Below are 57671 nucleotides of genomic sequence, written 5' to 3'. Positions count from 1 at the left end.
GATCCTGCGCATCTCGGCCGGCGGCAGGGACAGCAGGTCGCGGCCCTCGAACAGGATCTCGCCGCCGACGACGCGGCCGCCGGACGGCAGCAGGCCCATGATCGACAGGGCGGTCATGGTCTTGCCGCTGCCCGACTCGCCGACGATGCCGAGCGTCTCGCCCTGCCGCACCTCCAGGTTGACGTGGTCGAGGGCGTGCACGACGCCCTGACGCAGCGGGATGTCGGTGCTGACGTCGCGCAGGCGCAGCAAAGGGCTCATGTTCCGTTCCTCCTAGCGCCGCCGGAGGCGGACCTCGAAGACGTCCCTCAGCCCGTCGCCGATGAAGTTGAAGGCGAGGACGATGAGGATGATGGCGATCCCGGGCGGGTACAGCAGCCACCAGTAGCCGCTGTAGGTGTTGGCGAGGCCGTCGGAGAGCATCCCGCCCCAGTTCGCCGCGGGTGGCGGCACGCCGAGGCCGAGGAAGGACAGGTAGGCGACGTACAGGATGGCGTCGGCGACCTGGAAGGTGGCGTTGACGATCACGGTGCCGATGGCGTTGGGGATGATGTGCCGCCGTACGGCCCGGCCGCCGGTGCCGCCCATCGACCGCATGGCCTGGACGTACTCGCGCGAGCGCAGGGTCAGCGCCTCGCCGCGGACCAGCCGGGCCGGGCCCAGCCAGGCGAAGGCGCCGATGATGAGGATGAGCATCGGCACGGTCGGCGTGACGATGGTCGCCATCAGCATGAACAGGAACAGCGAGGGGATCGACATCATCGCGTCGACCACCCGCATCATGGCCGCGTCCACCCAGCCGCTGGTGAAGCCGGCGATGGCGCCCCAGATCGTGCCCACGACCGTGGCCAGCACGCCGGCGGCCAGCCCGACGACGATGGACGTCTGCCCGCCGAGCAGCAAGCGGCCGAGCTGGTCGTAGCCGACGCCGTCGGTGCCCAGCGGGTGGCCCGGGGTGCCGGGGGGCAGGTAGACCGAGGCGAGGTCGGTGTGCACCTGGTCGGTCCGGTAGAACAGCGGGCCGAGGAAGCACAGGCCGCCCAGCACGATGAAGATGATCAGGCCCAGCAGGGCGAGGCGGTTCTCGGCGAAGACGGTCAGCGCCTGACGCCACTGGCCGCGTACGGGCGCCTCTTCGGCGGGGACCGGGGTTCCGGTCGCCTCGGCGGACGCGGTCATGAGCGGGCCGCCGTCCTGAGCCGGACGCGCGGATCGACGGCGGCGTACAGCAGGTCGGCGAGCAGGGCGCCGAGCACGGTCGCGATCGCGATGATCAGCGTGACGCCGAACAGGATCGGGAAGTCCCGCTTCAGCGCCGCCTGCCAGAACAGCTGGCCCATGCCGGGGTAGTTGAACAGGGCCTCGACGACCAGGGCGCCGCTGAACAGCGCGGGCAGGTACATCCCGAGCAGGGTGATGACCGGGAACAGGCCGTTGCGCAGCGTGTGCCGGGCGACGACGCGCGCCTCCGACAGGCCCTTGCTGCGGGCGGTGCGCACGTAGTTCTCGTTGAGGTTGTCGACCATCGAGGAGCGCACGTACCGCGAGTAGACGGCGACGGTCACGACGGCGAGCGTGATGGTGGGCAGGACGAGCCCGGCCGGGTCGGCCAGCACCTCACCGAGGGTGAACCCCTGCGAGGCCTCCGGCGGCAGGATCGGCCAGACCTGCGAGAAGAGAATGATCATCATGAGACCCATGAAGAAGATCGGCGTGGCGTAGGCCAGCAGCGACAGGGTGGTGATCGTGTAGTCGGGCCACCGGTTGCGCCGCATCGCCTGGACGACGCCGAGCGGGATGGCGACGACGACGGCCAGCATCGTCGAGAACAACGACAACACCATGGTCTTGGGCAGCCGCTGGCCGATGGCCTCGGCCACCGACTGGTTGAGCTGGAAGGAGTAGCCGAGGTCGCCGCGCAGGAGGCGGCCGATGTACATGACGTACTGCTGGATCCAGGGGCGGTCGTAGCCCATTTCGTGGTCGAACGCCGCGAGCTGGGCCAGCGTCGCGTCCTTGCCCAGGGTGGCCCGCGCCGCGCCGCCCGGCAGGAGATGCAGGATGACGAACGTGATCATCGTGACCAGCACGACGATGATCAGGGCCTGGCCCAAGCGGGTGATCAGATACCGGGCCACGCGGGGCCCCTCCTTGTTCCAGGGACCCCGGCGACCCCCGCACGGGCCGCCGGAGTCGGGGACGGTCTCAGCTCTTCCAGGACCAGTCCTGGAAGAACATGTTGTTCATCGGGTCCTGCGTGACGCCCTGGAGCCCGGCGCGGTACGCCGAGATCTGGTAGACGGGGTTCGGCATCCACAACACCGGCAGGTCCTGGGCCAGCCGGTCGTTGTACGCCTTGAGCGTCGCCTCGTCGTCGGCGAACTGGGTGGCCTCGATGAGCTTGTCGGCCTCGGGGTCGCTGTAGCTGCCCAGGTTGACCGGGGCGTCGGTGGCGAACAGCCGCTCGCCGCTGGGGAAGGCCGGGTAGTACCAGCTGCCCTGCGAGCCGAAGAACGACATGTCCCACGAGCAGTTGGAGTCCGACGGCTTGCACGCCGGGGTGACCGCGACCGAGTCCGGCACTTCCTTGATGGTGAGCTGGATGCCCAGCTTCGACATCTGGGACTTGATCTCGGCGAACATCTTGGTCGTCGCGGCGAAGCCGGTCTGGCTGGTGACGGTGAAGGCCAGCTTCGCGCCGGACTTGACGCCCTCGCCGCACTGGTCGGCGCCGGTGCCCGGCTTCTGGCAGGTCGTCTGCCCGTCGGGGGTCACCTGCCAGCCGTGGCTCTCCAGGAGCTGCTTGGCCTTGGCCGGGTCGAAGGGGTAGGCACAGCCTTCGCTGGAGCCGTTCGTGCCGGGCTTGGCCGGGACGGGCCCGCAGGTCGGGGCCGCCATGCCGGACCAGATGGCCTTGCTGATGGTCGGCTGGTCGATGAGCGACTGCAGGGCCTGACGCAGGTAGAGCTGCTTGAACAGGGGGCCGGAGTCGGGGTTGTTGAAGTTGAGCTGCAGGTAGGTGATGGACCAGCCGTACCAGGGGGCGATCTGGTAGCCCTTCGACTCCAGGTACTTCTGCTGCGACAGGTTGGCCGGCGGCACGTAACCGTAGTCGATCTGGCCGGCGCGCAGCACGTTGAACTCGGCGTCGTCGCTGGTGAAGGGGCGCAGCGTGACCGACTTGAGCTTCGGCTTGTCGCTGCCGGAGTAGTTCGCGCGGGCGGTGAGGACGACCTCGCCGTTCGGCACGTACTTCTCCAGCTTCCACGGGCCGCTGTTGACCTGCCACAGCTCGTTGGTCGCGTACGTCTTGGGGTCCTTCGACGCGGCGGTGAGGAAGTCGAAGACCTTCCTGGCGCCCTCGGGGGTGGTGTCGAGGTCGCTCACCTTGCCGGTGGCCGAGTCCTTGTCCCAGACGTGCTGGGGCAGCGGCACGATGCGGTTGAGCTGGTTGCCGACGAACCACCCGGTGTTGTACGTCTTCGTGGTCGTCAGGGAGAAGGTCTTGTCGTCCTTCACCTTGAACTCGGCGATGTTGTCCGGGAAGCCGCCCTCCCGGTAGGACGCCCACTTGTCCTTGTTCGCGGTGACGAGGTTCCACCAGAACTGGATGTCACGGGTGGTGACGGGCTTGCCGTCGGACCACGTGTTGTCCTTCAGCGTGATCGTCAGCGTCTTGCCGCCGTCGCTCACCTCGGGCGGTTCGGCCATCGAGCGCCCGGGGTCGATGTTGTACTTCGCCGAGCCGTCCAGCAGGTACTCGTACAGGTGACGGTACTGGGCGGAGCCGAAGATGACGTTCTCGCCCTGGGTGAAGCCGGGTGCCGAGATCGGCAGGATCCAGTTCGGGGTCCTGAGGGCGACGGTCACGCCGTCCTTGCTCTGGCCCCCGCTCTGGGCGCCCTTCTGCGCGCCGCCGGCGGACCCGCTGCACGCGGTCAGCGCCAGCCCGAGGGCCAGCACGCCCGCCAGGGCGCCGGTGCCGCGGAGCCCGCGCCGGTGGAATCTGCTCCCCATGGGATCTCCTCGGTTGACGTCGCACGGCGCCCTGCGCTTACCGGGGGCCTGGTGCGTTCGATGCGGAGAATGTATAGATGGTCCCGCACGAAGTCAACGGAACTAATTCGCTTTGTTCGCTGACTTCTTTCGGTTTAGAGTCGAAGTCGCCGGTGCCTCATGATGGGGCTCTGTTGCGACGACGGGCCCGCCGGGGAAACCGGCCTGAAAGAGGAGCGGCATGCCGGAGCCATCGAGTCCCGCCAACCTGCGTGAGCAGGCGCTCAGCCTCTTGGCCAGCGGTGCGGCGACGTCGCGCGCCGATCTGGTGGAGACCCTCCAGGTGGCTCCGTCCACGGTCTCCAGCGTGGTCCGGCGGCTGCTGGAGGAGGGCGCCATCCTGGAGGAGGGCGTCGGCCGCTCCACCGGCGGGCGGCGGCCGCGGATCCTGCGGCTGCGCGATGTCCCGGGCGCCTTCGCGGTGTCCGAGCTGGGCGCCCAGCACGCGCGCGTGGGGCTGTGCGCGCCCGACGGCCGGCTGCTGGCCGTACGCGAGATCGCCACCGACATAGCGGAAGGGCCCGGCCAGGTCTTCGACGCCATCTGGCGGGCGTACGAGCAGCTCAGCACGGCCAAGGCCCCCGGCCAGACGCTGCTCGGCATCGGCCTCGCGCTGCCCGGCCCGGTCGAGCACCCGCACGGCCGGCTGATCGGCCCGGCCCGGATGCCCGGCTGGAACGGCTTCGACGCCCAGACCCACCTGAGGGAGCGCTTCGGCGTGCCCGCGGTCGTCGACAACGACGCCAAGGCCGCCGCCATCGGCGAGTACGTCAGCCGGGGCCGCGACCCCGGCGACATGATCTACGTCAAGGCCGGCACCGGCATCGGCGGCTGCCTGGTCAGCGGCGGCCAGATCTACCGCGGCGGCCGCGGCCTCAGCGGCGACGTCACCCACGTGCGGGTGGCCGACAGCGGCGAGCGCGAGTGCTCCTGCGGCAGCCGCGGCTGCCTGGAGACGGTGGCCAGCGGCGCCGCCCTGGTCCGCCAGCTCAAGGACCGCGGCCTGCGGGTCAGCACGCCGCGCGACGTCGTCGCCGCCACCGTCGACGCCGAGCCGTCCGTGGTGACCCTGGTGCGCCACGCCGGCGAGCTGCTCGGGGTCGCCCTGTCCGGCCTGGTCAACTTCCTCAACCCCGACGCCGTCGTCATCGGCGGCGCGCTGTCCAGCCTCGACGTCTACGTGGCCGCCGCCCGGAGCATGCTCTACAAGCGCTGCCTGCCGTCCATGACCCAGTCACTGTCCATCGAGGCCAGCGCCGCCGGCCCGGACGCCGCCCTGATCGGCCTCGGGCACCTCGTGCGTGCCTCGGCCGACGTCCGTCCCTCCTAGGCAAGGAGCCCCCGCCCGTGTCCCGTCCCCTCCGCGTCGCCGTCGGCGGCGTGCACATCGAGTCCAGCACCTTCTCCCCGCACCTGAGCACCGCCGCCGACTTCGAGGTCACCCGCGGTGACGCCCTGCTCGCGCGGTACGGCTGGCTCGCCGAGCCGTGGGCGGCCGACGTCGAGTGGATCCCGCTCGTGCACGCCCGCGCCCTGCCCGGCGGGGCCGTGGCCAGGGAGACCTACGACGCCTGGGCGGCCGAGATCGCCGCCGGGCTGGCCTCCGCGGGCCCGGTGGACGGCGTCCTGCTCGACATCCACGGCGCGATGAGCGTGGTCGGGCTGGAGGACGCCGAGGGCGACCTGATCACGGTGGTCCGCTCGGTGACCGGCGGGCAGCCGTTCGTCTCGGCGGCCATGGACCTGCACGGCAACGTCTCCCACCGGTTCTTCGCCGGCTGCGACCTGCTCACCTGCTACCGCACCGCCCCGCACGTCGACGTCTGGGAGACCCGCGAGCGCGCCGCGCGCAACCTGGTGGCGGCCCTGCGCCGCGGGCAGCGTCCGCACAAGGCCCTCGTGCACGTGCCGATCCTGCTGCCCGGCGAGATGACCAGCACGCGCGTCGAGCCGGCCAAGGGCCTGTACGCCCGCGTCCCCGAGATCGAGGCCAGGGACGGCGTCATCGACGCGGCCATCTGGATCGGCTTCGCCTGGGCCGACGAGCCCCGCTGCCGCGGCGCGGTGGTCGCCACCGGCACCGACGCCGCCGCCACCGCCGCGGCCGCCCGCGAGCTGGGCGAGCAGTTCTGGGCGGCGCGCGACGCGTTCACCTTCGTCGCGCCCACCGGTTCCATGGACGAATGCCTCGACCAGGCGCTGACCGCGGTCAAGGACCCGGCCCGGCGGCCGTTCTTCATCAGCGACTCGGGCGACAACCCCGGCGCGGGCGGCGCCGACGACGTCACCTTCGCCCTCGAACGCATGCTGGCCCGTCCCGAGATCGCCGGCGGCTCGGTCCGCGCGGTGTACGCCTCGCTGGTCGATCCCGAGGCCGTGGCCCAGGTCGCCGGCCTCGCGCCGGGCTCGCCGGTCAGCCTGCGCGTCGGCGGCCGGATCGACGCCCGCGAGCCGGGGCCGCTGCCGATCGAGGGCGTGCTGGAGGCGGTCGCCGACGACCCCGACGGCGGGTTGTGCGTCAGCGTGCGGGTGGGCGGTCTGAGCGTGTTCGTCACCTCCCGGCGCATGCAGTACCGCGAGCTGGCCTCCTACGCCCGGCTGGGCGTCCAGGTGGACGACGTCGACCTGGTGACGGTCAAGATCGGCTACCTGGAGCCCGAGTTGTTCGACGCGGCGGGCGACTGGCTGCTCGCGCTCACGCCGGGCGGGGTCGACCAGGACCTACAGCGCCTGCCGTACGAGCGCCTGGCCCGCCCGGTCTTCCCCCTCGACCGCGACTTCGACGCCGACCTCACCATGATCACCGGCTCATAGCCGCCCTGCCGGCCCGCCCCCTCCGGCACCGGACCTGGCAGGGCTTGGAGGGGGCTCCCAGTCGGCTCCAAGCCAGGAACAAGAGGGCTAACTCATCATTTCCGCCTGTGAGCGGATATTTCAGAAAAAGGCTGATGAGGGTCGCCGCGGGTGCGGCGGTCGTCGCGGCGGTCATGCTGCCCGCGCTGCCGGCGGCCGCCGACGGCGCCCCCGACGAGCGGCCCGACATCCCGGTCGGCACCTGGCTGGCGGCGCGTACGCAACCCGCGGTGCAGCTGACCAGCTTCACCTACACGGCGACGGTGTCCGTCCCGTCCAACACGATCAACGAGGCGGCCTACAACCAGATCGTCCAGGAGGCCGTCACCGCCGTCCAGTCCGGCAAGATCTCCTCGGACGAGCGCAGCATCGGCAAGTGGGTCTTCCAGCAGATCGCCGCCAACGTGGACACCTACGTTTCCTCGACCACGCCGATGCGCACGGTCGAGGCCGAGGTCGGCGGCATGTGCACCGGCTGGTGGGTCACCCCCGACGGCTACATGGTCACCGGCGCGCACTGCGTCCAGGTCGGCGAGACCGAGCTCAGCCAGCTCTTCGCCCAGCAGGCGCTGGCCAAGTTCAACAAGCAGGACGCCAAGGAGATCATCAGCGGCCTGGGCGACCTCAAGAACGACGAGGAGATCCTCAAGCTCGCCCAGCAGATCTACGTCACGTTCAACTCGACCCACATGCAGCTCAGCAACCTCAAGCAGAGCCTGTCGGTCATGCAGAGCCTGCCCGGCGGCGGCGTGGACAAGACGGCCAAGGCGGTCCCGGCCGAGCTGGTGTCGGTGGGCGAGAGCTACCCGGGCAAGGACTTCGCGCTGCTCAAGGTGAACGGCCAGCAGAACCTGCCGACCGTGCCGCTCGGCGACGACGCCGACGTGCGCACCGGTGACACGCTCTACATCAGCGGCTTCCCCGGCCTGGTCACCAACACGCCGTTCTTCAGCCTGGAGTCGAAGCTGGAGCCGGCCCTGACCGAGGGCCCGTACAACGCCAAGCGCACCACGCAGACCGGCGTGCCGTACATCCAGACGCAGGCGCCGTCCTACCACGGCAACTCCGGCGGGCCGGTGTTCAGCAAGGACGGCAAGGTCGTCGGCATGCTGATCGCGGGCACGGTGAGCGAGGGCGGCGAGGCGTCGGAGAGCGAGAGCTTCGTCCTGCCGGTCGGCATCATCAAGGAGAAGCTCGGCGAGAAGAACGTCAAGCCCGCCCAGGCCGTCACGACGACCCGGTACAACGAGGCGCTCAACGACTTCTTCCGGCACTACTACTCCGACGCGCTGCCGAAGTTCCGCGAGGTGCAGGCGCTGTTCCCGAACCACCCGTACGTGGCCAAGTACATCAGCGACTCCCAGCAGGCGATCTCCGCGGGCAAGGACGAGACGCCCAAGCCGATCCTCATGTGGGTGCTGATCGCCGGCGGCGTGCTGCTGCTCCTGGTGCTGGTCGCGGTCGTGGTCAAGGTCCTGCGGGGACGCCGGCGGCCCCAGCCGGCCATCGTCTCGCCCCAGCCCGGGTACGGCGCGGTGCCGCCGCCCCCGTGGCAGCAGCTCCCCGCGGCCCAGGCCCAGCTCTCGCCGCCGGTGCAGCCGATGCAGCCGGCCCAGAGCCCGTACGGCCACGGCGGCGACGGCTACGGCCCCGGCGGGTACGGCGCGAACGGCCACGCCGCGAGCCCGTACGGCTCGGCCCCGGACGCCCACTTCCACCAGCCCCCTCACCAGCAGCCCTCCTACGAGCAGCCCGGCGGCGACCAGACCAGGTCCGTGCGCTACGGCCAGTTCAGCCCGCCCGCGGACCCCAGGTCCGGGCAGGTCGCGGACCTGGAACGGCAGATCGCCGACCTCCAGCGCCGGCTCGGCGACCAGCCCCCGAACGCCTGACGGGCCCGCGTGAGCCAGGTCCCGCCAGACACGTCAGGATGCGTGGCCCCGGAACCCCATGACGGGTTCCGGGGCCACGACGTGCGCCCGGCGGATCCGGGCCACAGCGCCCGCCGCGGCCTACGATGACCTCGTGGACGTGCTGAGCAGCCGCGTGCTCCTGCGGCCGACCGACCCCGCCCGGACCCGCCGCTTCTACGCCGACACCCTCGGCCTGGCGGTCTACCGCGAGTTCGGCCCCGACGACGACCCCGGCGTGGTGTTCTTCCTGGGCCAGGGTTTCCTTGAGGTCGCCGGGCGTTCCGACGGCCCCGCGACCGGCGGCTCGCTGTCGATCTGGTTGCAGGTGCGCGACGTCGGGCGCGAGGAGGAGCGCCTGCGGCAGGCGGGCGTCACGGTGCTGCGCGAGCCGCGGCTGGAGCCGTGGGGCCTGGTCGAGATGTGGATCGCCGACCCCGACGGCCATCGCATCGTGCTGGTGGAGGTGCCGCCCGGCCATCCGCTGCGCCGCGATCCGCGGTGAGGCCCCTGAGTTTGCATCCCGCACGGACCGTGTGCTAGCTTAGGTCGCGTTGCAGTTGTGGTACCCATAAAAGACTTTGTGCGCACCTGAAAGGGCTGGATCTTCAGGTGCGTTTTATGTTTTCCGGTCATCTCCGGGATGGGCTCATCGCGGCGACACGGGAATCCGCGCGGTGCGGATTCCGTCTCTGCACATCTGAAGGAGATAGTTATGGCTACCGGTACCGTGAAGTGGTTCAACTCGGAAAAGGGCTTCGGCTTCATCGCGCAGGACGGCGGCGGCGCCGACGTCTTCGCCCACTACTCCAACATCGTCTCCAACGGTGGCTACCGTGAGCTGACCGAGGGCCAGAAGGTGGCCTTCGACGTCGTGCAGGGCCAGAAGGGCCCGCAGGCCGAGAACATCGTTCCCGCCTGACCTCACGCAGCCCGCGTCTGGGCCCGCACCCTCTCCGGGGTGCGGGCCCAGACCGCTTTCAGGGGGCATTTGATCGGGTATGGACCGATCAGCTCTGCGCGGTTATGTTGCGAGTGCGTCAGGCAAGTTGTCAGACCGACGCCGAGGAGCACCACAGGACTGCGTCTGAGAGGACCCTCGCATGTGCGGCATCGCCGGATGGGTGGACTTCGACCGCGACCTGACCAGCGAACGGGCCACCGCCCTCGCCATGACCGCGACCATGAGCTGCCGGGGCCCCGACGACCAGGGCCTGCACCTCGAACCGCACGCCGCGCTCGGCAACCGCAGGCTCGCCGTCATCGACGTCGATGGCGGCCACATGCCGATCGAGGCCGAGGGCCTGGCCGTCATCACCTACAGCGGCGAGGTCTACAACTTCCGCGAGCTGCGCGAGGAACTGGCCGCCAAGGGCCACCGCTTCCGCACCAGGAGCGACACCGAGGTCGTGCTGCGCGGCTACCTGGAATGGGGAGAGGGCGTCGCCGACCGGATCAACGGCATGTACGCCTTCGCCGTCTGGGACGAGCGCTCCCAGGAGCTCGTGCTGATCCGCGACCGCATGGGCATCAAGCCGCTGTTCTACTACCCCCTGCCCAACGGCGTGCTGTTCGGCTCCGAGCCCAAGGCGATCCTGGCCAACCCGCTGGCCCCGCCCGTGGTCGACCTCGACGGCCTGCGCCAGCTCCTCAGCATGGCCACCGTCCGGCAGCGGTCGGTCTACAAGGGCCTGTGCGAGCTGCCGCCCGGCCACCTGCTGCGCGTGGGCCGGCAGGGCGCGCGGCTGCGCCGCTACTGGTCGCTGGAGGGCCGCGAGCACACCGACGACCTCGACACGACCGTACGCACGGTGCGCGAGCTGCTCGACGACATCGTCGGCCGGCAGCTGATCTCCGACGTGCCGCTCTGCACGCTGCTCTCCGGCGGCCTCGACTCCAGCGTCGTCACCGCGCTGGCCAGGACGCACGGCCCGATCCGCTCCTTCGCCGTGGACTACGCCGGCTACGCCGAGCACTTCCGGGCCGACGAGTACCGCGGCGACCCCGACCGGCCGTTCGTGCGGATGCTGGCCGACCACGTCGGCTCCGAGCACACCGACATCGTCCTCGGACCGGCGGAGCTGGCCGACCCCGGGCTGCGGGCCTCGGTCGTCCGGGCCTGGGACGCGCCGAGCTTCCTTGGCGACATGAACTCCTCCCTCTACATGCTGTTCCGCGCCATCCGCGAGCATTCGACCGTGGCGCTGTCCGGCGAGTCCGCCGACGAGATCTTCGGCGGGTACGCCTGGTTCCACCTGCCGCAGACGGTCGAGGCCGACACCTTCCCGTGGCTGGCGATGGTGATGCGCGAGCAGCAGCCGACCGACATGCTCGACAAGTCGCTGGTCCGGCAGCTCGACCTGGACGCCTACACCGCCGACGGCTACCGTACGGCGCTGGCCGAGGTGCCCCACGTGGCCGGGCAGGACGCCCGCGAGCGGCGCATGCGCGAGATCTGCTACCTGCACCTCACCCGCTTCCTGCCCTTCCTGCTCGACCGCAAGGACCGGATGAGCATGGCCGTCGGGCTGGAGGTGCGCGTGCCGTTCTGCGACCACCGGCTGGTCGACTACGTGTTCAACACGCCCTGGTCGATGAAGACGTTCGACGGCAGGGAGAAGAGCCTGTTGCGGGCGGCCGGGGCCGACCTGCTGCCCGAGCCGATCGTGCGCCGGGTCAAGGCCCCGTACCCGGTGACCCAGGACGTGGGCTACGAGCAGGCGCTCCGGGACGCGCTGCGCGAGCTGGCCGCCGACAAGGACGCCCCGGTGCTGCAACTGCTCGACGCCGACGCCGTCCGCGAGGCCGCCTTCGCGCCGGCCGAGAAGGTGACGACCACGATGAGCAGGTACGGCCTGGAGCTGGCGCTGGATCTGAACGTCTGGCTGACCTCCTACGGCGTGCGCCTGGAGGTGTAGCGGGCACACTGGGCGGATGACGTCCACTGATCATCTGCCGGCCACGCCGTTCGAGGAACAGTTGTGGGCGGCCCACCAGGACGGGCGGACCGCCCTGTGCCTGGGCCTGCTCCGCGACGCCGACCTGGCGTTGCCGATCACCGCCGCCGCGGCGGCCGGGACCGAGCCGCCCGCGTGGGCGACGGCCACGGACTCCGGCCGTACGTGGGTGCTCGCCTTCACCTCGGTCGAGGCGATGGTGACCGCGACCGGCGGCCTGGCCACGCACTGCCGGATCGTCTCGCCCGCCGAGCTGGCGGCCGGCTGGCCGGACCCGCGATGGGGCCTGGCGGTCAACCCGGGCCTCGGGGCCTCGTTCCTGCTGGAGCCGGGGACGCTGGCCAGGCTGGCGGTGCCCACGCTCGTCCAGGACCTGCGGCTCGCGCCCGGGTCGGGGGTGCCGGTGGTGCAGAAGCTGCTGTCCCCTGCCGACATCGGCGTCCTGCTGGCGACGGCCGAGCCGCGCGTCTCCGGCTACTGCCACCACGCCCTCGACGTCTCGCACATCGCCACGCCCACGGTGCTGGCCGACGCGCTGGGGCAGCCCGGCATGCTGACCGACAGCGGCTCGCTGAACATCCTGCGCTGGCATCCCGTCGGCCTCGACCTCTACCGCACCCCGTACGGCGGGCTCGACGAGCAGGGCCGGGACGCGGTGGCCGGCTGGGTGGTCGAGGAGCCGCCGTTCGTGGGCATGGGCCTGGTGCCCAACGTCGACCAGGTCATCCGCGAGTACAAGGTGTACGGCGTCGGCCTGCCGCACGGCGCGGAGATCTGGGAGCTCACCAACGAGGGCACCGAGCACCGGCGTGCGCTCTACCACGGTGACCTGCGGCGATGGCTGCTGATCGGCCGGAAGGCGGCGGCATGACCTGGCACTTCTACCGCGCCCACTGGCAGGGCGCCGACTACGTGGCCAGCCCCGAGCCGCACCCGCTGGAGCTGTGGGTACGCCTGCGCGCCACCGGCCCGGCCGACGGCTTCGAGGAGGTCGAGCCCGGCTGCCACGTCCGCACGGTGCCGTTCGCCGAGTGCGCGTCCCTGCAGTTCGTCACCACGGAGTGCACGTGGCGGGGCGAGCGGTTCCAGGTGCACGACGAGCGGGACGGCCTGCTCCTGCTCGAATACCTGGGTGGTTCCGCGCCCGCGGCGCTCGCGCTGGGGCTGGAGCGGGTCGAGCGGGGCGTGTACCGGGCGTGGGCCCCGCGGACGGAGATCACCGAGCTCCGCGAGGAAGTTGTGGCGATAAGTCCACAAGATGGGCCTTTTTGAGGATTGGCTCTTGTCTCCTGTTGTTCATGTGACAGAAACTGGCCTGAAAGGTGCATGTGACGTAAGAAACACGCGGCATTGGGGCGGGGGTGTCATGGATTCTCCTGACGTGGCGGGGATGCGGGCATACGGCGACGAGCTGCGCGACATGTTCCGCCAGATCCAGGACGTGGGCATGGAACTGCACCAGCAGGCCAAGGCCGTCCAGGTGACCGAGACCTCCAAGGACGGCCTGGTGTCGGTCACCGTCGGCTCGCGCGGCGAGCTGATCCGGCTCGACCTCGACCCGCGCATCTACCGCCGCCCCGACGCCCGTCAGCTCGCCGACACCATCGCCGAGACCACCCGCCTGGCCGCCGAGCGCGCCCAGGAGCGCGTCACCGAGATCTTCGAGCCGGTGATCCCGCGCGAGGACTTCCAGGCGCATCTGAGCGGCGACCTCGAAACCGTCATGGCCCGGCTCGCCGACCGCATGGGAGGCAGCCGATGAGGCCCTGGGACGGCACCCAGATCATCAAGCCCATCGTGGACTCGGGCATCTCCCAGTGGACCACCGTGGCCGAGGACTGGGAGAAGGAGTCCGAGCGGCTGGTCGCCGCGGTCGTCGAGGCGCTGGCCGCCGCCCCCTGGGGCAACGGCGCCGAGGGCCAGGCGTTCATGAACTCCCATTTCCGCGACGACGGCCCCAACCGCATGCTCAACCAGTGCGTCGAGCTCTCCAAGCAGATGATGGACGCGTGCGGCCGGCTGCGCGCGAGCATCGACAACACCCTCGGCGTGGACGCCGCCATCGAGCAAGACCTCAAAGCGCGAGAGGTCTGACGCGTGACGCACAGCGCCACCGGTCCCCAGGGGCCGACTTCCCACGGTTCGTCGGGTGTGCCCACCATCCAGCCCCCGGTCCGCATCGACCGGGACGTGGAGCCGGTCTGGGAGACCGAGGTGCTGCCCGACTGGGTGGTCAACTGGTTGATCCCGATGTTGTCGGCCGGTCAGAAGTGGCCGGAGGCGAGCGAGAGCGGGATGTCCAAGCTCGCCCACGCCTACCACGCGCTCGCCGCCGGCGCGATCGGCACCGCGCCGCGCGCCGGCTCGGCCGTGCGCACCGTGGCGACCGGCTGGTCCTCGCCGGCCAGCGCCGACTTCGTCTCCCGCGCCAAGTACCTGTACGGCCACGGGGCCGGCATGGCGGGCGCGGCCGGCAAGTCGCAGGACTACCTGGGCCAGTCGGAGAACTTCGCGGTCGAGACCCAGTACTCCAAGTTGTCGGTCAACGTGGCGTTCTGGGTCACGGTCGTCGCCATCGCCATCGCGCTCTTCGCCGCCTTCTTCACCGCCGGCTCCGCGACGGCGATCATCGGGCCGTACGCGGCCGCGGGCCGCGCGGCCATCAGCCGGATCCTGGTCCGGCTCGCCATGATCGGCGCCAGGGAGGTGGGCGCCGGCAAGCTGGCCCGGGTGACCGCGCTCAGCGGCGCCACCGGGCGCGGCCTCCTCAGCCGGCTGCTCGGCTCCGCGATCGGCAAAGAGCTGATCGAGGAGATCGGCGAAGAGTTCTTCATCGACGCCGGCGCCCAGTACCAGCAGATCCAGATGGGCACCAGGAAGGAATGGGACTGGAAGAAGTCCCAGGCGGCGATCATCGGCGCCGGCGGCGGCGCGCTCGCCGGCACCGCGCTGTCCGGGCCCGTCTCCCGCCTCACCCGGCACATGCCGGGCTTCCCCGGCCGCGCGATGACCACCGGCCTGACCAACACGATCGCCTCCCCGGTCGGCAGCTTCTTCGCCAACGGCCTGGTGTACGGCCAGTGGGACAACCCGTTCACGGCCGACTCCATCATGGGCGGTTTCATGGGCGGCGCGGGGCGTACCGGGTCGATCAGCCCGTTCAACCCCGAGGTGTACACGACGCTGGCCAACCCGGTCACCGCCCTGGCCTCGGCCTACGACACCGCGGCCCGTACCGACGCCGCCCGCGCGGGTGGCGTCGACCCCAACGCCGGGGGCGGGAACCCGCCGGCCGGCAGCCCGGCCCCCGTGGGCGGCGGGCCCGTCGTCCCCGCCGGGGCGGCGCACGCCGGCGCCCCCTCCTCCAGCCAGAACGACGACGTCAGGCGCGGCACGCCCGCCACCTCGGCCCCCGACTCCGACGCCGGCCCGCGCCGCGGCTCCACCTCGCGGGACGACCGGCAGAGCAATGACCGCGAGCCCCGGGCCGAGACGAACGAGAACTCGACCGACGACACCACCGACGACTCCGCGGCGGGCTCCGACACGACGCAGCAGACCCCGGACCCGAAGGCGAAGAGCAGCTCCGCCCCGGCTCCCCAAGCCGCCGCCGCCCCCCAGTCCCAGGACGACTCCCAGGCCCTGGACGACCAGCAGGCTCAGGACGACCAGCAGGCTCAGGACGACCAGCAGCAACCGGCCACCCAGCAGGACGCCCAGCCCGCCCCGGCGGCCCAGCCGGACACCCAGCAGAACGCACAGCAGGACAGCCAGCAGAACGCACAGCAGGACGCCCAGCCGGACACCCAGCAGGACGACCAGCCGGACACCCAGCAGAACCCGCAGCAGGACAACCGGCAGGGGCCGATCGCGCAGCAGGGTGACCAGCAGGGCGACCAGCAGGGAGCGGTTGCCCCGCAGAACGACGACACCCCCGCCACCACGTCGGCCGCCGCCCCCGACGACGCGCCGACACCCACGCCCGTCCTGGCGACCGTCCGGGCCCGTAACGCGCTGATGAACTCGCTCACCGTGGACTTCCCCGGCGCGGTCGTCGGCCCGAACGGCGACCTCCTCATCCCCTCCCCCGACGGCAGCGTACGGGTGATCCGCGCCGCCACCATGAGACGCGTGCGCGCCGCCCTGGACACCCGCGCCGACGAGGTCACCGACGCCGACGAGCTGCAGGCCGAGGCCACCGCGCTGGTGCTGCTGGCCCAGGAGACGGGCGAGACCCGGCAGCCCGCCACGAGCAGGCCGGGCACGGTCACGTCGAGGCCGGTCCCTGGCACCCGGCACGTCCCCAATGCCCGGCCGGGCACCTCGCTGCAGCCCGACGAGGTCGAGGAGGGCGCCGACGCCCTGCGGCCGTCCCACTTCCTCAACCAGGATGTACAGGACATCACGTGGTCGGCCGACGGCACGCTCGTCGTCCGGACCAGGAACAACGGCACCCACCACTTCCGCCCGGTCGTCGGCGAGATGACCGAGGGGCTCATGGGCGAGACCGAGCTCTCGACCGGCGCGGACGCCCAGCACGCCCACGTCGTGCACTTCGCCCCCGGCATGAACCCGAGCCAGGTCTCCCGGGTCTGGCTGCACGAGATCACCGACACCCTGCAGAAGCTCCAGGAGGACGCCACCCCCAAGCGGCGCGGCTTCCTGCGCCGCAAGGCGGCGACCAGCGAGCCCACGCAGGACATGTGCGCCCAGGCCCAGCTCAACGAGCTGGGCTTCCTGGCCGAGCAGTGGCACGCCGCGCAGACGCCGCAGGAGCAGCGGCTGCTCGCCCTCGACATCGACGGCGTGTCCCGCCAGCTCACCGAGCGCGGCCACACCCCGCCGCTGCCGCCGTGGGCCCCCAAGCCGGGGGTCCGGCCCACGCACGCGCCGCCGGTGCCGCAGGGCCGCCCGGCGCGCGAGGAGCTGCCGGCCGTCATCGACGCGCTCAAGCGGGCCGAGCAGGCGCTCCAGGAGCAGATCGCGGCGAAGCGGAAGAGCGCCGAGGAGGCCAAGGAGGCGATCCGCAAGGCGCGGCAGGAGGCGCGGAAGGCTGATCGGCAGCACGACCAGGGCCACGCGGAGCGAGCGCGCAAGGCGCGGCAGGAGAGCCGCACCCATCGCGCCACCCGGGAACGGCACACCAGGATCGCCGACGCGTACGAGGTCGCGCTGCGCGAGGCGACCCGGACCCGGCAGACGTACCAGCAGCTGCTCACGGCGCTGAACGAGATCGAGAACCCGAGCGCGCCCGCCGGGCCGGTCGGCATGCGGCCCGTCGCCGCGCGGCTGGCCGACCAGGTCCTGCAGCAGCACGCCGCGTACCTGGACGCGCTGGCCGCCGCGCTGCCTCAGGAGATCAACCTGGCCGCGGCCCAGCCGACGGGCCGGCTGGCCCACGTGTCCGCCCTCACCACCGCCGTCAACGACCTGCTGGCCGACAACGGCATCGGCCACAGGTTCACGACGCACGAGCTGGAGGGGGCGATCCGGGCGGACTTCCACAAGGCCGTCTCCGCCGACGGCCTCGTCGTGCAGGTGGGGCACCACGGCAAGGCGGCCGAGGTGCGCATCAAGCTGACGCTCGCCGACCTGGTCGAGGTGCTCGATCCGGCCATCAAGGGGTCGGAGATGATGGTGGGCCTGTTCCACCAGGCCGGCCGTACGGCCTCGGTCAGCCAGGCGGGCAGCGGCGGGCTGTCGATGGGCTTCAACACCGGCGTCCTGGCCCAGTTCCTGCCCGAGGACCACGTGGCCAGGATGATGACGGAACTGCTGGGCGTCGGCCTCGGCGCCTCGATCGGGCGCAACTGGTCGAACGGCGGCGGAGCCGGCATGTTCGCCCAGACGGGCTCGGTCACCGACAACCGGAGCGAGTCGCTGCTGTTCGACGCCGCCGCCACCTGGACGGCCGAGATCCGCACCGGCCAGGACGAGAACTGGCGGGGCGCCGTCACGGTCGACTCCGGCGCTCCCGGCGACTTCTCGAGCCAGCGGCTGTGGTTCTCGCACTCCGCCACCGACCAGCCGCCGCGCAAGCTGGAGTGGATCGACAGGGCCAAGCGCCGCACGGAGATGCCCAACGTCGTCGTCCAGAGCATGAGCGACCTGGAAGGCGCCGTCGACATGCTCGCGGACGTGCTCGGCGGCGACTACGCCGAGGTCGGCACCCCGGCCCGCGACGCGCTGCGCGGGTTCGTCACCCACAACCTGCCCCACAGCCTGCGGACCGCGGTCAACGAGGGGCTGGAGCGCGTCTTCACCAAGGACGGCGAACCGCAGGTCCGGGTACGCGCCGAGAGCCGGGTCGTGGTGGAGCTCTCCGAGCCGGTCGGCGGCTCGACCTCCGAGGAGTGGGAGGAGGAGGTGCTGGTCGACTTCGTCGCGACACCTTCGAGCGCGTCCTCGGGCGCCTCGCTCGAAGGCAACGCCTCGGCCGGGTTCAACGCCCCCGGGCTGGCGGCCGTGGATCTCGGCGGGTACCAGCCCGCGATCGGCCCCAAGGCCAACGGGGCGAGAGGGGCGTCGCGGTCGTACTCGGCCACGGCCAACAAGCAGGCGATCCACCCCAGCGTGCGCCGCATGACCCACCCCAAGCAGAGCTACCGGCTCGTGGTGGTCACCACGTTTACCGTGGAGCGGTTCGGTGAGCCGCCCGTCACGTTGACGCCGGTGCGCAGCACGGCGCTGGCCGACATGCGCGAGAAGGCCGCCTTCAGGTTCGGCCTGCCCGTGGACAGCGCCGCGCTGGTCCGCAAGAACGGGCAGCCGGTCACCGACGCCAACGGCGAGCCGGTCCTGCGCGGCGACCCCGACCCCGCCCCGCCGCCCGGCCGCAAGCCGGAGCTGCCCGTATGGCTGGGCGAGGGGCCGGGGAAGATGCGCGGCGCGGGCCCGGCGCTGGTGGAGGAGATCGAGGGCCTGGCGGAGTTCCGGGAGAAGGTCCTGGAGGAGCTGGCCGAGCGGGGGGTCATCCCCAAGGTCGTGAACGGCGTGCCGGAGTACTCCGCCAACAAGCTCGCCCGCGCCAGCCAGATCCTCAACCGGCAGGAGCTCATGGAGCAACTGTCGGAGCAGCGGATCCGCGCCGCCTACGACTCCCTGGCCCAGGACGGCATCGTCCTCGACCTGACGCTGCACGGTCTCAACGCCGCCCCCGAGCACTACATGCTGCACCTGTCGCTGCAGCAGGACTTCGACGACGTGACCTACGTCGGTCACACCGACACCCAGACGGTGGTCAACCTCGACATCGGCTCCGACACCTCGGCCCGCGGCATCAACAGGTCCAGGACGTACAGCGGCGGCGCGTCGGTCAGCGAGAGCGACGGCCCGAACGAGGGCCAGGACGGCCTCAAGCACGAGGTCGGCGTCAACGGCGGCGGCAACCGCACCCGTACGGCGGGCTCCAGCGCCGGCGGCACGACCAACATCGTGACCCTGGAGGAGAGCAACGGCCCGGTCGCGATCCTGAAGCTGGGCCACCATATGACCGCCAACCTGCTGCACAACGGCACGACGACGACGATCGCGACCACCGAGGGCTCGGCCCAGCTCGTCTTCGCCGCCGACCTGCTCCCGTCGACGAAGGAGACGCCGCCCGCGCCGATCGGGCGGATGTCCCCGAAGCTCAGGTCCATCGCACAGTTGCTGCACGTGGACGTCGGCCGTCCCCTGGACGCGGCCCGCCAGGTGCTGCCACGCGGCACGACCGCCGACTCCGTGGCCCTCCAGCACCTCATGACGTTCCTGAACGTGCGCAACCTGGTCGGCCATCCGAAGCTGCTGAACCGGCCCTTCACCACGGACGGCGCGATCCGGCCGAACGGCGGCCCCACGCGCTCGTCGCTGTCGGTGTCCGGCGAGATCGGCGAGACCGAGGTGGTGGGCGTCGTCGACCACGTCACCGGCAAGATCAAGTTCGGGCTCGGCAGCGCGGGGATCTCGTGGGGCGGCTCGTCCGGTCTGTCCGCGGGGATGTCGACGAGCGCCTCCGACCTCGACGACGGCGGCACGACCAACGACGGCGGCTCGCTCTCGCTGCCCTCCCGGTCCGGCGGCACGTCCGAGTCCACCTCGCTCCTGGACATCTGGGGCAGCGAGGAACTGCTGATCAACTTCGGCCGCCACTACATGCTGCGCAGCACCGTCGATCTCACCCTGACCGGCTCAGAAAGCGCCGAGCACGGGGTGCCGACCGGCGAGCGCATCACCGTCAGCGGGTCCAGGACGGAGACCGTCTCCGGCACCGCGCTGTTCGCGGTCGCCGAGGACGACGCGCTGCTGATGTACGGGGAAGGCGACCTCGACCTGCCGCTCCACCTGGTCGGCGACGCGGTCGAACGGTTCCTCAACGGCAGCCTGACCCTCGACCGGAGCATCGCGGTCCCGCTGGTGCAGCGCTACGTCAAGGACATGGCGCAGTCGGGGGTCACCAACGAGTACACCGAGCGCCACACCCCGCAGGCCCTGCTGACCAAGCTCAAGGAGGTCTCCGGGCTCGGCTCCCCCGCCCCGGGAAGCCCGCAGGAGAAGCTCGACCAGGCCCTGGACGACGCCGGCAAGCAGCTCGAACGCTCCAGGGACGTGGTGCTCGCAGCGCCGTACGACCGGTCGGTGGGCGCGAGCGCGACCGAGTCGCTGACCCTGACGGACGAGAACGGCGACCCGGTCGACGTGATCGACGCGGTCCGCAGCGCCGTGCAGGACGCCGTGCCCGGGGCGCTGGACGAGAGCACCACCCTCGCCGAAGAGCTGAACGTGGACTTCTCCGAGGACGCCGCGGTGATCCACGTCGCCGACATGTGGTCGTCGCGGGGCTTCGAACGCAGCTACCACGTCCAGCAGGGCGCGCAGGTGACGCAGGCCGAGGAGGTGACGGTCAGGGTACGCCTCGAACCCGTCGGCGACCCGCGCACGGCCAGGCTCGTCAGTCAGACGTCGCAGGCCGGTCTGATCGTCCAGCACTACCGGTACACCGACAAGACGCATTCGGAGTCGTACAACGGGTCCTATTCGGCCGGCCTCGACTCGTCCACCGGCGATCCGAACGGCGGCCAGGGCGGCGGCCTGTCCACCGACCGCGGACGCGGGTACTCGGGCTCCACCAACCACCAGAACACGCGGCTGCAGCGGATCGGCCTGTTCAACGGGCTGACCCAGGTGGAGCAGCAGATGCGGGTCGTCATCGAGGTGGAGCGCCGTCCCGTGCGGGGAGGCAGGATCCCGGCCGGCGCCAAGAGGACCGCCGACAAGCTCCAGCGCAAGCCGCGCGCCACGCCGCCGGTCGTCTACGACGCCACGCTGGTGCGGCGCATCCCGACCGGCATGACCAGGCCCGTCGCCGAGGATCCGGGGCCGGTCGTCATGAACACCGACCCCCGGCAGGCCGAGCTGCATCCCGGCTTCTTCCCGGCGGCGCTGTGGGAGAACCCGGCCAAGCCCAGCCTGTACGAGGTCGTCACCGCCCAGCTCACCAAGATGCTGGGCGCGGCGGCGGTGCAGGAACGCCGTCCCGAGCTGATCAGGCGGCTGGCGCCGTCGGCGCTGCTGACCGCGTTGGAACGGATGACGGACCCCGCCGGCGAGCCGATCGTCCCGGTGTCCAGGCAGAAGTTCAAGGACCAGGGCGCGACGGTCACCGCCCACGCCCGCCTGTCCGACCTGACGATCGTGGCCGGGCCGTACGACGGGGAGAAGGGCCAGGTCGACCGCCAGGCCGACGCCCAGAACGTGACCGTCTCCCGCGGGCGGACGACCCCGCTGGGCTGGGGCGTCAACGGGTCGGACAAGTCGACCGGCGTCAACGGCGGCGTCAAGGGCGGTGAGCAGACGTCCGAGAGCGTCAGCGACCACCACGGGGCGCGCCGCGAGCGCAGCATGTTCGAGAAGGGCAAGCTCTACACCGTCCGCTTCCGGGTGGACTACGACCTCGACTTCCAGTACATGGCGCGGCTGCGCGACGGCAACGAGCACCCGGTCGGCGACCCCGTCCACCTGCCGTCCGCCTCGACCGGCGAGGTGGACGTGGTCATGTTCGGGGAGGAGATCGAGGAGCTGCGCGAGCGCATGGCGGCGGGCGTACGGCTCGGGCCGCCGCGTCCCGGCGGCCCGCCGCCCGCGACGTTCACCTTCGTGCCCGCCTCCGACAACCAGAACCCGATCCAGATCCTCCAGGAGGCCCGCCTGGCCGCCCGCGACCGCGGCGAGGTGGCCAGGGTGGCGGTCCGGGAGGCCGACGGCCTGCACCGCTACCGCGTCATGCCGGACGGCTCGCTGTACAGCGAGACCCTGGACGGCGGCTTCGCCGAGTCGATCGCCGGCCTCGCGCCCGACCTGCTGGACGCGGCCCGCGGCGTCGGCCTCGACCTGCGCGACGTCTTCATGAACCCGACCACGGCCGGCACCTTCACCGAGCAGGTCCAGGCCGCGCTCGCCACTCTCAACGCCCTCCCCGCGCCCGCGCCGGCGCCCGCCTGGCCCGCTCCCGCCACCGCCGAGCACACGAACCCGGTGGGCGGCAGCGTGGCGCAGGGCGTGACGCCGGCCGCCGGGATGCCGTCCCCCGCGATCGAGAACACGCCGTTCAGCAGGTCGTCGCGCCCCGAAGGGGTGCCCGACCTGAGCCTGGACGAGCTGCGCGGCCAGCCCCTGTCCGCCGTCGACCTCGGCGGCGCCGCCGCCCACGTGGGCTGGACCGGGGACGACGTCCTGACCGTCCAGGTGCCGGGCGCGCCCGACCAGCACGTCCGCGTGGAGGTCGGCGAGCCGGGCGAGGGCCTGAACGCGCTCACCGTGCCGCGCGCCGGCACGGCCGAGGATCCGCACCTGCTGCGGATCTGGGGACGCGTGCATCCCGACCTGGTCTCGTCGGTCCTGGTCCACGACCTGTCGCACGTCGTCCAGACGGCGACCGCGGCGGCCGCCGGCATGCCGCAGGGCGTGCTCAGGACGTCGCCGCAGGGCGAGCAGACCGAGGGCACCGACCTGTGCCTGCTCCCCCGCATGGACGAGCACGCCCACCTGTCCGACAAGTGGCACGCCACCACCGACCCGGCCCGGCGCGAGCGCCTGGCGGCGGCGATCGACGCCGTCGCCGAGGACATCCGCCGGCGCGGCCACACCCCGCCGGCCCCGCCGTGGGGCACCGGGCCCCGCGCGCCGGCCGCCCCCGAGCCGCAGAGCCGGATCGCCCGCCTGCTCAGCGGCGGGTCGGCCACCGGTCTGGACACCTCGCCGCCGGGCCTGGGCAAACTGGCCGCGATCGCCGGCGTGCCCGCCATCACCCCGGGGGCCGGTCCCGTCAACGCCGCCCCGCAGGTGGGGCCGGCGGACACGTTCACGGTGACCACCCCCGGCGGCGCGTTCACGCTGACGCTGGCCGAGGCAGCGCCCGGCGCGGACGGGGTGACCGTCGAGTCGAGCGCTCCCGGCCACCTGACGCTGCGGGTGCCCGCCGACGCCGGCTCCAAGGCCACGACGGCCGTCGCCGAGCACGTCGCGGCCCACGCCGCCGCGCTCGCGGGCGACCCCGCCACCGGCCGTCCGGCGCAGGCCCGTCCCGCCGAGGGCGGGCGGCCCGGTCCGGCCGAGGCGGCGGCGCTGGCCCGGCTGCGCGGGCTGGCGCGGGCGGTCGCCGAGGCGGGCCCGGTCCGCTCGCGCGCCGAACGGGCGGCGCTCCAGGAGGAGGCCCGGCGGCTGGGGCTGACCGGCGACCGGCAAGGTGCGCCGTCCAGGCTGGCGGAGCTGTCCCGCTCGGGCGACCTCACGCCCGCTGACGTCACGGCGATCCGCGGCCACGCGACGCTGCCCGAGACGGCCGCCGCCGGAGCCGTCGTACGGGCCGCCGCCCTCATGGGCGGGCGCGTCGTGATCCACGGCCCCGGCCTGCTCGACATCGCGCTGCCCGGCCGCGCGCCCATCACCGTCGAGATCCGGCGGCCCGGTGCCGGCGAGCCCGACCCCGGCGTGCTGACCTACGACGTGGATCCGGCCCGCACGGTCGGCGCGAACGAGCGGGCCGCCGCCGGGACGGCCGCCGCCGCCGTCGCCCGCGCGCTGGGCCTGCCGCCCGCCGACAGCCAGGAGCTGGCCGAGCTGCACGAGGCCGTGCGCCAGGCCCGCGTGGCCAACACCAGGCAGCGTCCGGGCCGCCTGGGCGTGCTGTTCGACCTGGTCACCGGGGCCCGCCCGGAGATCCTGCGGCTGCTCCCGCCGCAGGTGGCCACCCAGCTGGCCACCCTGGCGGACGGCCGCCGCCCCCGCGACTGGCCCGCCGTCCTGGACCGGATCCGCGTGCTGGCGAACACGACCGGCTGGAACCAGCCCGCGGCCGAGTGCGTGTGCCCGGACGACGGCCCGTGCGTGTGCGGCCTCCGGCTGAACGACACCCCGCTGGTGACGCCCGACCCCGAGGCGGTGGCGGTGTGACAGGCGGGACGTCGGGCATCATGGGAACCCCGAGGAGAGGACGGCTATGGCTTTCGCGGTGGCGCGGACGAGGGACGAGGCGCATCTCTACCTCGACCTCAACCCCTGCGCCTGCGGGTCCACCGACACAACCTGGCGCAACGGGCTGGTCGAGGTCGAGGGCGAGCTGGTCAACCGCTACTTCGGCCCGTGCGAGGAGTGCGGCACGCCGCGCGAGTTCGTGTTCGGGCTGCCGGAGCGTCCGGTGCTGCCCGCCGGGTTCCCGACGTTCGGCGGCCCCGAGCCGTCGGAGCTGCTCGACGCGGGCGAGTGGTTGTGGGTGGCCGACCTGACGGCGAGCGACGTGCCGGTGGCCGACCGGGCCGAGGCCCTGCGCACGCTGAGGATCGCCGCCGCGGCGGTGGAGGAGGTCGTCAAGTTCGTGCCGGCGGGCGCGGACGCGGTGCCCGACGACGGGTTCTGGTCCGAACGCGGGCAGGGGGTGCGCGCGGCCGAGCCCGGCAGGTTCCAGCTCGACCGGCTGCTGGTCGTCCGCGACACCTACCAGGCGCTGGCGGGTGAGTATGCCTGAGCAGGGTCTGGGCCGCTCGCTCGTCGAGGCGTACGTCTACATCGACCTGGTGGCCCATTCCGGCACGCCGGGCGCCTCGCGCGAGGCCACCGTCGACCAGGACGCCGAGAGCCTGCGGGTGCGGCTCGGCGACGTGGAGGTCGAGGTCCCCGTCGAGGCCGAGCGGGCGGCCAGGGAGACCGGCGCGACGTTCGGCGCCGGCCTGTCGGAGCTGCTCGACCCCGGCCAGTGGGTGCTGATCGCCACCACGTACGCGAGCCGGGCCCTGGAGGAGGGCCTGTTCTACGCCGCCGGCCCGGCCTCCCCCGAGCGGTACGACGCCGTGGCGACCGGCTGGCGCTTCGCCGCCGACGCCCTGGCCGAGGCGCTGAAGTTCTTCCCGCCGGAGGCCGCCGAGCTGCCGCCGGACGCCTTCTGGAGCGACCTGGGCCGGACCGTGCGCGAGACCGAGCCGCAGCGCCTGACCCGGGCGAAGCTGGAGGACGACCTGGCCTTCTACCGCAAGAGCCTCGACGACTTCGAAGGCCTGCACACAAGGCCCTGAGCGGAAGAGTGCGCCCGCCGGAGGGTAAGGCTCTCATTACCGATTGGCTACTCTACTTTTAGTAGCTGAATAACTACTTTCGGTAATGTCCTGCTCCTCCTCAGGGAAGAGGCGCGCCATGCCCCAGTACGCCGCGGTCCCGCGGCTCCCGACCGGTCCCACCGGCCTCGGAACCTCCGCGCTCCACCTTCCGATCCCCGCTCCACCCCCCGCCCCCAGGCAGCTCCCGGCCCCCATCCCCTATGTCGAGCGGGAGTGGGGCGACGGCTCCTACCCGCCGCTCTACTGCCCCGAGACGGTCCGCGACGACCCGGCGCTCGGCGCGGAGGTCGACCGGCGGCTCGTGGCGTGGGCCGAGAAGGTGGGCCTGCACGCCGGGCGGATGGACGAGTTCGCCGCCACCGGGTTCGGCCGGCTGGCGATGCTCGCCCACCCCGACAGCGACGACCCCGACCTGCTGCTGATCGCGGCGCAGATGAACACCGCCTGGTGGGCGGCCGACGACTACTACGCCGACGAGACCGAGCTCGGCGCGAGCCCCACCGAGCTGCCGCCGCGCCTCGCGCTCGTCATGTCGGCCATGGACCCGCCCCCGCCCGCGGGCGTGTACACCGAGCAGCTCGAAGCGGCGATCGAGGCCGACCCCGTGCTGGTCTCCCTGCGCTCGGCCACCGGCCACCTGTCCCGCCACGGCACCCCGTCGCAGGTCATGCGGGCCTGCAACACCACCTTCCAGATGTACGTGAGCTGGACCGCCTACGCCGCCTGGCGCTACCTGGAGACCCCGCCGCCCGTCTGGCGCTACCTCGCGGCCCGGCAGCACGACAGCTTCTACACCTCCATGACCCTCATCGACGTCGTCGCCGCCTTCGAGCTGCCCGCCAACCTGTTCTACGACCGGCGCTTCCACACCGCGCTCATGCAGGCCGGCACGGCCAGCGTCATCGTCAACGACCTCCACTCCGTCGCGCGGGAGGCGGCCGACGAGCTGCCCGACTCCAACGTCGTCCTGCTCATCGCGGGCGAGGAGAAGTGCTCCACGCGCGAGGCCACCGAACGCGCCGTCGCGCTGCACAACGACTTCGTCAAAGGCTTCGAGACCAGCCAGCGCGAGCTCGCCGCCGTTCCGTCCGTGGAACTGCAGCGATTCCTGCGCGGCGCCCAGGGCTGGATGGCCGGTTGCCTCGAATGGCACGGCAGCAGCAGCCGCTACCACTGATGACGACCGGCCGCCCCCGGCCGGAAAGGAGCTCTTCCCAGGTGACCGTCAACACCCAGTCCCCCGTCCTCACGAGCCACTACCAGCACTCCGTCGCCAGCTACTGGAACGCCGAGAAGAACCCGGTCAACCTGCGCCTGGGCGACGTCGACGGCCTGTACCACCACCACTACGGCATCGGCGAGGTGAACTGGACGGTGCTCGACGGCCCCGAGGACACCCGCGAGGACCGCATCGTCAAGGAGCTCCACCGCCTGGAGACCGCCCAGGCCGACCTGCTGATCAGCCATCTCGGCCCGCTCGAACCCCACCACCGGGTGCTCGACGCCGGCTCCGGCCGCGGCGGCAGCAGCCTCCTGGTCAACATGCGGTACGGCTGCGAGGTCGACGGCGTGTCCATCTCCGAGTCGCAGGTCGCCTTCGCCAACGACCAGGCCAGGAAGCGCGGCGTCGACGACAAGGTGCGCTTCCACTTCCGCAACATGCTGGAGACCGGCTTCGAGACTGGATCGTTCCAGGCCAGCTGGAACAACGAGAGCACCATGTACGTCGAGCTGTCCCTGCTGTTCGCCGAGCACGCCCGGCTGCTGCGCCGGGGCGGCCGGTACGTCTGCGTCACCGGCTGCTACAACGACGCCTACGGCCTGCCGTCCCGGGCGGTCAGCCAGATCAACGCCCACTACATCTGCGACATCCACCCCCGCAGCACGTACTTCGAGCAGATGGCGGCCAACCGGCTGGTCCCGGTCAGCGTGGTCGACCTGACGCCGGCCACGATCCCGTACTGGGAGCTGCGCGCCCGCACCCACCTGGCCACGGGCATCGAGCAGTCCTTCCTCGACGCCTACAAGAACGGCAGCTTCCAGTACCTGCTCATCGCGGCCGACCGCGTCTGATCAACCGGCCACCGCGGCGGCCAGCTCCCACGGGTCGTGGGCCGAGAAGACGCTCACCTGGTCGCCGTGGTCCCGTACCAGCTCCCGCAGCCGGGCCTGGGTGCCGAGCCGCAGGTCGTGATGGACCTCCGAGCGGGTCTGCACGACGTCCATCAGCGGGTGCGGATGCGGGTCCGGCTGCAGCTCGCGGTGGTAGTAGTAGGCGTCGCCGCAGTGCAGCAGCCAGCGGTCCCCCTCGCGGACGGCGACGCCGGTGTGCCCGGCGGTGTGCCCGCCGAGGGGGACCAGCCTGATGTCCTCGGGCAGCCCGTCGGGCTTGATCGAGGCGAAGCCGAACCAGTCGTCGTTCGCCTCCGGGGTGTAGGTGACCCAGTCGGGGCCGTGCGCCCAGTGGGCCGGGCGGTAGCGGTAGCTCGGGGCCTCGGACAGCGCCGCCTCCAGCTCGGCGGCCAGCAGGTGCACCCGCGCGCCGGGGAAGTCGGGCAGCCCGCCGCAGTGGTCGACGTCGAGGTGGGTGACGATGACGTGGCGCACGTCGTCCGGGCGGTAGCCGAGCCGGGCGACCTGGCGGACGGCGGTCTCCTCCTCCTCCAGCGCGGGCTCGGCCATGGCCACCCAGTCGGCGCCCAGCGTGCCGGCCGGGTCGCGCACATCGCCGAGCCCGAGCCCGGTCTCGACCAGCACGAGCCCGTCGGCCGGGGTCTCCACCAGCAGGCAGTGGTTCACGGCGGGGGCGGCGGGCGGGCCGTCGTAGGTGGCTTCGATCGTCCGTACGGATCCGCAGTTCAGGTGATGAATCCTCATGGGGACGATCGTCGTACTTGAACCGCGGTTCAAGTCAACTTCAGCCGCCCGCCATCATGTCGCCGAAGGCGCGGGCCGCCGGGCCCGAGGTGAACAGCCGGTCGAGCCGCGCCCTGGCCAGCCGGCGGCGGAACGGCCCGGCCAGCGTCTCGTCGCCGGCCTCGTGGGTCATCTCCGTCATCCAGCGGGAGAACTCCTGGTGGTGCCACACGCGTTCCAGGCAGGTGGCCGAGTAGGCGGCCAGCGGCTGCTCGTCGCCCTCGCGCAGGGCGGCGCGCAGCGCGCGGGCCAGCACGTCGGCGTCGGCGACCGCCAGGTTCATGCCCTTGCCGCCCATGGGCGTGATGATGTGGGCCGCGTCGCCGACCAGGAAGAGCCGGCCGTAGCGCATCGGGTCGACGACGTGGCTGCGCATCTCGACGAACGCCTTCTCCCCGATCGGGCCGTCCGGCAGGCCGTCGTCGGCCAGGCGCAGCCGCAACTGGGCCCAGATCCGCTCGTCGGGCCAGTCGGCGGCGGTGGCGTCGGGGGTGCACTGGAGGTAGAAGCGGCTGGCCCGCGGGCCGCGCGGGAAGTGGGCGGCGAACCCGTGGGCCGTGATCGCCATCAGCGGGCAGCTCGGCGGCGGGACGTCGGCGAGCACCGTCAGCCAGCCGATGCCGTAGTCGTGGGAGTAGGTGGTGAGGGCGTGCGCGGGCACGGCGGCCCGGCTGACGCCGTGGTGGCCGTCGCAGCCGGCGACGTAGGAGCAGGCGATCTCGTGCGTGCCGCCGTCGGCGTCGCGGTAGGTGACCGCCGGCGCGGCCCCCTCGACGCCGCGCGGGGTCACCTCGGCCGCCTCGAACCGCAGGTCGCCGCCGGATTCGAGGAGGCGTGCCAGCAGCCTGCCGACGAGCACCTGCTGCGGCACGAGCCGGCCCGTGCGGCCCTCGGTGATCGCCGGGACGTCGAGGAAACGCCGCTCGCCGTCGACGCGGAACTCGAACCTGGTCTCCTGCGGCATGCCCGCCAGGACGGTGTCGGCCAGGCCCCACTCCTCGAAGACGCGGGCGCCGTGGTGGTCGAGGATGCCCGCGCGCTGGCGCTGCTCGACGTACGGGCGGCTCTGCCGTTCGAGCACCACGCACTCGACGCCGGCCTGGCGCAGCAGGCTCGCCAGGGTCAGCCCGGCCGGACCGGCTCCGATGACGACGACCTCGGTGTGCTCTCGCCTGCTGGTCTCCCCGGACATGGCGGTCCTTTCGCCTCGGTGACGCGCAGTGGTACCCGGCCAGGATGATCACGATGATAGTCCGTGCGGTCACCACCGCACCGGGAGACCGAGCACCCCGTGGACAGCCGCGGTGCCGTCGGGGAAGGCCGGCTGGATGACGGGCGCCTGCCCGCGCAGCTCCGCCAGGCCCGCGGGCGGGTCGAAGGGGCAGCCCGCGGGGCGGGTGACCGGAAGCGTGACGGGGGCGTCCTGCATGGGGGTCTTCCTTTCAGTGGGTCGCGGTCAGGGACGGTTCCTGTGCCGGCTTGCGTTCGCCGCGCATCACGACCAGCGCCAGGACGGCGGCGGCGACCACCCCGGCCGCGCTGATCGCGAAGGCGGCCGACATGGCCGAGGTGAACGCCTCGCGGGCCACCTGGGCCAGACCGGCGTCGCCGAGGGCGAGCGCGTCGCCGATCGAGCGCCGGGCCGCCTCGGGCGCGCCCGAGGGCATCCCCCGCGTGTAGGCCCCGGCCAGGACGCTGCCGAGGACGGCCACGCCGAGCGCCGCGCCCGCCTGCTGGATGGTGTCGTTGAGCGCCGAGCCGACGCCGGCGTGCTCGGGCGGGATGGTGCCCATCAGCGCGGCGATGGCCGCGGGCATCGCCAGTCCGCCGCCCGCGCCCATCACGAACAGGGCCGTGCCGGTGAGCAGGATGCCGCTGCCGGAGGAGACCATGGCGAGCAGGCCGAACCCGGCGGCGCAGACGAGCAGCCCGGTGACGATCATCGGACGGTTGCCGAGCCGGGCGCCGAGGCTCGCGCCCAGGCCGTTGAAGAGCAGCGAGGCGACCGCCATCGGCAGGAACGCCAGCCCGGCCGCGGTGGGCGTGTAGCCGAGCACGTACTGCAGGTACTGGGTGAGCACGAGCAGCAGCCCGCCGTTGCCGATCTGGACGAGGGTCAGGGAGAAGCTGCCGCCGCTGAACGTGCGGTCGCGGAACAGGGCGAGCGGGACCATCGGGTGCGGCGTGCGCAGCTCCCAGATCACGAAGCCGGCCAGGGAGAGCACGGTGAGGGCCAGGGCCGGCCAGTTGACGCCGTTCGGCAGCTCGATGATCGTCCAAACCAGGGCGGACATGCCGGTCGCCGACAGGATCACGCCCAGCGGGTCGGGCTTCGTCCAGGGGCCCTTCGACTCGGGCATGAGCAGCAGGGAGGCGACGATGGCGAGCAGCGCGACCGGCACGTTGATCAGGAACACCGCGCCCCACCAGAACCAGGCGATCAGCGCGCCGCCCAGGACCGGGCCGCCGATCATGCCGATCATCGCCACCGCGCTCCAGACGGCCATCGCCTTGCGGCGCTCGGCCTCGTCGAACACGGTGATCAGGATCGACAGCGTGCTCGGCATGATCAGCGCGCCGCCGACGCCCATCGCGGCGCGGGCCGCCACGAGCTGCGCCGGATCGGCGGCGTAGGCGGCCAGCAGGGACGCGGCGCCGAAGAGGGCCAGGCCGATGATCATCACCCGGCGGCGGCCGTAGCGGTCGGACAGGCTGCCCGCGGTCAGCAGCAGGCCGGCGAAGACCAGGATGTAGGAGTCGAGGATCCATTGCAGGTCCTGGGCGTCGGCGCCCAGGTCGGCCGCCAGGGGCGGGACCGCCACCGTCAGCACCATGTTGTCCACGACCAGCACCAATGTGCTGAGGCACAACACCACCAGGATCCACCAGCGGCGGTTCATGGGTCTCTCCCCTTCGACTTGCGTACGTCGCTCTCGGAATGCGCACACTGTACGCAGACGAAAGTGATGTACGCAAGCAGGTGTTCGCGGATGCGTACAGTGTGCGCTAGGCTCGGGTCATGCCAGCATCGCAGCCGCCTGTCCCCTCGGTCTGGGTCCGTCAGCGCCGGCAGCGGGAGCGGCCCGCGCTCAGCCTCGACCGGATCGTGTCCGAGGCCGTCCAGCTGCTCGACGAAGAGGGGCTGGAGGCGCTGAGCATGCGCAGCCTCGGCACCCGGCTCGACGCGGGCGCGACCTCCCTCTACCGCCACGTCGCCAACAAGGACGAGCTGATCGAGCTGGTCGTCGACGAGGTCTACGGCGAGCTGCGCGTGCCGTCCGTCGAGGAGGCGGGCGGCTGGCGCGACGGGCTCGCCGCGTCCGCCCACAGCCTGCGGGCGGTGATCCTGCGCCACCCGTGGATGGCGTCCGTGCTCGGCCAGGTCGGGCTCACCAACCTGGGGCCCAACGTGATGCGGCGCTCGGAGGACCTGCTGGCGCTGGTGCACTCGGCCGGGTTCGTCCCCGGCGAGGCCGACCGGGCGGTCAACACCGTGCTGGCGTACGTGATCGGCGTGGCCATCAGCGAGGCGGCGTACCTGTCGACGCTGGCCCGCAGCGGCCGTACCGAGCAGGAGTGGATCGACGCCGTCCGGCCGATCACCGAGCAGGCGTTCGAGAACCACCCGTGGATGCGGGCGGAGTACGCGGCCAAGGGGTCCGGCGACCCGGAGCGCGTCCGGGACGAGGACTTCGGCTACGGCCTCGACCGGGTGCTCGACGGCCTGCAGACCCGGCTGGCCTCATCGGCCGGCTGACCCGCGCCGGGCGTCCCGGCGTGAGAACCTCGGCGTCATGGAAATCTGGATCAACCCCGGCTGCTCCAAGTGCCGTTCGGCCCTGTCGATCCTCGACGCCGAATCGGCCGGCTACCGGGTCCGCCACTACCTGGAGGACCCGCCGTCGCCGGACGAGCTGCGCGCCGTCCTGGCCCGGCTCGGACTGGAGCCGTGGGACATCACCCGTACGGGCGAGCCGGTCGCGGCCGAGCTGGGCCTCGACGCCTGGCCGCGCGACCCGGACGCCCGCGAGCGCTGGATCGCCGCCCTGTCCGCGCACCCGATCCTGATCCAGCGGCCGATCATCACCGCCGACGACGGGCGCACCGTGATCGGCCGCACCGAGGAGGCCGTGCGCGGCACGCTGCCCGGGTGAGCGGTCAGTCGTTCATGCGGCCCTCCTGCTGGCCGAGGCGCTCGGGCCCGGACATGCTGGAGCCGCCGGCCGGCACGTCGACGCTGCCCGGGGAGTAGTAGCGGCGCAGCCACTCGGCCAGCCCGTCGAGGCCGGGCAGCAGCACCCGTTCGGTGATCCCGGCCTGGTCGAGCCGCCGCCGGATCTCGACCTTGACCCCGGCCGGGATCGACCAGCCTCGCCACAGCCCGGGATGCTCGGCCAGCCAGTCGTCGAGCTGGTACCTCGCCCCCGACATCGCCGAGAGCACCGACGACTGGTTGACCATGCGCTCGTCCAGCGACGGCGGCTCGAAGAAGGCGACGAACGGGCGGTCGCGGCCCAGCGCGTCGAAGCCGGCCAGACCGGCGGCGCGTTCGGCGAGCATCTCGGTGCTGAACAGCAGCGCGCCCTCGCCGTCGAGCACCTCGCGCAGCGGCTCGGGCAGCAGGCGGTGCGCGCCCGCGCAGTCGACGGCCAGCAGCACGGCGTCGTCGCCAGGCCAGGACGCCGTGGCGAAGTGCAGCGCGACCAGCGGGGAGAACGTCCAGTCCAGGAGGCGGGTGGGCAGGCCGTGGTGCTGGCCGAGAGCCAGCCAGTCCCAGACAGAAGGGCCAGGGGCGGCCCTGTGCGCGTATTTCCTGAAATTTCGTATCAAGTGGGTTTCTAGGGTGGCGTAGTCGCCCGCCAGCCGCGCCAGGCTGTGCACGTGCGAGTACGTGCTCTTGGCCAGGCCGCGGAAGACCAGCGTCGAGTGCGCCTGGGCCGGGCCTCCGGTGTGGCCGGCCGCGCTGATCGCGTCGTCCAGCTCGCGCCAGGACGACACCGTCACCATCCCCATGCGCCTCCGGTGCCCCTGGACGCTCCTGTCACACCTGCCGCCGAGCCCCCGCCTTCGCCGCCGCGCACCCGGCGGTCACCTCGGTGATCACCGGGCCGCGCACGATGGCGCAGCCCGACGACCTGCCGAAGGACGCCGTGGCCGGCTAGGTCCACAGGCTGTGGACGACGGCGGCCACCCGCCGGCCCTGCTCGCGGCCGGCGTGGGCCGCCGGTGGCCGTACGGCGGGGTCGAGCGGGTTGGCGCCCATGGCCGCGACGGCCCCCTCGTCCGGGCTGACGACCTCGACCGCGGAGCCCTCCTTGCACAGCAGGGCCACCTCCTGGTCGAGCGACGTCCAGGGGGAGGCGGGGGCGCCGGGCGGCTGGGGCGAGACCACCAGCACCCGTTCGAAGCCCGCCGCCAGGTCGGCGTTGTCGCTGGACCGCACGCCGCCGTCGATGTAGCGGCGGCCGTCGATGGTGACCGGCGGCCAGACCCCGGGCACGGCGCAACTGGCCGTCACCGCGTCCACCAGGCCCACCCCGGACGCCCGGTCGAACAGGCGGGTCTCTCCGGTCGCCGCGTCGAGCGCGACCAGCACGAGCGGGCGCTCCGGCCAGTCGGTCTCGGGCAGCCGCGAGGCCACCGCCGCCCGCCGTTCCGGCTCGCCGACCGTGGGGGCCTCCAGCGCCCAGGCGCCGATGCGCCGGTGCAGCTCGTCCCGGTCGTGGGCGCCGGTCAGGATGCCCTGGAGCGCGGCCGCGAAGGAGGCCGCGTCGAACACCGCGGGGATCTCCCTGGCCTGCAGCGCGGGATCGACCTGCCGCTGGAACAGCTCCTCGACGGTCAGCCGGCTGCGGGCCTGGGCGCCGACCGCCGAGCCGGCCGAGGTGCCCACGATCAGGTCGGCGTCCCGTACGTCCACGCCCTCGTCGGCCAGCCCGGCCAGCACGCCGGTCGCCCAGGCGATGCCGGCCACGCCGCCGCCCCCGAGCACCAGGGCCCGGCGACGGTCAGAAGCTTCAATTCGGTCCATGAGCATCATCATTCACCAATCAGGAACAAAGCGCGCGTCTCATGCGGGCCGTCCGTGTGTATGGTGAGCCTGTGGAACGTACTCATGATTTTGGGTACAACCCCGCCGTCGAGAGCCTGCGACTCATCGATCACGGGCTGCCGAGGTCCCTTCCCGGCAACCTGAGCGGACGCTTCCGCTTCACCCCTGCCTCCCTGTACGTCGGCGACCGGATCGCGGCGACCGCCTTCGCCCGCCTGGACGGCTTCGGCCTGTCCTGGGTGGACGTCTGGCTGCTGTCGTTCCGCCGCGGACGCTGGGCCCTGCGCGCCGGCGACAGCATGTCCGCCGCGCGCAGCGACGACCTGCTGGCCCACCGCCAGGGCGTCTCGGTGCTCAAGGAGCACGGGCTGACCGACGAGAACGGGCGTTTCGACACCAACGCGGGTCGCTGGTTCCCCCGGCCGAAGCGGTGGGTGGCCTACGGGCTGCTGCGGCTGTCGGCCGAGGTGGAGACGGTCAGGCTGGGCGGGCGGGAGGTGCCGGTGCCGGGACACGGCCTGCAGGCGCTCGCCTGGCGGCTGCAGGCCGGCCCGGTGGTCGCCGACCTGCTCGACGACCTGGGCGAGACGATCGCGGCGGTGAGCCTGACCGCATAGGCGGGCTCCAGGCTGCGACCAGGTCAGGCGCGTGGGCGCGGGCTTCAGGTCGCGAGGAAGTCGGGGGCGTGGTCGCGGGCCCAGGAGCGGAACGTCCGCGCGGGCCGGCCCAGCAGCTCCGGCACCGTGCCGGTGACGCGTTCCGGGGTGTGCGTGAACGACTCCCACGCCCTGAGCCGGGCCTCGACGAACGCCGGATCCCCCCAGGCGGCCGTCAGCTGCTCGCGGGCGATCTCCGGCGGCAGGTCCTCCCAGCGCACCTCGCGGCCGATCTCCTCGCCGACGGTCCGCGCCAGCTCCTCCTGGGTGATCGACTCGGGGCCGGTGATCAGGTACTTGGCGCCGTCGTGGCCGAGGGTGGTGAGCACGTGGGCGACGACGTCCGCGATGTCCCGCTCGTGGATCAGCGATCTGGCGGCCTTTCCGTACGGGAGCCGGACCACGCCTTGCCGGATCTGGGCGGCCCAGGCCAGCGTGTTCGTGGCGAAGTCGATGGCCCGGACGAACGTCCACCGCGTCCCGGACGCCCTGATCAGCCGTTCGATCTCCTGGTGGTAGATGGTGGCGGGCTCGCCGTCCGCCAGGTCGGGCACGTCCGCCGACAGGTACACGACCTGCCCGGCCCGTCCGGCCACCGTGGTCACCACCTGGGGATCCACGGGGATGCCCGGCCACATCAGGTACACCCGGTCGACGCCGCGCAGGGCGGGCTCAAGGCTGCCGGGGTCGGCCAGGTCGCCGCGTACGGGCTCGACGCCGTCCGGGAGCGCCGCCCGGGCCGGGTCGCGGACCAGCGCCCGCACCTCGTGTCCGGCCTCCGCCAGGGAAGAGATCACATGCCTGCCCACGTTGCCGGTCGCGCCGGTCACCAGAATTCCGCTCATGAAAGGCAGCCTAGAACCTCAACCGCAGTCAAGGTCTAGTCACAGAACCGACTCGGCTGAGTGATAAGCCGCACATTCCGGGTAGCGGCAGGAACGGTGATCGCGCTTCAAGGGATGGGAAGGGCTCGGCTGCGGCCGGGCCCTTCCGCTGTTCCCCGGGCCTTTGCGCGTCACAAAAGCGTCCGCATGCGCGTCACAAGCGCGTTCTCGTGCGCGTCGCAAGTGGTCCTCATGCGTGTCACAAGCGGTCCTCAGACAAACCTCATGCACGACCGGCATCGTTTCCGGCATGCACCCGACCGGTCCGACCGTCGCGCCCGAAGCCGCGCGCGACTCGTACGCCGTCCTCGTCGTGGACGAGCGCCCGCTCGGCGCGTCCCTCTCCCGCGCGATGCGCCGCTGGGACGTGCGCAGCCTGGGCGGCGGCGAGGCGGTCAGGGCCGTGCGCGGGTTCCGTCCGGGGGCGATCGTCCTGGACGTCAAGGGCGGCGGCCGCTTCCTGCCCCGGCTGCGGGCCGCGCTGCCCGGCGTCCCGGTCCTCTTCCTGACCGCGCCGGACGCCCTGCCCGACCCGTCGCTCGGACTGCGCGCGGGCGCCGACGACTACGTGATGCGGCCGTTCGGCGTGGACGAGGTCGTGATCAGGCTGCACGGCCTGCTGCGCCGCTCGGCCGACGCCCTGTCCGTCGGCGATCTCACCCTGGACCAGGAGACCCGCCAGGTACGGCGGGCCGGCCAGGAGGTCAGGCTCACGCCGACCGAGTTCGAGCTGCTGCGGCTGCTCATGCGCCATCCGGGACGCGCGCTCAGCAAGGCGCACATCCTCGACCGGGTGTGGGCCTACGACTTCGCCGGCCAGGGCAACATCGTCGAGCTGTACATCTCCTACCTGCGCCGCAAGATCGACGCGGACCGCCGTCCGATGATCCACACCCTGCGCGGCGTCGGCTACGTGCTCAGACCGGCCGCCTGACGGCCCGCTAGATCCCGTCTAGCGGACGTCTGGCGGCCGTCTCGCGCCTCCTTGGTGAGAGCCCGGAACGGGCCGAGGGAGGTGGACGATGACGGGCAGGGACGACACCGCAGGCGAAAGCGCCGCACCGCTCCGTCTCGCGGTGATCATCGCGAGCACCCGCGTCGGGCGGATGGGCGAGACGGTGGCGAAGTGGTTCGCCGGCCGTGCCCGCGACCGTCCCGACCTGGCGGTCAGCCTCCTCGACCTGGCCGGCTACGACTTCCCCGACCGCTACCCGGAGCGCAGCACCCCCTCGATGCGCCGCTTCACCGCGGCCGTCGGCGAGGCCGACGCCTTCGCCGTCGTCACCCCCGAGTACAACCGCAGCTTCCCGGCCCCGCTCAAGCAGGCCATCGACTACGCCTACGACGAATGGCAGGCCAAGCCGGCCGGCTTCGTCGCCTACGGCTCGGGATCTTCCGGTCTGTACGCGGTCGAGCAGCTCCGTACCGTCTTCTCCGCCCTGCACGTCGTGACGATGCGCGACTGGGTAGGCCTCGACCTGCTGGGCGACGACGTGGCCGGGAGCGGCGAACCGTACGACACCGACGACCGCGCGCGTGCGGTCGCGGCCATGCTCGACCAGCTCACCTGGTGGGGCCGGGCGTTGCGCGACGCCCGGCGCGCCCAGCCGTACTGCTCATGAGAGGAACACCCATGCGAGACCTGGCGATACAGACCTCCGGCCTGGTCAAGGTCTTCGGCGACAACCGCGCCGTGGACGGCCTCGACCTGGAGGTGCCGGCCGGCACCGTCTACGGCGTGCTCGGCCCCAACGGCGCGGGCAAGACCACCGCCGTCCGCATGCTGGCCACGCTGCTGCGGCCGGACGGCGGCGAGGCCACCGTGTTCGGGCACGACGTGGTGCGCGAGGCCGACGCCGTACGCGGCCGGGTCAGCCTGACCGGCCAGTACGCCTCCGTCGACGAGGACATGACCGGCGCCGAGAACCTGGTCCTGCTCGGCCGCCTGCTCGGCCACCGCAAGCCGGCCGCCCGGGAGCGGGCGGCGCAGCTGCTGGAGGCGTTCGGGCTGACGGAGGCCGCGGGACGGCAGGTCAAGACGTACTCGGGCGGCATGCGGCGGCGCATCGACATCGCCGCCAGCATCCTCAACACGCCCGACCTGCTCTTCCTCGACGAGCCGACGACCGGCCTCGACCCGCGCAGCCGCAACCAGGTCTGGGACATCGTCCGCATCGTCGTCGCCCACGGCACCACCGTGCTGCTCACCACCCAGTACCTGGAGGAGGCCGACCGCCTGGCCGGCCGCATCGCGGTCATCGACCACGGCAGGGTCATCGCCGAGGGCACGCCGGGCGAGCTCAAGTCGTCCGTCGGCGCGGGCTCGGTCCACGTGCGGCTGCGCGACCCCGCCACCCGTCCCGAAGCCGAACGGCTGCTGTCCCAGACCCTCGACGCGCCCGTCTACCTGGACGCCGACCCCGTGTCGCTCACCGCCCGCATCACCGGCCACGGCCGCGAGGCCGCCGCCGCCGAGCAGGCCTCGCGCGCGCTCGCCCGCCTGGCCGAGGCCGGGATCGTCGTTGACGACTTCTCCCTCGGCCAGCCCAGCCTGGACGAGGTCTTCCTCGCCCTCACCGACCACCCCGCCACCGAGACCGCCGAGTCCGCGACCGCGCAGGAGGCCGCAGCATGACCGCCACCACCGAGACCGCCACGACCTACTCCCCCGCCGCCGACGTGCTCGGCACCGTCCTGGCCCCCGGGGTGAAGCCGCCTCGGCCCAGCGCATGGTCGGCGTCGGTCACGTTCGGCTGGCGGGCCATCCTGAAGATCAAGCACGTGCCCGAGCAGCTGTTCGACGTGACCGCGTTCCCGCTCATGATGACGCTGATGTTCACGTACCTGTTCGGCGGCGCCCTGGCCGGCTCCCCGACCGACTACCTGCAGTTCCTGCTGCCCGGCATCATGGTCAGCAGCGTCGTGATGATCACCATGTACACCGGGGTGGAGGTCAACAAGGACATCGAGAAGGGGGTGTTCGACCGCTTCCGCACCCTGCCGATCTGGCGTCCCTCGACCATGGTGGGCTACCTGCTCGGCGATGTCCTGCGCTACACCCTGGCCTCGACGGTCATCCTCGCCGTCGGCCTGGCCCTGGGGTTCCGTCCGCAGGGGGGCGTCACGGGCGTGCTGGCCGGGATCGTGCTGCTGCTCGGCTTCTCCTTCGCCTTCTCGTGGGTGTGGACGATGTTCGGCCTGCTCATGCGGAGCGAGAAGTCGGTGATGGGCGTGAGCATGCTCGTCCTGTTCCCGCTGACCTTCCTCAGCAACGTGTACGTCGACCCGGCCACGATGCCCGGCTGGCTGCAGGTCTTCGTCAACGTCAACCCGATCACCCGTCTGGTGGCCGCCGTCCGCTCGCTGATGGCCGGTACCCCGGACGTGGGCGAACTGACCTGGGTGCTGATCGCGTCCGTCCTCCTCATCGCGGTCTTCGGCACCCTGACCATGCGCCTCTACAACCGCAAGTAACCCGCCAGGACACCGATGCCCCACCCGCGGCAGGCCCACGCACTCACCGCAGTGCGTGGCCTGCCGCTGTTCCGCGCGATCGCGTCCGTCTTACAGGGCAGGTGGGGGGCGGTGCCGCCAGCCGCCGACCTGCCGGCCGTTCACCCAGGCAGGGGGCACCCAGGCGCAGGGTTCTCCTCTTCTTCGTCCTCGTCCGCCTTCAGCCCGACCGGCTCGATGTCATCGGCGTCTTCCACCGGGACGTCGAAATAGCCGTCGTAGAAGACGTCGTAGAAACCGCGGCCCAGCGAGTCGGCGAGCCAGTCGGCGAAGGAGATGTCCTGGGGGAAGAGAGCGTGCTGGAAACAGCACCTGTTGGGGTCCCAGCCCCACATCGCGCCTGCGGAGGCGCGGCAGTCCAGCAGTGACGCGATCCCGCATCCCCAGTCCATCAGCTGCACCATGCCCGACCACCGTCCGGAGGGCTCTGTTCGTAGCTCCAGGGCCGACGCGGTGATGTCCGGGTAGATGTCACGGGCCCAGAAGTCATAGCCGCGAACACCGATCACGCCGCCTCGTGGGCCGAAGCCGCCGTTCCCCACCTCCAGATACAGGCGCCGTAACAGGGGCGGCAAGGGGTAGCCGACGGCCTCCTCCGCCTCGGCGACGGCCGACTCCGTAGCGGGTGGCGGCAGGTCCGGGCCGACGCTCGCGCGTACGGCCGCAAAGATCTCGTCCTCGGTCATACTGCGCTTCGTCGGCCTTCGTGATCGTCAGAGGTGCCAGGTGATGGGGGTGGTGGGCTGGTAGCGGCAGGTGGCGCCGGTGGAGATGGTGGCGCGGAGGTGGGTGGCGAGTTCGGGGTGGGTCTGGGTGAGTTTGCGGAGGGTGTCGCGGATTCTGGCGGTCACCGTCTTGCGGGCCCGTTCGGCTTCGTCGCCCAGCCGGCGGGAGCGGCCGCCCAGCCCGGCGGCCGTGCGGAGCTCCTCCAGCAGGGCCGCCCTTTCGCGGTCGTACTCGGCCGCCCGGTCGTCGTCGCCGCGGCCGGTGGCCCGGTCGATCTCGTCGTCGAGGACGGACAGGCGGCGGCGGTAGTCGGCCTTGGCCTCCTCGTCGAGCACGGCGTCGCCGCCCATCCCGCGGGCGGCCAGCACGACGTCGCCGCCCTCCGGGGCGAGCAGGGCCACGGCGGGGATGTCGGCGCCGGGGTGGCCGAGCAGGTGGTGCAGGTCGCGCAGGCCCTTGGCGTCGGGCATGTGGGCCAGCCGCCCAGCGAACCTGAGCGCCCAGACCTCGCCGTCCTTGCGGAAGTCGCCCGTGACCGGCTCGGGGCCGGAGTCCTCGGCACGTGCGGGGTCCTCGGCACGTGCGGGGTCCTCGGCACGTGCGGGGGCCTGCGGGGGCGCGGGCTCGGCGGCGGTGCTCCCCTGCGGCGGGAGGGGGTCGAGGACGTGGTGCATGCCCAGCTCGGCCGCCTCGCGCCGGACCGCCGCCAGCACGGGACGGGCCCCGACGGTGTCGCCGCCGGCCAGAAGGGCCTCGGCCAGGCGGGCACGGGCCAGGACCGACCACGGGCGGGCCCGCATCCGGTCGGCTGACCGGTACGCCCGCGCGAACCCCTCGGCCGCCTCCGCCCACCGGCCCTCGGCCAGGTCGAGCACGGCGATCCACAGGTCGTAGGGGCCGCTGATGTCCCAGCCGTAGTAGGACACCGCCCACCGCCCCCGGTGCGGCAGCAGCGCGGCCCGCGCCCCGGCGGCGAGCTCCCGGTCGTGGGTGGCGGCGGCCAGCTCCGCCTGGAAACGCAGCCACAGCGGCTCGGCCATGCGCCCCACCCGCGCGCCGGCCGCGTGGTGGCGCAGCGCGGTGCCGACGTCGCCGGCCTGCAGGGCGGTCAGCGCCTCCAGCAGGCCGCGGTCGGGGTGGCGGCCGGCCCTGAGCCTGCGCAGGACGTCTTCCTGCTCCTCCACCCTGCCCTGGAGCCAGCGGATCGCCCAGCGGTGGTGGTCGAGCATGACGTCGAAGTCGTGGTCCTTGCCGTCGAGGGACAGCCCCGTCATCAGCGACTCGGCCTCGGCGAAGCGGCCGGCGAGCGCGGCCACGATGCTGGCGTCGACGGACGTGGTGAGGTTGAGGTGGGCGTCGTCGGTGCTACGGCCCTTGGCCGCGTAGTCGTGGAACCGGTCGAGGTAGCGGGGGTCGCCCTCCTCGATCATGGCCACCCAGCGCAGGGCGCCGGCGAAGTGTTCGAGCTCGCGGTCGGAGGTGCGCCGGGCGATGTCGAGCAGCTCGCCGGTCAGGGCCACCCGCTCGCCCGCCGTGCCGGGGCCCCAGATGATGTCGTGGTGGGCCCACAGGCTGAAGGCCAGGACGTCGTCGTCGCCTCCCTGGCGGGCCTGGGCGGTGAGGTGGAAGACCAGGTCGAGGGCCAGGCGGTCGTCGGGGGCCGGCTCGCCGACGAGCGCGGCGTGGGCCCGGCGCAGCCGGTCGAGCGAGTCGTCGTGGCCGTAGTGGGAGCGGAAGACCAGCGCGACGCGGGCGGTCAGCTCGGGGTCGCCGAGATCGGCGGCGACGGCGTCGGCCTCCTCGAACAGCCGGCGGCCCGCCTCGCGCTCGCCGCGGTGGTGCAGCTCCCGGCCGAGGTCGAGGCAGATCAGCACGCGCCGGCGGGGCGCGGCGGCGGCGCTCAGCTCGTGCGCGCGGCGCAGGTGGCCGAGCTCCTCCTCGCCGGCGAGCCGGCTGCGGGCGGCGCGGGCGGCGGCCTGGAGCAGGTCGATCGCGCGCTCGGGGTCGACGCGGTCGCCGGCGAGGTAGGCGTGCCGGGCCAGGTCGCTCGGCAGCATGCGGCGGGCCAGGTCGGGGGCGCCGTCGAGGGCGCGCACCACGGCGGCGTGCAGGTCGCGCACGTCGGGGACGGCGTCGTAGAGGGTCTCGCGGACGAGGTCGTGGGCGAAGGCGAACCGGCCGCCGCCCTTGGTCACCACCAGCCGGGCGATCACGGCGGTGTCGAGGAGACGGTCGACGTGCGCCACGGGGGCGGCCACGGCGGCGGCCAGCACCTGGCGGTGGAACTCGCGCCCGAGCACGGCCGCGGCGGGCAGCAGCTCCGCCACCGGACGCGGCAGCAGGGACAGCCGGCGCAGCAGCGCGTCGCGGACGCCGGGCGCCACGGCCGTGGCCGAGCCGCCGCTGCGCCACAGCCGGGCCGTCTGCTCGACGAAGAACGGGTTTCCGCCCGTGCGCACGTGGACCTCGGCCACCAGGTCGGCGGGCGGGTCGAGCCCGGCGGTGCGGGCCATGAGGGCGCCCACCCCGGCCTGGTCGAGGCCGGTGAGCGTGATGGTGGTGGCCTTGGCGACGAGCGGCGACAGCAGGTCGCGCAGCGGGTGGTCGACCGGCTCGACCTCGGCGTCGCGGTAGGTGCCGACGAGGAGCAGGCGCTCGAACCAGGTCTGGCGGGCCGCGAACTCAAGGAGCCGCAGCGAGGCGGGGTCGGCCGCGTGGAGGTCGTCGATGACGATCATGAGCGGGTGGTGCTGCGAGAGCGACACCAGGGCGGTGGTGACCGCGTCGTAGATCTGGAACGCGGAGGCGGTGTCGGTGTCGGCGGCGGTGACCTCCAGGTGTGGCTGGGCGAGCGCCGCCGCCTCGCCGAGCAGGGCGGCCAGGCTGCCGCCGGCCGACTGCTCGGCCTCGGCCCACTCGTGGGGGGCGGCCGAGCGGCGCAGGGCGCGGATGACCTGGACCCAGGGCCAGTAGCCGGGCGCGCTGCCGGAATCCCAGCAGGCGCCGCCGACCACGAGCGCGCCCCTGCGCCTGGCCTCGGCGGCGGCGCTGGTGACGAGCGTGGTCTTGCCGATGCCGGCCTCGCCGGTGACGAGGACCAGGCCGCCGTGGCTGTCGACCACCCGCGCGACCTCGGCACGCAGCAGCGCGGCGGGGTGGTCCCTGCCGATCAGCTCGTGTGGCCTGGCTTCGGTTGGCATGACACCCGCACGTTATCCGCCGCCGCCGACAAAATCCGCGTGCGCGCCGCTACCAGGCGACCTCCAGCTCGGTCAGGCCGTAGACGACGTTGAAGGAGCGGAACTCCGGCGTGGACTCGGTCGGGCGCAGGCCGGGGAAACGTTCGAAGAGCGCGGGGAAGGCGATCTTCATCTCCATGCGGGCGAGCGGCGCGCCCAGGCAGTGGTGGACGCCGTGGCCGAAGGCGACGTGGCCGGGGGCGCCGCGGGTGATGTCGAGGGTGTCGGGGTCGGCGATGAAGCCGGGGTCGCGGTTGGCGGCGGGCAGCGAGCACAGGATCATCTCGCCCGCGCCGATGGTCCGCCCGGCCAGCTCGACCTCCCTGGACGTGATCTTGATCGTCCCGGAGTGGACGATGCTGAGCCAGCGCAGCAGCTCCTCGACCGTCGCGTCGATGCGCTCGGGCTCCTTGCGCAGGAGTTCGAGCTGCCCGGGGTTGCGCAGCAGGGCGAGTGTGCCGAGCGAGAGCATGTTGGAGGTGGTCTCGTGCCCGGCGAGCAGCAGCAGGTTGCCGATGCCGACGAGCTCGCTGGTGGTCAGGTCGTCGCCGTGCTCGCGGATGAGCATGCCGAGCAGGTCCTCGCCCGGGTCGGTGCGCATGCGGGTGACCAGTTCGCGCATGTACGCCCTCGACTCGAAGTTGGCCGCCACCCGCTGCTCGACCGGCAGCGACAGGTCCAGCATGCGGCCGGACCGCCGCTGGAAGTCGGCGCGGTCCTCGTACGGCACGCCCAGCAGCTCGCAGATCACCAGCGACGGGATCGGCAGCGCGAACGACGACACCAGGTCGGCCGGGGAGCCCGCGGCCTCCATGGCGTCGAGGTGCTCGCGCACGATGTCCCTGATGCGGGACTCCAGCCGTTTCATCCGGCGGATCGTGAACTCGGGCGTCAGCATCCTGCGCAGCCGGGTGTGCTCGGGCGGGTCCTGGCCGAGCAGGTTGCCCGCGCGCAGCTCGGCGAGCTGTTCCTCGGTCAGCTCGGGCGCTCCGGGCATGCGGGCGGAGCCCTGCCTGGCGAGCCTGAACCGGTCGGCGTCGCCCAGGACCTCGCGGACGTCGGCGTACCGGGTCACCACCCACGCCTCCAGGCCGAGGAGGGTGTCGATGCGCTTGATCCGTTCCTGGTCGCGCACCTCGCCCAGCTCGGGGGCCGGATCGAACTCCAACCGCCGCATGTGCAGCGGCACCGCCGAGGACTCAGTCATGGAACGACCGTAACAAGTCCGGCGGCCGTCCTCTAGATCGTTCCCGATCGGTGATCCGGCCGGCGGTTTCGGCCCGAGCTTGACGTGGGACGCGCGGCGCTTGGAGTATGCCGATGATCACCATGACGAATGGGAGCAAGCGTGCGCCAGACCGACATACCGGTACTGATCGCCGGAGGCGGGCCCGTCGGGCTGGCGACGGCCGTGGAGCTGGCCCATCACGGGGTGCGCAGCATGGTCGTCGAGCCGCGCGAGAGCGTGTCGTGGCTGCGTCCGCGCGCCAAGACCACGTCGGCGCGGTCGATGGAGCTGCTGCGCAGGTGGGGGCTGGCCGAGACGGTGCGCGCCCGCGCGCCGCTCGCGGTCTCCTGGTCGGACGCGGCGGTCTTCACGACCGGCCTGCTCGGGCGCGAGATCACCAGGATCGGCGGCTGCTTCGGCCTCGACCTGACCGGCTCCGACCTGGCCGCCGAGCCGGGGCAGCAGGTGCCGCAGCCGATCGTCGAGGAGGTGCTGCGCGAAGCCGCCGGTGACGCGCTGCTCACCGGCTGGCGGGTGACCGGCCTGCGCGAGGACGCCGACGGCGTCACCGCCGACCTGGCCGCCGCGGACGGCGAGACCCGCCAGGTGCGCGCCGCGTACGTCGTCGGCTGCGACGGCGCCCGCAGCGTGACGCGCCCGGCCATCGGCGCCCGCTACGAGGGCCGCCAGGACGCCAGGCCCAACTACAACGTCGTCTTCCGCGCGCCCGGCCTGGCCGAACGGGTGCCCCACGGCCCCGCCGTGCACTACTGGGTGCTGAACCCGGCCCAGCCCGGCATGCTCGGCCGGCTCGACCTGGAGGACCTGTGGTGGTGCATCGCCCAGGGCGTCCCGGCGGAGGGGACCGACCCGGTGCGCCTGGTCCGCAACCTGGTCGGGGCCGACGTCGAGGTCGAGATCCTGGCCACCGACCCGTGGACCGCGCGCATGCTGCTGGCCGACCGGTACGCCGGCGAGCGGGTGTTCCTGGCGGGCGACGCCGCGCACCAGAACCCGCCCTACGGCGGCCACGGCTTCAACACCGGCATCGGGGACGCGGTCAACCTCGGCTGGAAGCTGGCCGCCGTACTGAACGGATGGGCTCCCACGACCCTGCTGACCAGCTACGAGGCCGAGCGCCGGCCGGTCGCGGCGGCCACGATCGAGGCCGCCGCCGCCAACATGGCCACGCTCGCGCCCGAGCTGGCCGACCCCGCGCTGATGGGCTCGGACGCCGAGTTCGAGCGGGTGCGCCCGGCCGTCGCGGAGGCGGTGCGGCGGACCAAGGACAGCGAGTTCCACAGCCTGGACCTGGTGCTGGGGTACACGTACGCGGGGTCGCCGGTGGTGGCCGGCGGGTGCGGCGAGCGGCTGCCGCACCGGTGGCTCGCGCCGGGCGAGTCGCTCTACGACCGGCTCGGGCCCGGGTTCAGCCTGGTGGGCGACCTGTCGTCGCCGGAGGCCAAGGTGCTGGTGGAGCGGGCGGCCGAGCTGGGCGTGCCGCTGCGGGAGGTGGACCTGCCGGACGCGGCCGGCACGCTGGCCCTGGTCCGCCCCGACCAGCACGTGGCCTGGCGCCCGTCGCCGGGCCAGGACGCGGCCCACGCGCTGGACCTGGCGATCGGGCGCTCCGCCTGATCCGCCCCAGAACCTGGTGAACGGGCGGCCCGCCTGATCGCCTCAGGACCTGGTGATCGGGCTGCGCGGTTCGAGCCGGTCTAGGGTGGGGGCATGCGCGTAGTGGTGATCGGGGCGAGTGGGCACATCGGCACCTATCTGGTTCCGCGCCTGGTGGACGCGGGCCACGACGTGGTCGCGGTGAGCCGGGGCAAGCGCGAGCCGTACACGCCGCACGGCGCGTGGGAGCGGGTCGCCACCGTGGTCGCCGACCGGGAGGCCGAGGAGGCCGCGGGCACGTTCGGGCGGCGGATCGCCGAGCTGGAGGCCGACGTCGTCGTCGACCTCATCTGCTTCACCGAGGCGAGCGCCCGCCACCTGGCCGGGGCGCTGGCCGGCCGGATCCGGCAGTTCCTGCACTGCGGCACGATCTGGGTGCACGGCCCGAGCACCCGCGTCCCGACCACCGAAGACCGCCCGAAGCGCCCCATCGGCGAGTACGGCCGGCAGAAGGCCGCGATCGAGGCGTACCTGCTCGACCTGGCCGCGCGGGAGGGCTTCCCGGCCACGATCGTCCATCCCGGGCACATCACCGGCCCGGGCTGGATCCCGGTCAACCCGGCCGGCAACCTCGACCCGGCCGTGTTCCAGGCCCTCGCCGACGGCGAGGAGGTGCGGCTGCCCAACCTGGGCATGGAGACCGTGCAGCACGTCCACGCCGACGACGTCGCCCGGCTGTTCGTGGACGCCATGAACAACCCGGCCGCCGCCAGGGGCGAGAGCTTCCACTCGGTAGCCGTGACCGCCTTGACGCTGCGCGGCTACGCCGAGGCGGTGGCGGGCTGGTCCGGCCGGGAGGCGCGGCTGTCGTACCTGCCGTGGGAGCAGTGGCGGGAGACCGTGCCGGAGCACCAGGCCCGCGTCACCTACGACCACATCGCGCACAGCCCCCACTGCAGCATGGAGAAGGCCGGGCGGCTGCTCGGCCACCGCCCCCGGCACACCTCGCTGGAGGCGGTGGCGGAGGCCGTCGACTGGCTGGTCCGGGCGGGCACCCTCACCCGCTGACCCCCACCTGACCAGCGAGCGCACCAGGGCCACGCACTAGAGTCACCCGCCATGACACCTTGGGAGATGGCCGCGGTCTTCGCGGCGGGCGTCGGAGCGGGAGGCATCAACGCCGTCGTCGGTTCCGGGTCGCTGATCACGTTCCCGACGCTGCTGGCCGTCGGCCTGCCGCCGGTCACCGCCAACGTCTCGAACAACATCGGCCTGGTGCCCGGCGGCGTGACCGGCGTCCTCGGCTACCGCGCCGAGCTCAAGGGTCAGCGCGGCCGCCTGCTCCGGCTGGCCTCGGCCTCCGCGCTGGGCTCGCTGATCGGCGGGCTGCTGCTGCTCAACCTGCCGGAGCGCACGTTCACGGCGGTCGTGACGGTGCTGATCGGGTTGTCCTGCGTGCTGGTCCTGGCCCAGCCCAGGATCAGCCGGCTGCTGGCCAGCCGTCCGCGGCAGGCGCACGGCGGGCCCTGGTTGTGGCTGGGCGTGCTGGCCGCCGGGGCGTACGGCGGCTACTTCGGCGCGGCGCAGGGCGTGCTGCTCATCGGCCTGCTCGGCATCTTCCTCGACGAGGAACTGCAGCGCGTCAACGCCGCCAAGAACGTGTTGTCGCTCGTGGTCAACGCCACGGCCGCCGTCCTGTACACGCTGGTGGCCGACGTCGACTGGTGGGCCGTGCTGCTGGTGGCGCTGGGCTCGACGGTCGGCGGGTTCCTGGGGGCGCGGGTGGGGCGCAGGCTGCCCGCGCCGGTGCTGCGCGGCGCGGTCGTCTGCATCGGGGTGGTGGCGATCGTCAAGCTGCTGACCGCTTAGGCGGTCACCGGCTCGTCCCAGTCGACGTGGTGGCGCTGCTCGGAGTCAGCCCGCCATCCCCACGAGGAACGCCGCCGGGACCAGCGCGAGCGTGAGCACGAGCGCCCACCAGCGGGGCGCGGGGCCCGTCCGGAGCACCGCGACGCCCATGGGCACCAGCGCGACGGCGAGCCCGGCCAGCGCGGCCAGCGCGATCGGGTCGCTGCTGCCCTTGAGCACGCCGAGCGGCAGCCCGGCCGCCAGCGCCAGCGCGACGCACCTGGCCACGCCGACCGGCCCGGCCCCGAGGGCCCCGGCACGGAAGGCGCCCACGGCCAGCACGACCCAGCCGCCCATGATGCAGACGTTGACCGCCTTGAACACGTGGAAGGCCCCGTACGTGCCGGCGACCACCCGCTCGGCCGCCTCCAAGCCGAGCGCGTCCACCAGCTGGAACCCCAGATGGCTCACCCCGGCGTGGAACACCCTGCCGAACAGCCCCAGCACCGCCAGCGTCACGCCCCACCTGGCCAGAGCCGGATGGGCGACGGCGATCACCCGGCCGAGCGCGGTCACCGCCGGCCACAGCAGCACGGCGCCCGCGGCGTACAGGCCGTAGGACAGGGCCATGCGGCCCGGGGCGGCAGCGTAGGCGGCGAGCTGACCGGGGAAGAAGTCGTCGGCGCCGAGGCGGACGAGGACTCCGGCGAGCAGCAGCGCCGGCCCGAGCACCAGCCCGGTCCCCTCCACCCAGCGCCCGGGGATCGTCATGCGCGTGATCGTCATGCCTGCCATTCAAGTGACGGGCGCGTCCGGGCACATTGACGCGGCCGCGAGGACCCGCACTCCACCTGGCACTACCACGGCATGAAAGTTTCAGGCGTTCCCGCAGGTCAGACCGGTTGACCGGCGTCCTCGCATTGACGTGCCCGAACGCGGCGGCCGAGCATGACGCCGCGTTCCCCCTCGCGGAAAGGGCACCCCATGCAGACCTCGAAGGCGGCACTGACCGCCCTGGCCACGGTGGTGGCCGGAGCGGCCGTCGCCGTCGCGCTGACCACCACCCCGGCGGGCGCGGCGACCGGAACAGGGACCGGCTACCTGCACACCAGCGGCAACAAGATCCTCGACAGCACCGGGGCGACCGTCCGGCTGACCGGGATCAACTGGTTCGGCATGGAGACCGACAACAAGACTTTCCATGGCCTGTGGTCGAGCAACCCCTGGAAGAGCCAGATCGACAAGATGGCCTCGCTGGGCTACAACACGCTGCGGGTGCCGTACTCCAACGACGCGCTCAAGCCGGGGGCCACCGCCACCGGGATCAACGACTACGTCAACCCCGACCTGGTCGGCCTGTCCCCCATGCAGATCCTCGACAAGGTCGTGGACTACGCGGGCGTCAAGGGCATGCGGATCATCCTCGACCGCCACCGTCCGACCGCGGCCGGGCAGTCGCCGCTCTGGTACGTCGGCGCCACGCCCGAGAGCACCTGGATCAACGACTGGAAGACCCTGGCCCAGCACTACGCGAACAACCCGACGGTCATCGGCGCCGACCTGCACAACGAGCCGCACGCCGAGGGCACCAACCCCAACGCGACCGGCGCCTGCTGGGGCTGCGGCGACCAGGCCCGCGACTGGCGGCTGGCGGCCGAACGGGCGGGCAACGCGGTCCTGGGCGTGAACCCCGACTGGCTGATCTTCGTCGAGGGCGTGAGCTGCCCGAGCGGCGGCCTGTCGAACGTCTGGGACAACGACCCCAGCAACGACGAGGACTGCGGCTGGTGGGGCGGCAACCTGTCGAAGGCCGGCCAGTACCCGGTACGGCTCAACGTCGCGAACCGCCTGGTCTACTCACCGCACGAGTACGCCACCTCGGTCTACCACCAGACCTGGTTCGACGCCCCCGACTACCCCGCCAACATGCCCGCCATCTGGGACAAGTACTGGGGTTACCTCTACAAGCAGAACATCGCGCCGATCATGATGGGCGAGTTCGGCACCACGCTGGCCTCGAACGTCGACAAGGTCTGGCTCCAGGAGCTCATGAAGTACACCGGCACCGGGGTGAACGGCATGTCGTTCACGTACTGGTCGTGGAACCCGAACTCGGGCGACACCGGCGGCATCGCCAATGACGACTGGACCACCATCAACCAGGCCAAGCAGGACATCCTGCAGCCGTACCTGATTCCGCCGGCCGGGGGCGGGGGCAACCCCACGACGTCGCCGACGGTGCCCCCGCCGGGGCAGTGCACGGCCGCCTACAAGCAGACCAACGCCTGGCAGGGCGGCTTCCAGGGCGAGGTGACGGTGAAGAACACCGGGACGTCCCCGATCAGCGCCTGGACCGCGACCTGGACGCTGCCCTCGGGCGTCACCCTGAACAACGCCTGGAACGCGGTGGTGACGGTCTCGGGCACCACGTGGACCGCCAAGGGGCCCGACTGGGCGCGGAGCCTGGCGCCTGGGGCGTCGGTGGCGATCGGCTTCACCGCCAACGGCCCCGCCGCCACCCCCGCGAACGCCACTTGCTCCTGACCCCCGCCACCCCCGCAAACGCCACCTGCTCCTGACCCCCGCCACCCCCGCGAACTCCGCCTGTTCCGGCCCCAGCCGCCCGCGTTCCCCCGTCGGGACGCGGGCGGTCAGCTGAACGGGCGGGACATCTCGTCGAGCATCTCAGCCATGACCTCCCGCAACGAGCGCGACTGACGCTCCTCGACCCACAGGTGCGAGCCGAGCCGCAACGCCGTGAGGAACCCGGCCGCCATCACCTGCGAACGCACCGGGCTCTCCCGCCCGGAGATCGCCTGGGCCAGGTCGCGCTCCAGCGCCGCGTGGTTGGCGAGCTGCCGGGCCAGCAGCGACGGGTGCCGCTTGGCCAGACGGGCGCGCACGGCCCACTCCCGCGCCGGCTCGCCCACCTCCTCGAACACGTCGTCGATCGCCCCGCAGAGCGCCTGCCAGGCGGTCCGGCCGGCCGGCTGGGCGCCCACCTTCTCGACCAGGTCGCGGATGCGCTGCTCCTCGCCGTAGAGGACGGCGTCCTCCTTGCCGGCGAAGTAGTTGGAGAACGTGCGGCGCGAGATGTTCGCGGCGTCGGCGATGGTCTCGACCGTGACGGCGTCGAGGCCGTGCTCCCCGACCAGCCGCATGGCCGCCTCGTGTACGGCCTGCCGCGTCTCGGCCTTCTTGCGCTCGCGCAGCCCGCCGGTGCTGTCCATGATGCGCCAAGCCTACCGTCCGGGAATATATGCTCAGCGGGCAAACTTTCCCATTGGGCATTGTTTTAACGTAGGAGGAGGCCGCGCATGAGCGCACCGACCGTCCCGGCCGCGCCGCCGGGTCAGATGAGCCATCGGCAGATCATGGAGGCCCTGAGCGGGCTGCTGCTGGTCCTGTTCGTGGCGATGATCAGCGGCACGATCGTGTCGGTCGCGCTGCCGCAGATCATCGGCGCGCTGAACGGCACGCAGTCGCAGTACACCTGGGTCATCACCGCCTCGTTGCTGGCGTCCACGGCCTCCACCCCGATCTGGGGCAAGCTGGCCGACCTGTTCAGCAAGAAGCTGCTGTTGCAGATCTCTATCGTGATCTTTATGGTCAGCTCGGTGGCCTGCGGCTTCGCCCAGGACACCGGCCAGCTCATCGCCTTCCGCGCCCTCCAGGGCCTCGGCATGGGCGCGCTGCAGGTCCTGGTCCAGGTGATCATCGCGGCGATGATCAGCCCCAAGGACCGGGGCAAGTACAACGGCTACCTCGGCGGCGTCATGGCCGTCGCGACCGTGGCCGGGCCGCTGCTCGGCGGCCTGATCGCGGACACCTCCTGGCTCGGCTGGCGCTGGTGCTTCTTCGTGGCCGCGCCGTTCACCGTGGTCGCCTTCCTCCTGCTGCAGAAGACCCTGCGGGTGACCCACGTGCGCCGCGAGGGCGTCAAGGTCGACTACGTCGGCGCCACGCTGATCGCGGTCGGCGTGAGCGTGCTGCTCATCTGGGTGACCTTCGTCGGCAACTCCTTCGACTGGCTGTCCTGGCAGACCGCGGCGATGGTGCTCGGCGGCGTCGCCGTCCTGGTGGTCGCGACCTGGGTGGAGACCGTGGTCAAGGAGCCGGTCGTGCCGCTGCACGTCATCCGCCGCCGTACCCCGGCGCTGGCCATCCTGGCGAGCCTCGCGGTGGGCATGGCGATGTTCGGCGGCTCGGTCTTCCTCGGCCAGTACTTCCAGATCGGCCGCGGCTACAGCCCGACCGAGGCGGGGCTGCTGACGATCCCGATGATGCTCGGCGTGCTGCTGTCCTCGGCGATCTCCGGGCGCATGGTGTCGAGGAGCGGGAACGTCAAGCCGTACATCGTGACCGGGGCGGTCGTGCTGACCGTCGGGTTCCTGGTGCTGTCCACGATGGACCACCAGACCTCGCTCGTGCTCATCGCCGGCGCGATGGTGCTGGTCGGCGCGGGCGTCGGCATGTCGATGCAGAACCTCGTCCTCGCGATCCAGAACACCGTGCCGCTGCGCGAGCTGGGCGCGGCCAGCGGGGCCGTGACGTTCTTCCGCTCGCTGGGCGGCACGGTGGGCGTGTCGGTGCTCGGCGCGGTGCTGGCCAACCAGGTCGCGACCGGCATCGCCGAAGGGCTGGCCAAGATGGGCATCGACCCGGCCAAGGCGGCCGCGGGCGGCAAGAGCACGCTCAACATCGCGGCGCTGCCGGAGCCGTTCAAGGGCATCGTCAGGGCCGCGTACGGCGACGCCACCGGGCACATCTTCCTGATCTCGGCGGGCATCGCCGTGATCGGCGTGATCGCCACCCTGTTCCTCAAGCCGGCCAAGCTCCGCGACAGCGTTGACCTGGCCGAACCCGCCCCGGCGGGTGACGGCAGGACCCCCGTCGCCTCCTGAGGCGCCGCCCGCGGGGGACGGGGCGGCCGAGGGCGCCGGGATCACCGGCGCCACCAAGGGCACGGCATTTGACCGGAAAACAGAGGCTTGACCCGCGCTGACCCGTGATGGATAACAGTATTCCGACAGGGGGAGTAAACCTGCACTGTTACGGAGACCCCGATGACAAGCCTGGCTTCTCCTGGGTTGATCGGGCGTGACGCCCAGTTACGCTCACTCGTCGACGCCATCACCGGCCCTCCGGCCGTCATCCTCGTGCAGGGCGAGGCGGGCATCGGGAAGACCCGGCTGGTCAGGGCCGCGCTCGACCTGCTGCCCGACGGCGAACGCACCGTCCTGATCGGCCATTGCCACCAGATCCGCGAGCCGTTCCCGTACGGCCCGGTGTTCGACGCGCTGCGGCACGTCGGGTGCGCGCTGCCGGAGACGGGCACGCTCAACCCGGTCACCGGCGCCCTGCGCGGCTACCTGCCGGAGCTGGCCGGGCACCTGCCGCCAGTGCCGTCGCCGCCCCCGCTGGACGACCCGCGCGCCGAGCGCCACCGCCTGTTCCGCGCCGTGCACGCGCTGCTGGCCGCCGCGGCCCCGGCGGTGCTGGTGATCGAGGACCTCCATTGGGCCGACGACGGCACCCGTGACCTGCTGCGCTTCCTCACCGACCAGCCGCCGGCGGGGCTCGCGCTGGTGGTGACGTTCCGCCGGGAGGGGCTGCCGGTGCCGGGGCTGCCGTTCGGGCGCGCGTACCGGCGTCCGCCGGGGGTGCGCAGCGAGGTGATCTCGCTGACGCCGCTCGACGTCGAGGGGGTGCGCCGCCTGACCGGGGCGCTGCTCGGCCGTTCCACGCTGACCTCCGACTTCGTCACGAAACTGCGCGACCGCACGGCGGGGGTGCCGTTCGTGATCGAGGAGGTGGTGCGCTCCTTGCTCGACGACGAGGGCCAGTTACTCGGCGGCCAGGAGGAGCCGGAGGTCCTGGAGCGCATGGCGGTGCCGCTGCTGCTGCGCGAGGCGATGACCGAGCAGCTCACCGGGCTCTCGCCGGCCGCGCTGCACGCCGTGCACGCCGCCGCCGTGCTCGGGCTGCCCGCCGACGAGCAGCTCATCGCCGCCGTCTCCGGCCACCCCCTCGGCGACGGGCTGAGCCAGGCGCTGAAGGCCGGCGTGCTGCTCGAACAGCACGACGGCCAGTACGGCTTCCGCCACGCCCTCGCCCAGCAGGCCGTCTACGACGCGATCCCCGGCCCCGACCGGCGGCTCACCCACCAGCGGGCGGTGACCGCGCTGTCCGTCCTCGAACCGCCGCCGCTCGTCCAGCTCGCCTACCACGCCAGGCGCGCGGGCGACTTCGAGTCCTGGCAGCGGCACGGCCCGGCGGCGGCCGACCAGGCCGCCGCCATCGGCGACATCCCGCTCGCCGTCGAGGTGCTGGCCGGCATGCTGGCCGACCCGAAGCTGCCGCACGACGCGCGCGGCCCGCTCGCGCTGCGGCTCAGCCGGGTGGCCGCGATCGGGCTGTCCTACCGGCGGGTGGTGCGCTCGCTGCGCCACCTGCTGGCCGAGGACTTCCTGTCCCGGCACGTACGCGGCGAGGCCCGGCTCAACCTGGGCGTGCTGCTGTCCAACCAGGCGGGCGTGGTCGCCGCCGGCCGTCAGGAGATCCTGCTCGCCCTGCCCGACCTGCACGACCGGCCGAGCCTGGCCGCGCGCGGGCTGGCGCTGCTGGCGATGCCCGCCTGGGGCGACGAGCCGCTGGCCGTCCACGAGGAGTGGATGAACCGGGCGGAGAAGCTGCTGGCCACGGTCGAGGACCAGGATCCGGAGCTGACCGCCGCCGTGCACGCCAACAAGATCAGCCTGGCCATGATGCTGGGCTCGCCGGACGCCTTCGACCTGGCCGCGGCCCTGCCCGCGAACGACCCGTCGGCGGCGGTGCGCAGGCAGGTGGCGCGCGGCTACGCCAACCTGTTCGACGCGGCCATCGCGCTCGGCCACTACGCGGCGGCCGAGCGCTTCGCCGACCAGAGCAGGCGCATCGCCGAGGAGACGGGCGCGCAGTACCCGGTGTTCCTGGTGGAGATGTCCTCGATCCGGCTCGCCCTGCTCACCGGCCGGTGGGAGGGCCTGCGGGAACGGGCGGTCGCGGCGGTCGAGATGACGGCCGAGGCGCCGCTGCTGGCCGTGGACGCCCGGCTCGTGCTCGGCATGCTGGCCCTGGCCAGGGGCGAGTGGGAGGAGGCCGCCGAGCACCTGGTGGCGGCGGGGGTCAACGACGTGGAGTCGGGGTTCCTGCCGGTCGCCGCCGTGGCCTCGGGCGGCCTGATCGAGCTGCACCTGACCCGCGACTGCCCGCACGAGGCGCTGGCCGAGGCCGAGCGGGCGGTGGCCAGGCTGCGGCGCAAGGGCATGTGGGTGTGGGGCGACCAGCTCGTGCCCCCGGCCGTGACGGCGCTGCTGCGGGCCGGACGGGCGGAGGAGGCCGAGGAGCTGGTGGCCGAGTTCGCGGCGGGCATCGAGGGCCGCGACGCCCCCTCCGCGCACGCCGGCCTCGACGCGGCGGCCGGCGCGCTGGCCCTGGACCGGGGCGCGTACGAGGAGGCGGCCAGGTGCTTCGCCAGGGCGCGGGCCGCGTACGAGGCGATGCCGAGGCCCTACACCGTGGCCAGGACGGCCGAGTCCGAGGCGGCGGCCCGGCTGGCGACCGGCGACCGGGCACGGGCCGCCGACCTGATCGCGGACGCCTGCGAGCGGTACGCCGGCCTGGGCGCGACCCACGACGCCGCCCGCTGCCGCCACCTGCTGCGCGAGATCGGGCCGGGCAGCGCGCCGCGCCGCGGCAGGAAGGGCCGCAGCGGGGTGTTGTCGCCGCGGGAGGCCGAGGTGGCCAGGCTGGTCGCGCTGGGCCGGACGAACAGGGAGATCGCCGAGGTGCTCTTCCTGTCCCGGCGGACGGTGGACACGCACGTCGCGCGGGTGCTGCAGAAGCTCGGCGTGCGCACCCGCAACGACGTGAAGGAGCCCCGGCCGGATGACCGGCCGGGGCTCGTCAACCCTGATTCCGACGGTTAGACCGTGATGCTCCAGGAGTCCAGGAAGCCGGTGTCACCGGCGTAGACGTCCTCGATGTCGAGCGTCCAGGTGCCGGCGGCCTGCTGGCTGACCGGGACCGAGAAGGTCCTGGTGCCGTACTGCGTGCAGGTGGTGCCGCCGTAGGCGTCGACCACGTACCAGGTGCCGTTCGGGCCGCGGAGCCAGATGTCGAGGTCCTCGGCGCAGGTGTGGCTGATCGTGATGGACACCTTGACCGGGGAGGCCGCGGTGCCCGTCGCGGTGGACGTGATCGAGCTCTGGGTGTTGGAGAAGTCGCTGATCTGGTAGTCGGTGTCGTTGGTGAACGTCCGGCCACCCGAGGTGCCCTGGACGGTCAGCGTGTACGACGTGGTGTGCGTCGTCGTCTCGCCGGTGCCGGTCACGGTGATCGGGTAGCTGCCCGCCGGGGTGGTGGGCGAGGTCGCGATCGACAGGCTGGACGAGCCGCCCGACGTGATGCTGGCCGGGTTGAACGAGGCCGTGGCGCCGGTCGGCAGGCCGCTCGCGGACAGGTTCACCGTCTGGGCGGTCCCGTTCGTGGTGGTCGAGCCGATCGTCGTCGTAGCGGTGGCGCCGGCCTGCACCGTGCCCGAGCCGGGGTTGGCGGAGAGCGAGAAGTCACGCGGCTGGGTGGTGCCGCCGACCGCCTGCTTCCAGACGGCGTACGCCGCGGCGTCCGCCGCCCGGTCGAGGACGGTGTCGTTGATGTTGGAGGTGGTGTCGCAGGAGGAGTGGTAGCAGGAGTCGTAGGCCCGGTTGGCCGTGCCGCCCCACTTGGTCGCCTGCGCCGACGTCTTGGTGGCGCTCGCGCCCGCCGCCACGCCCGAGCTGGCGATGCCGGCGTTGCGGAAGGAGGCGTCGTCGGACCGGTTGGCGCCCTCGGTGTTCTCCTCAGGCTGCAGGTTCAGCTTGTCGTAGAACTCCTTCAGGTAGGACGCGCCGGTGGTGGTGATGTTGTTGATGAAGTAGCCACCGTTGGGCGAGCCGACCATGTCGTAGTTGTAGTAGATCTTGATCTTCGACCGCTCGGTCGAGCTGAGCGAGGCGACATAGGCCGCGGAGCCGTTCAGGCCCTGCTCCTCGTCGGTCCACCAGCCGAACCGCACGTGCTTGGTGAGCGTGGGGTTCTTCTGGGCCAGGGTCAGCGCGACCTCCAGGAGGGTGGCCGAGCCGGAGCCGTTGTCGTTGATGCCCGGTCCCGCGGACACGCTGTCCAGGTGGGCGCCGGACATGATGACCTGGTTGGCGTCGCCGCCGGGCCAGTCGGCGATCAGGTTGGGGCCGGCGCCGCTGGTGCAGTAGGAGACGCTGCAGGTCTGGCGGGTCACGGTGTACCCGGCCGCCTGGAGCTTCTGCTCGACGTAGGAGACCGACTGCAGGTAGCCCTGGCCGGTGGACCTGCGGTTGCCGCCGTTCGCGGTGGCGATGCTCTGGAACTGCGCCAGGTGCGTCTTGACGTTGGCGACGCTGACGTCAGGCGGGTCCTGGCCGCCGGGGCCGCCGCCGCCCACCGTCAGGGTGTACGTGGCGGTGTGCGTGGTCGAGCCGGTGCCCGTGATGGTGATCGGGTAGGTGCCCTGGGCCGTGGAGGCGCCGACGGACAGGGTGAGGGTGGAGGAGTTGCCGGAGGTCACCGAGG

General features: G+C 72.5%; 44 protein-coding genes and 1 pseudogene (1 of these 45 running past the window's edge). 28 read left to right on the top strand and 17 right to left on the bottom strand.

What is annotated here, in order from left to right:
• From ABT158_RS34810 to ABT158_RS34795, 4 genes are all read right to left on the bottom strand, one after another.
• A protein-coding gene (locus ABT158_RS34810; RefSeq protein ID WP_352360857.1) for an ABC transporter ATP-binding protein crosses the window boundary here: on the bottom strand, nt 1–261 show its beginning. 1731 nt of this gene lie to the left of the window's left edge; the window shows 261 of its 1992 coding nt (coding positions 1–261); its start codon is at nt 259–261; its stop codon lies off the left edge, out of view.
• 12 nt (nt 262–273) lie between these two features.
• Complete coding sequence (locus ABT158_RS34805; RefSeq protein ID WP_352324119.1) at nt 274–1179, bottom strand: ABC transporter permease; 906 nt, start codon at nt 1177–1179, stop codon at nt 274–276.
• Nucleotides 1176–2138: an ABC transporter permease gene (locus tag ABT158_RS34800; RefSeq protein ID WP_352360855.1), complete on the bottom strand. Its 963-nt coding sequence runs from the start codon at nt 2136–2138 to the stop codon at nt 1176–1178. Before ABT158_RS34800 ends, ABT158_RS34805 begins: the two co-directional genes overlap by 4 nt.
• Before the next feature lie 67 nt (nt 2139–2205).
• Entirely contained in the window at nt 2206–4017 is a 1812-nt protein-coding gene (locus ABT158_RS34795) for a peptide ABC transporter substrate-binding protein (protein ID WP_352360853.1), read from the bottom strand.
• A 220-nt stretch (nt 4018–4237) separates the two neighbouring features.
• Between ABT158_RS34795 and ABT158_RS34790 the strand changes: the two genes are divergently transcribed.
• From ABT158_RS34790 to ABT158_RS34720, 15 genes are all read left to right on the top strand, one after another.
• Complete coding sequence (locus ABT158_RS34790; protein WP_352360851.1) at nt 4238–5386, top strand: ROK family transcriptional regulator; 1149 nt, start codon at nt 4238–4240, stop codon at nt 5384–5386.
• A 17-nt stretch (nt 5387–5403) separates the two neighbouring features.
• On the top strand, nt 5404–6870 hold the full coding sequence (locus tag ABT158_RS34785; protein WP_352360849.1) for a M81 family metallopeptidase: 1467 nt from the start codon (nt 5404–5406) through the stop codon (nt 6868–6870).
• 134 nt (nt 6871–7004) lie between these two features.
• Entirely contained in the window at nt 7005–8801 is a 1797-nt protein-coding gene (locus tag ABT158_RS34780) for a S1 family peptidase (RefSeq protein ID WP_352360847.1), read from the top strand.
• 133 nt (nt 8802–8934) lie between these two features.
• Complete coding sequence (locus ABT158_RS34775) at nt 8935–9324, top strand: VOC family protein (protein ID WP_352360845.1); 390 nt, start codon at nt 8935–8937, stop codon at nt 9322–9324.
• Between the two features lie 210 nt (nt 9325–9534).
• The gene (locus ABT158_RS34770; RefSeq protein ID WP_055509312.1) at nt 9535–9741 is read left to right on the top strand and encodes a cold-shock protein; all 207 of its coding nucleotides are present in this window, start codon (nt 9535–9537) and stop codon (nt 9739–9741) included.
• Between the two features lie 181 nt (nt 9742–9922).
• Nucleotides 9923–11737 (top strand): asparagine synthase (glutamine-hydrolyzing), encoded by a 1815-nt coding sequence (gene asnB, locus ABT158_RS34765; RefSeq protein ID WP_352360842.1) that lies wholly within the window; start codon nt 9923–9925, stop codon nt 11735–11737.
• A 16-nt stretch (nt 11738–11753) separates the two neighbouring features.
• The gene (locus ABT158_RS34760) at nt 11754–12647 is read left to right on the top strand and encodes an SseB family protein (RefSeq protein WP_352360840.1); all 894 of its coding nucleotides are present in this window, start codon (nt 11754–11756) and stop codon (nt 12645–12647) included.
• On the top strand, nt 12644–13048 hold the full coding sequence (locus tag ABT158_RS34755; protein ID WP_352360838.1) for a UCP033725 family protein: 405 nt from the start codon (nt 12644–12646) through the stop codon (nt 13046–13048). Before ABT158_RS34760 ends, ABT158_RS34755 begins: the two co-directional genes overlap by 4 nt.
• 94 nt (nt 13049–13142) lie before the next feature.
• A complete protein-coding gene (locus ABT158_RS34750) occupies nt 13143–13538 on the top strand; it encodes a YbaB/EbfC family nucleoid-associated protein (protein ID WP_352360836.1) in 396 nt (131 codons plus the stop codon).
• Complete coding sequence (locus ABT158_RS34745; RefSeq protein WP_352360834.1) at nt 13535–13870, top strand: hypothetical protein; 336 nt, start codon at nt 13535–13537, stop codon at nt 13868–13870. The genes ABT158_RS34750 and ABT158_RS34745 overlap by 4 nt, the downstream gene beginning before the upstream one ends.
• Before the next feature lie 57 nt (nt 13871–13927).
• Nucleotides 13928–24205 carry a WXG100-like domain-containing protein gene (locus ABT158_RS34740; protein WP_352360832.1) on the top strand — a complete coding sequence of 3426 codons (10278 nt, stop codon included), beginning with the start codon at nt 13928–13930 and terminating at the stop codon, nt 24203–24205.
• A gap of 46 nt (nt 24206–24251) precedes the next feature.
• Nucleotides 24252–24776, top strand: a complete 525-nt coding sequence (locus ABT158_RS34735; protein ID WP_352360830.1) for a hypothetical protein — start codon at nt 24252–24254, stop codon at nt 24774–24776.
• Nucleotides 24769–25320 carry a hypothetical protein gene (locus ABT158_RS34730; protein WP_352360828.1) on the top strand — a complete coding sequence of 184 codons (552 nt, stop codon included), beginning with the start codon at nt 24769–24771 and terminating at the stop codon, nt 25318–25320. The genes ABT158_RS34735 and ABT158_RS34730 overlap by 8 nt, the downstream gene beginning before the upstream one ends.
• Before the next feature lie 118 nt (nt 25321–25438).
• Nucleotides 25439–26539, top strand: coding sequence for a family 2 encapsulin nanocompartment cargo protein terpene cyclase (locus ABT158_RS34725; RefSeq protein WP_352360826.1), 1101 nt, complete (start codon nt 25439–25441; stop codon nt 26537–26539).
• Nucleotides 26539–27435, top strand: coding sequence for a geranyl diphosphate 2-C-methyltransferase (locus ABT158_RS34720; RefSeq protein WP_502911592.1), 897 nt, complete (start codon nt 26539–26541; stop codon nt 27433–27435). The genes ABT158_RS34725 and ABT158_RS34720 overlap by 1 nt, the downstream gene beginning before the upstream one ends.
• On the opposite strand, the gene ABT158_RS34715 is transcribed toward ABT158_RS34720, so the two are convergent.
• From ABT158_RS34715 to ABT158_RS34700, 4 genes and pseudogenes are all read right to left on the bottom strand, one after another.
• Nucleotides 27436–28239, bottom strand: coding sequence for an MBL fold metallo-hydrolase (locus ABT158_RS34715; protein WP_352360822.1), 804 nt, complete (start codon nt 28237–28239; stop codon nt 27436–27438).
• Between the two features lie 40 nt (nt 28240–28279).
• Nucleotides 28280–29497 (bottom strand): annotated as a pseudogene (locus ABT158_RS34710) (4-hydroxybenzoate 3-monooxygenase); the annotation flags it as partial.
• 42 nt (nt 29498–29539) lie between these two features.
• The gene (locus ABT158_RS34705; protein ID WP_352360820.1) at nt 29540–29707 is read right to left on the bottom strand and encodes a hypothetical protein; all 168 of its coding nucleotides are present in this window, start codon (nt 29705–29707) and stop codon (nt 29540–29542) included.
• Between the two features lie 13 nt (nt 29708–29720).
• On the bottom strand, nt 29721–31178 hold the full coding sequence (locus tag ABT158_RS34700) for an MFS transporter (RefSeq protein WP_352360818.1): 1458 nt from the start codon (nt 31176–31178) through the stop codon (nt 29721–29723).
• Nucleotides 31179–31297: 119 nt separating this feature from the next.
• Between ABT158_RS34700 and ABT158_RS34695 the strand changes: the two genes are divergently transcribed.
• Nucleotides 31298–32035 (top strand): TetR/AcrR family transcriptional regulator, encoded by a 738-nt coding sequence (locus tag ABT158_RS34695; RefSeq protein ID WP_352360816.1) that lies wholly within the window; start codon nt 31298–31300, stop codon nt 32033–32035.
• Between the two features lie 37 nt (nt 32036–32072).
• Complete coding sequence (locus tag ABT158_RS34690; RefSeq protein WP_352360814.1) at nt 32073–32432, top strand: arsenate reductase family protein; 360 nt, start codon at nt 32073–32075, stop codon at nt 32430–32432.
• A 4-nt stretch (nt 32433–32436) separates the two neighbouring features.
• On the opposite strand, the gene ABT158_RS34685 is transcribed toward ABT158_RS34690, so the two are convergent.
• Both ABT158_RS34685 and ABT158_RS34680 read right to left on the bottom strand, forming a co-directional pair.
• The gene (locus tag ABT158_RS34685; protein WP_352360812.1) at nt 32437–33291 is read right to left on the bottom strand and encodes an FRG domain-containing protein; all 855 of its coding nucleotides are present in this window, start codon (nt 33289–33291) and stop codon (nt 32437–32439) included.
• Between the two features lie 145 nt (nt 33292–33436).
• Nucleotides 33437–34309 (bottom strand): patatin-like phospholipase family protein, encoded by an 873-nt coding sequence (locus ABT158_RS34680; RefSeq protein WP_352360810.1) that lies wholly within the window; start codon nt 34307–34309, stop codon nt 33437–33439.
• 71 nt (nt 34310–34380) lie between these two features.
• On the opposite strand from ABT158_RS34680, the gene ABT158_RS34675 reads away from it, so the two are divergent.
• The gene (locus ABT158_RS34675; RefSeq protein WP_352360808.1) at nt 34381–34947 is read left to right on the top strand and encodes a hypothetical protein; all 567 of its coding nucleotides are present in this window, start codon (nt 34381–34383) and stop codon (nt 34945–34947) included.
• 44 nt (nt 34948–34991) lie between these two features.
• Here ABT158_RS34675 and ABT158_RS34670 read toward each other — a convergent pair whose 3' ends face one another.
• Nucleotides 34992–35831 (bottom strand): NmrA family NAD(P)-binding protein, encoded by an 840-nt coding sequence (locus ABT158_RS34670; RefSeq protein WP_352360806.1) that lies wholly within the window; start codon nt 35829–35831, stop codon nt 34992–34994.
• Nucleotides 35832–36120: 289 nt separating this feature from the next.
• On the opposite strand from ABT158_RS34670, the gene ABT158_RS34665 reads away from it, so the two are divergent.
• From ABT158_RS34665 to ABT158_RS34650, 4 genes are all read left to right on the top strand, one after another.
• Nucleotides 36121–36804, top strand: a complete 684-nt coding sequence (locus tag ABT158_RS34665) for a response regulator transcription factor (protein WP_352360804.1) — start codon at nt 36121–36123, stop codon at nt 36802–36804.
• 88 nt (nt 36805–36892) lie between these two features.
• Entirely contained in the window at nt 36893–37492 is a 600-nt protein-coding gene (locus ABT158_RS34660; protein WP_352360802.1) for an NADPH-dependent FMN reductase, read from the top strand.
• 11 nt (nt 37493–37503) lie between these two features.
• Nucleotides 37504–38505, top strand: coding sequence for an ATP-binding cassette domain-containing protein (locus tag ABT158_RS34655; RefSeq protein ID WP_352360800.1), 1002 nt, complete (start codon nt 37504–37506; stop codon nt 38503–38505).
• Nucleotides 38502–39344, top strand: a complete 843-nt coding sequence (locus ABT158_RS34650) for an ABC transporter permease (RefSeq protein ID WP_352360798.1) — start codon at nt 38502–38504, stop codon at nt 39342–39344. The genes ABT158_RS34655 and ABT158_RS34650 overlap by 4 nt, the downstream gene beginning before the upstream one ends.
• A 140-nt stretch (nt 39345–39484) precedes the next feature.
• Here ABT158_RS34650 and ABT158_RS34645 read toward each other — a convergent pair whose 3' ends face one another.
• Genes ABT158_RS34645 through ABT158_RS34635 form a run of 3 tightly spaced genes read right to left on the bottom strand, consistent with a single transcriptional unit; the run spans nt 39485 to nt 44555 of the window.
• On the bottom strand, nt 39485–40069 hold the full coding sequence (locus tag ABT158_RS34645; protein ID WP_352360796.1) for an SMI1/KNR4 family protein: 585 nt from the start codon (nt 40067–40069) through the stop codon (nt 39485–39487).
• Between the two features lie 27 nt (nt 40070–40096).
• Nucleotides 40097–43309 carry an AAA family ATPase gene (locus tag ABT158_RS34640; protein ID WP_352360794.1) on the bottom strand — a complete coding sequence of 1071 codons (3213 nt, stop codon included), beginning with the start codon at nt 43307–43309 and terminating at the stop codon, nt 40097–40099.
• A 49-nt stretch (nt 43310–43358) separates the two neighbouring features.
• Nucleotides 43359–44555: a cytochrome P450 gene (locus ABT158_RS34635; protein ID WP_352360792.1), complete on the bottom strand. Its 1197-nt coding sequence runs from the start codon at nt 44553–44555 to the stop codon at nt 43359–43361.
• Nucleotides 44556–44696: 141 nt separating this feature from the next.
• On the opposite strand from ABT158_RS34635, the gene ABT158_RS34630 reads away from it, so the two are divergent.
• From ABT158_RS34630 to ABT158_RS34620, 3 genes are all read left to right on the top strand, one after another.
• The gene (locus ABT158_RS34630; protein WP_352360790.1) at nt 44697–46214 is read left to right on the top strand and encodes an FAD-dependent monooxygenase; all 1518 of its coding nucleotides are present in this window, start codon (nt 44697–44699) and stop codon (nt 46212–46214) included.
• Nucleotides 46215–46307: 93 nt separating this feature from the next.
• A complete protein-coding gene (locus ABT158_RS34625; protein ID WP_352360788.1) occupies nt 46308–47261 on the top strand; it encodes an NAD-dependent epimerase/dehydratase family protein in 954 nt (317 codons plus the stop codon).
• Nucleotides 47262–47312: 51 nt separating this feature from the next.
• The gene (locus ABT158_RS34620; RefSeq protein WP_352360786.1) at nt 47313–48062 is read left to right on the top strand and encodes a sulfite exporter TauE/SafE family protein; all 750 of its coding nucleotides are present in this window, start codon (nt 47313–47315) and stop codon (nt 48060–48062) included.
• 45 nt (nt 48063–48107) lie between these two features.
• Here the strand turns inward: ABT158_RS34620 and ABT158_RS34615 are convergent, their stop codons facing one another.
• A complete protein-coding gene (locus tag ABT158_RS34615; protein WP_352360785.1) occupies nt 48108–48827 on the bottom strand; it encodes a hypothetical protein in 720 nt (239 codons plus the stop codon).
• Between the two features lie 198 nt (nt 48828–49025).
• On the opposite strand from ABT158_RS34615, the gene ABT158_RS34610 reads away from it, so the two are divergent.
• Nucleotides 49026–50585, top strand: a complete 1560-nt coding sequence (locus ABT158_RS34610) for a cellulase family glycosylhydrolase (protein WP_352360783.1) — start codon at nt 49026–49028, stop codon at nt 50583–50585.
• 107 nt (nt 50586–50692) lie between these two features.
• Here the strand turns inward: ABT158_RS34610 and ABT158_RS34605 are convergent, their stop codons facing one another.
• Entirely contained in the window at nt 50693–51271 is a 579-nt protein-coding gene (locus ABT158_RS34605) for a TetR/AcrR family transcriptional regulator (protein WP_352360781.1), read from the bottom strand.
• Between the two features lie 87 nt (nt 51272–51358).
• Here ABT158_RS34605 and ABT158_RS34600 point away from each other — a divergent pair, with 87 nt between their 5' ends.
• Complete coding sequence (locus tag ABT158_RS34600; protein WP_502911591.1) at nt 51359–52945, top strand: MDR family MFS transporter; 1587 nt, start codon at nt 51359–51361, stop codon at nt 52943–52945.
• A 162-nt stretch (nt 52946–53107) separates the two neighbouring features.
• Nucleotides 53108–56011 (top strand): ATP-binding protein, encoded by a 2904-nt coding sequence (locus ABT158_RS34595; RefSeq protein ID WP_352360780.1) that lies wholly within the window; start codon nt 53108–53110, stop codon nt 56009–56011.
• Here ABT158_RS34595 and ABT158_RS34590 read toward each other — a convergent pair.
• Nucleotides 56008–57671 (bottom strand): M28 family peptidase (locus ABT158_RS34590; protein WP_352360778.1); only part of this gene is annotated, 1664 nt, incomplete at its 5' end. The genes ABT158_RS34595 and ABT158_RS34590 overlap by 4 nt on opposite strands.

The sequence above is a fragment of the Nonomuraea sp. NPDC001636 genome, from assembly GCF_040298265.1.
In the GTDB taxonomy this organism is placed as follows: Bacteria; Actinomycetota; Actinomycetes; order Streptosporangiales; family Streptosporangiaceae; genus Nonomuraea.
This window is presented reverse-complemented; position numbering and strand designations above follow the sequence as displayed.

Excerpts from the sequence above, each read along its gene's own strand:
- ABT158_RS34805 (WP_352324119.1), bottom strand. The coding sequence starts at position 1,179 with ATGACCGCGTCCGCCGAGGCGACCGGAACCCCGGTCCCCGCCGAAGAG.
- ABT158_RS34795 (WP_352360853.1), bottom strand. The coding sequence starts at position 4,017 with ATGGGGAGCAGATTCCACCGGCGCGGGCTCCGCGGCACCGGCGCCCTG.
- ABT158_RS34790 (WP_352360851.1), top strand. The coding sequence starts at position 4,238 with ATGCCGGAGCCATCGAGTCCCGCCAACCTGCGTGAGCAGGCGCTCAGC.
- ABT158_RS34780 (WP_352360847.1), top strand. The coding sequence starts at position 7,005 with ATGAGGGTCGCCGCGGGTGCGGCGGTCGTCGCGGCGGTCATGCTGCCC.
- ABT158_RS34770 (WP_055509312.1), top strand. The coding sequence starts at position 9,535 with ATGGCTACCGGTACCGTGAAGTGGTTCAACTCGGAAAAGGGCTTCGGC.
- asnB (WP_352360842.1), top strand. The coding sequence starts at position 9,923 with ATGTGCGGCATCGCCGGATGGGTGGACTTCGACCGCGACCTGACCAGC.
- ABT158_RS34760 (WP_352360840.1), top strand. The coding sequence starts at position 11,754 with ATGACGTCCACTGATCATCTGCCGGCCACGCCGTTCGAGGAACAGTTG.
- ABT158_RS34755 (WP_352360838.1), top strand. The coding sequence starts at position 12,644 with ATGACCTGGCACTTCTACCGCGCCCACTGGCAGGGCGCCGACTACGTG.
- ABT158_RS34750 (WP_352360836.1), top strand. The coding sequence starts at position 13,143 with ATGGATTCTCCTGACGTGGCGGGGATGCGGGCATACGGCGACGAGCTG.
- ABT158_RS34745 (WP_352360834.1), top strand. The coding sequence starts at position 13,535 with ATGAGGCCCTGGGACGGCACCCAGATCATCAAGCCCATCGTGGACTCG.
- ABT158_RS34735 (WP_352360830.1), top strand. The coding sequence starts at position 24,252 with ATGGCTTTCGCGGTGGCGCGGACGAGGGACGAGGCGCATCTCTACCTC.
- ABT158_RS34730 (WP_352360828.1), top strand. The coding sequence starts at position 24,769 with ATGCCTGAGCAGGGTCTGGGCCGCTCGCTCGTCGAGGCGTACGTCTAC.
- ABT158_RS34725 (WP_352360826.1), top strand. The coding sequence starts at position 25,439 with ATGCCCCAGTACGCCGCGGTCCCGCGGCTCCCGACCGGTCCCACCGGC.
- ABT158_RS34720 (WP_502911592.1), top strand. The coding sequence starts at position 26,539 with ATGACGACCGGCCGCCCCCGGCCGGAAAGGAGCTCTTCCCAGGTGACC.
- ABT158_RS34715 (WP_352360822.1), bottom strand. The coding sequence starts at position 28,239 with ATGAGGATTCATCACCTGAACTGCGGATCCGTACGGACGATCGAAGCC.
- ABT158_RS34705 (WP_352360820.1), bottom strand. The coding sequence starts at position 29,707 with ATGCAGGACGCCCCCGTCACGCTTCCGGTCACCCGCCCCGCGGGCTGC.
- ABT158_RS34700 (WP_352360818.1), bottom strand. The coding sequence starts at position 31,178 with ATGAACCGCCGCTGGTGGATCCTGGTGGTGTTGTGCCTCAGCACATTG.
- ABT158_RS34695 (WP_352360816.1), top strand. The coding sequence starts at position 31,298 with ATGCCAGCATCGCAGCCGCCTGTCCCCTCGGTCTGGGTCCGTCAGCGC.
- ABT158_RS34690 (WP_352360814.1), top strand. The coding sequence starts at position 32,073 with ATGGAAATCTGGATCAACCCCGGCTGCTCCAAGTGCCGTTCGGCCCTG.
- ABT158_RS34685 (WP_352360812.1), bottom strand. The coding sequence starts at position 33,291 with ATGGGGATGGTGACGGTGTCGTCCTGGCGCGAGCTGGACGACGCGATC.
- ABT158_RS34680 (WP_352360810.1), bottom strand. The coding sequence starts at position 34,309 with ATGGACCGAATTGAAGCTTCTGACCGTCGCCGGGCCCTGGTGCTCGGG.
- ABT158_RS34670 (WP_352360806.1), bottom strand. The coding sequence starts at position 35,831 with ATGAGCGGAATTCTGGTGACCGGCGCGACCGGCAACGTGGGCAGGCAT.
- ABT158_RS34665 (WP_352360804.1), top strand. The coding sequence starts at position 36,121 with ATGCACCCGACCGGTCCGACCGTCGCGCCCGAAGCCGCGCGCGACTCG.
- ABT158_RS34660 (WP_352360802.1), top strand. The coding sequence starts at position 36,893 with ATGACGGGCAGGGACGACACCGCAGGCGAAAGCGCCGCACCGCTCCGT.
- ABT158_RS34655 (WP_352360800.1), top strand. The coding sequence starts at position 37,504 with ATGCGAGACCTGGCGATACAGACCTCCGGCCTGGTCAAGGTCTTCGGC.
- ABT158_RS34650 (WP_352360798.1), top strand. The coding sequence starts at position 38,502 with ATGACCGCCACCACCGAGACCGCCACGACCTACTCCCCCGCCGCCGAC.
- ABT158_RS34645 (WP_352360796.1), bottom strand. The coding sequence starts at position 40,069 with ATGACCGAGGACGAGATCTTTGCGGCCGTACGCGCGAGCGTCGGCCCG.
- ABT158_RS34640 (WP_352360794.1), bottom strand. The coding sequence starts at position 43,309 with ATGCCAACCGAAGCCAGGCCACACGAGCTGATCGGCAGGGACCACCCC.
- ABT158_RS34635 (WP_352360792.1), bottom strand. The coding sequence starts at position 44,555 with ATGACTGAGTCCTCGGCGGTGCCGCTGCACATGCGGCGGTTGGAGTTC.
- ABT158_RS34625 (WP_352360788.1), top strand. The coding sequence starts at position 46,308 with ATGCGCGTAGTGGTGATCGGGGCGAGTGGGCACATCGGCACCTATCTG.
- ABT158_RS34620 (WP_352360786.1), top strand. The coding sequence starts at position 47,313 with ATGACACCTTGGGAGATGGCCGCGGTCTTCGCGGCGGGCGTCGGAGCG.
- ABT158_RS34615 (WP_352360785.1), bottom strand. The coding sequence starts at position 48,827 with ATGACGATCACGCGCATGACGATCCCCGGGCGCTGGGTGGAGGGGACC.
- ABT158_RS34610 (WP_352360783.1), top strand. The coding sequence starts at position 49,026 with ATGCAGACCTCGAAGGCGGCACTGACCGCCCTGGCCACGGTGGTGGCC.
- ABT158_RS34605 (WP_352360781.1), bottom strand. The coding sequence starts at position 51,271 with ATGGACAGCACCGGCGGGCTGCGCGAGCGCAAGAAGGCCGAGACGCGG.
- ABT158_RS34600 (WP_502911591.1), top strand. The coding sequence starts at position 51,359 with ATGAGCGCACCGACCGTCCCGGCCGCGCCGCCGGGTCAGATGAGCCAT.
- ABT158_RS34595 (WP_352360780.1), top strand. The coding sequence starts at position 53,108 with ATGACAAGCCTGGCTTCTCCTGGGTTGATCGGGCGTGACGCCCAGTTA.